Raw genomic sequence first — 57,671 nt, 5'->3', positions numbered from 1 at the left:
TCGAAGTGAAGTGTTGTTTGTTCCTCTGTCGAATTATTTCTAGTTTCGTCTATTCGGCTGAAATCCTCTGGATCAAAGCCCATTTGACGAAGCTCGACCTTCGCTAGCGTATCTGCTTTCGTCTTACTGATCTGTGAGGATTGTCTTGTCGGATTGATTTCTAGATTTTCATGCCAGCCGATGATGGATGAATTTGTATAATTCACATCCACTTCAAACTGCCGTTTCGTTGTAGGATCCTTTACACTAACTTGATAATAGTCAATAGGGAACCGTTCGCCGTATTGTTTCGTATAAGATTCTAGTAATTTTTCTTTTTGAAAATAGCCGTTTCGTTCTTTCTTAGATTGATAGACAACGTAAGTTTGTGGATTATGCAGCTCATATCGCTGGCGAATGAAGGAAGCCGCACTTTCTGCTGCTTGTTGTTTGGAGATTGTGGGCATATCCGCTGGGGATGCTTCTTCCTCGTGTAGTCCGTACAACATCGAAACACCGAAATAAAGGAGCAGTCCAATACAACACAAGAAGAGCAGAGAACGATTAAATTTCAGCCTGCGCATAGTCAATTCCCTTCTGAACTCAGGATTCTCGATCATTTCTCAACGTTAACACAGTTTAATAAGAATGCCAATTTGGCTGGCAAACATTCGGAAACAATTATATAATACCTATCAATTGCTAATTATCGGAATTTCTACATTTTGAACGGGGAACTCTATCGTATAGGCAAAGCGGATTTTGATTATTTTTACAAATGCAGGAGGCACGATGAATACAAAACTGAATATATGGCGACTAACACCTCCTCAAATACTGGTTTTAGGTTTCGCTGTGATTATCCTTATTGGAGCGGGGCTATTGACGCTGCCTTTTGCCTCGGCGACAGGTCAGTCCTTGTCCTTTATTGATGCACTATTTACTTCTGTATCTGCGACCACGGTGACAGGGTTGATTGTCGTAGACACGGGGAGCTCATTTACAACGTTTGGACAAATCGTCATCATTTCTTTGATTCAAGTAGGTGGGCTTGGTTTTATGACAATGGCCACACTAGTCGCTTTCGTTTTTCGGAAACGAATCACTTTGAAGGAACGACTTGTCCTGCAGGAAGCCTTAAATCAAGGCAGCATGGAGGGGATCGTACGGCTCATTCGCAAAGTTATCATTTATTCGTTAACCATTGAAGCGATTGCCGCAGTCATTTTTACCATTCGATTTTCGTTTGATTTTGGCTTTGCCAAAGGACTCTATTTCGGGATCTGGCATGCGGTGTCCATGTTCAATAATGCTGGCTTTGATTTGTTCGGTACGGTTGATGCTCCTTTCGTTTCTCTTACCGGATATGTGGGTGACATTGTAGTGAACTTTGTTGCTATCATGTTGATCATCCTAGGTGGAATTGGGTTCATCGTTATTTCCGATATGATGGATCTCCGCAAAAAGAAGAAGCTATCCTTGAACTCCAAAGTTGTTCTCAGCATGAGTGGATTACTATTGGTTGTTGGTGCACTTGGTATTTTTATATTCGAGTTTACAAATATCAGAACCTTAGGTTCCTTAGAATTTGGTTCCAAAATGCTCTCATCCTTCTTCCAATCCGCAGCTACAAGGTCAGCAGGTCCGAATACGGTCGATATTAGTGCGTTACGTCAGGCATCTCAATTCCTTATGATTATTCTTATGTTTATTGGTGCTTCTCCAGGATCGACGGGCGGAGGCATCAAGGTAACTACCTTTATGATTTTGATCAGCGCCATTATAACCATGATTCGTGGAAAAGAAGATATTGTTGTTTTCCGGTATCGCTTAGCGAAAGATCGCATTCTTAAAGCCATTACGTTAACCATGATGTCCTTATTCTTAATTATTATCGTCACTATGATTTTATCTACAACGCAGGATTCGTCCTTTATCAAAATCTTGTTCGAGGTTACATCGGCATTCGGTACAGTGGGCCTGACCATGGGATTAACGCCGGAGTTAACGGCATTTGGCAAGGTGCTAATCAGTATAACGATGTTTGCAGGGCGTCTAGGAACCGTCACACTAGCCTATGCGCTGCAACCAAAGCAGGAAAAAGAATTATTTAGATACCCTGAGGGGAAAATTACGATTGGATAGGGGTTACAGCAAGATGAAGAAGAAACAATATGTGGTAGTAGGGCTAGGCAGATTCGGGTCAAGCCTTTCTAAAGAATTAATGAAGCTTGGACATGAAGTGTTAGGGATTGACATGGATGAAGAAGTCGTGAACGATATGAGTGATCAGTTGACACATGCGGTTGTCGCGGATGCAACGGATGAAGATGTGCTCAAATCTTTAGGTATTCGTAATTTTGATTGTGCTGTCATCGCCATTGGGGATGATATTCAATCCAGTATTTTGACAGCCATTGTGATGAAAGATTTAGGGGTTAACCAAGTGGTTGCCAAGGCGTTATCCGAGCTTCACGGAAAAGTTCTGACGAAACTAGGCGTCGATCGCGTCGTCTATCCGGAACGTGATATGGGCATTCGTGTAGCCCATCAGCTAGTGACCCCGAATTTATTAGATTACATTGAAATTTCGAAGGACTATACAATTGTTGAATTGAAGGTGCCGAAACGTTTATGCGGCTTTACAATTCAAGAGTTGGATCCGCGAGCGAAGTATGGTTGCAGTGTTGTGGCGATTAATAAGCAGACAGGGGTTATCATTGCACCGCAAGCAGGTGACAAGGTGAATGAGAACGACATCATGGTACTCATTGGAACGAACAACCAGATTAATGATTTTGAAAGTCAAGTTATCGGCTGATCACACATTCCATGTCCTGCAGCGAGTGAAATTTTGATGAAGGTGGACAACGCATGTATAAGGTACTCATGATCGAAGATGATGCGATGATCGGTGATATGGTCACGATGTATTTGAAAGAAGAGGGTTTTCATATCATCCGTAAGGAGAATGGCATGAGTGGCATCGCGGCGATCCCACAATTTCAACCAGATCTAATTCTGTTGGATTGGGTGTTGCCAGACATGGATGGGCTAGCGATATGTCGACAAGTTCGTGAAAACTCAAGTATACCGATCATGATTGTTTCGATGAAAAATAAAATCGTGGAACGTGTGAATGCGCTAGGTGCAGGCGCGGATGATTTCATGTGCAAGCCATTCAGTATGCATGAATTGATTGCCAGGGCTCATGCGCTCATTCGTCGAGCTAAGATGTATCCATCCATGAACCAGCTTCAGGCGACACAGTCGGAACCACGAGATGTGAACGAAGTTGAAGTGCCTAAAACGGCTGCCGTATCGGCGGTTATGGATAAACACGATAAAATAACGCTCAACATAAATACGCGTTCTATGAGTGTGTATGGCGAGATCGTAGAAACGACCTATTCCGAATTTGAGATTATGAAATGCTTCATCAACAACCCTGGGCGCGTGTACAGTCGGGAAGATTTATTGCAGACGGTTCGCGGTTTTGACTCTTTTGTAACGGACAGGGCGATTGATGTACATATTGCGAATCTTCGGAAGAAGATTGAAGATAACCCCAAAGAGCCGAAATGGATTCGGACGGTTTGGGGTGTTGGTTATAAATTCGTACGCATGTAATAGGCGGAGCTAGCGGTGCTTAGCGAAGTATTGGATAGCTTGGGCGACGAACTTCATGGATTCTGCATTGTCAGCAGAGTGATCGGAGTAGATAAGCGAGGTTGTTCGCTTCGTTTGTTCCAGTTCCTGGAGTTCTCTCAAAATTAGTTCATTATTCTGAATTAAATCTTCACGCAAATAGGATTTGGGTAATAATGTCGCTGTTTTGCAAGTGGAAACAAGCCGGATAATCGCTTCAAAGGAGTCGATCTCCATTTGAACGTTAGGAAAGATCGTGAAACGATTGAATAGCTCGTCCATCAAAATGCGGTACCAAGTCCCTTTCGAAAAAAGGATCATCGGCAATTCATTTAAGTCCTTCATTGTAATTTCCGCCTGATCGATTAAAGGATGTCCGGATGGGAGCACTAAGCAGAGATGATCATCGAACAGTGGTTCACAATGCAGACTTGTCGCATTAATCTGAGAGGCAACGATGCCGATATCCACTTTGTTGTCTTTCACTAAGGAGACAATCTCATGGGTTTTGCCAGTTAGCAGCTTAATATCCGTCAGTGGATAATCCTGCAAGTAATCGGTGATCAGATCAGGCAGTGTAGCTTGGAGTGTTGTAAGTGAAGCGCCGATGGTCAGTGATGAAGTACTGCCAGCGGCTTTAAAGCTATGGAGAGCTTGCTTGAACTTTCGTTCAAGAAGACGTTTCTCCAAGGCGTGATCATAGCAGAGTTGCCCCGCTTTGGTTAACTCCAGTCGTTTTCCCTTCCGGATAAAAAGCTCCACGCCAAGCTCATCTTCCAGCTTCATAATTTTCCGTGAAAGTGCAGGTTGTGAAATGTTTAATAATTGTGACGCTTTGTTAAGACTGACTTGTTCGACAACAATGGCGAAAACATCTAACAGCTCCATACGTTTACCTCGCCTCTATATGTGAAATAGTTATAAGTAGATATAAAAAAACGGCACTTCCATTATAAGCATGAAAGAGGTACGATGTACATGTCACAAATTATCTATATTTCGTGAACCTTTGTGTATAATCATTGAATGAATTGGCAAAATAGGCGTGGATGATTATGGGTTGACGCTCGTTTGCGGCGAGAGTACAATGATATGTGGCTTGTTTTTGTCAAAACTTGTCGGATGTTAATTGTGTTTGAATTTTGTTGAGGGGGGAATTGGTTACATTATGAGTAATTCGTATTACTTTCGTAAGATCCACTCGTTACTAGGTGTCATTCCAGTGGGCTTCTTCCTTATTGAGCATTTGCTCACTAATTATGAAGCTACCAAAGGACCTGAAGCCTTTCTGGATCAAATTAACTGGTTGAACGATTTGCCGTTGAGATTGTTATTGGAAATCGTGGGGATTTGGCTTCCACTTCTTTACCATGCCGTTTATGGACTTTATGTAGCCTATCAATCACGTAATAACGTATCTAGCTACGGGTATTTCCGTAATACGATGTTTATGTTGCAACGTGTAACAGGGGTACTTACTTTCTTGTTCATTGCATGGCATCTATTCGAGACTCGTATTCAGGTTGCGTTAGGCAATGTGGCGCATGAGGCACTTGGGAACACGATGCATGATATTGCAACGAATCCAGTAGTTTTCACGCTATACTTGATCGGGATTGTATCCGCAACATTCCATTTCACGAACGGCCTATGGTCATTCCTTGTTAGCTGGGGTATTACAGTTGGACCGCGTGCGCAACGCTTTTCGACCATCATTACAATGGGCTTGTTCGTTCTAATGACAGTAATGTTTATTATGTCATTAACTGCATTTACAGGTACAGAATTTTCAGTTCCAGTAGAAGCGCATACGGGGAAATAAGGGAGGGTGAACAGAAGTGGCTAATTCAAAAATCATCGTCGTCGGCGGAGGCCTTGCGGGACTCATGGCGACAATTAAAGCGGCAGAGGCCGGAGTTCATGTGCAATTGTTCTCCTTGGTTCCTGTTAAACGTTCCCACTCCGTATGTGCGCAAGGCGGCATTAACGGTGCGGTGAATACGAAGGGTGAAGGTGACTCCACATGGGAGCACTTTGATGATACAGTATACGGAGGAGATTTCTTAGCGAATCAACCTCCAGTTAAAGCATTATGTGACGCGGCTCCAGGTATCATTCACTTGATGGACCGGATGGGCGTTATGTTTAACCGTACACCAGAAGGTTTGCTTGATTTCCGTCGTTTCGGTGGTACCAAATATCACCGTACAGCATTTGCTGGTGCAACGACAGGTCAACAACTTCTATATGCTCTGGATGAGCAAGTACGTCGTTGGGAAACAGCAGGTCTCGTAACGAAATTCGAACACTGGGAATTCCTCGGTTCTGTTATTGATGACGACGGTGTATGCCGTGGTATCGCCGCACAAGATTTGCGCAGCATGGAAATTCAAACGTTCCCATCAGATGCAGTCATCTTGGCAACAGGTGGTCCTGGTATCATTTTCGGCAAAACAACGAACTCCGTAATTAACACAGGTACAGCTGCAAGCGCGGTTTACCAACAAGGTGTGAAATACGCTAACGGTGAAATGATTCAAATTCATCCAACGGCGATTCCTGGAGACGACAAGCTGCGCTTGATGTCCGAATCTGCACGTGGTGAGGGCGGTCGTATTTGGACATACAAAGACGGTAAGCCTTGGTACTTCCTTGAAGAGAAATACCCAGCGTACGGTAACCTTGTTCCTCGTGATATTGCAACGCGCGAGATCTTCTCCGTGTGTATTGATCAGAAACTAGGGATTAACGGCGAGAACATGGTTTACTTGGATCTTTCTCATAAAGACCCGAAAGAGCTTGATATTAAGCTCGGCGGTATTATGGAAATTTACGAGAAGTTCATGGGCGACGACCCGCGTAAAATTCCAATGAAGATTTTCCCAGCTGTTCATTATTCGATGGGCGGCATGTGGGTTGACTATAACATGATGACGAACGTACCTGGTCTATTCGCAGCAGGTGAGTGTGAGTATCAGCATCACGGTGCAAACCGTTTGGGCGCGAACTCCCTTGTTTCTGCTATCTATGACGGTATGGTTTCTGGTCCTAAAGCGGTTGAGTACATTCGCGGTTTATCCAAACATGCGGATGATACATCATCGATCATCTATGACCGTGAGAAGAAACGTCATACAGATCGTTATGAAAGCTTGCTCAAAATGAACAACGGTACGGAGAATGCGTACGTGCTTCATAAAGAGCTTGGTGACATGATGAATGCGAACATGACAGTTGTGCGTTACAACGATCGTTTGACAGAAACGATTGGCAAGATCAAAGACTTGAAAGAGCGTTACAACAACATCAACATTACAGATACAGCACGTTGGAACAACCAAGGTGTTGCGTTCACACGCCAGCTTTGGAACATGTTCGAGCTTGCTGAAGCGATGACGGTTGGCGCCTTGATGCGTGATGAAAGTCGCGGCGCGCACTACAAGCCAGAATTCCCAGAACGTGATGATGATAACTTCATGAAAACGACAATCGCCGACTGGACGCCAGATGGTCCTAAGATTTCGTATGATGAAATTGATGTATCGTTGATTAAACCTCGTAAACGTGACTACTCCACGGAGAAGAAAAAGGAGGGATCCTGATCATGGCGGAGACACTAAGTGCAACGAAAACTGTGAAGTTTATCGTGACTCGTCAAGAGAGTCCGGATTCTAAACCTTATACAGAGGAGTTTGAAATTCCTTACCGCGCGAACATGAACGTGATCAGCGGTTTGATGGAAGTTCAACGTAATCCTAAAAATGCGAATGGCGAGAAAACAACACCCGTATGTTGGGAATCCAACTGTCTGGAGGAAGTATGCGGCGCTTGTTCCATGGTTATCAATGGGAAGCCTCGCCAAGCTTGTTCCGCGCTTGTAGATAAGCTGGAGCAGCCAATTCGCGTAGCACCTATGAGCACGTTCCCCGTTATGCGTGACCTTGTAATCGATCGTGGACGCATGTTCAACGCGTTGAAAAAGGTTAAGGCATGGGTTCCAATCGATGGAACATACGATCTTGGTCCTGGACCGCGTATGGCCGAGTCGAAGCGTCAATGGGCTTATGAGTTGTCCAAATGTATGACATGCGGCGTGTGTTTGGAAGCTTGTCCGAACGTTAACGACAAAAACTCGTTTATCGGGCCTTCCGCATTATCGCAAGTTCGTCTCTTCAACGCTCACCCAACAGGTGAGATGAACAAAGACGAGCGTTTGGATACGCTGATGACAGATGGCGGTATCGAAGGCTGCGGTAACTCGCAGAACTGCGTACGCTCCTGTCCGAAAGGGATTCCACTTACAACGTCGATCGCAGCGTTGAATTTGGATACGACGAAGCACTTGTTCAAGAAATGGTTAGGCGTGTAAGTTAAGTTGCGCTGACAGATAAAAGCCTGGCACCCTTTGGGGTGCTGGGCTTTTTTTTGCGGTGGAGTGTGTCTCATATTCATCGGACTATTGGCACTATCCCTTTGGCTCAGAAGAAAAGGCTGCTGAATGTTGGAATGAAAATTGTAACCTGAGCGAAGGGGATAGTAGAGATAGTGAGAAGCAAGAGGGTAGTGGGAGATTGTGAGAAGGATTGGGTGTATGTCACTCAGTCGGTGCCGGGAATAGGTACACAGATACTCCCCGCAGAGTCTCCTGTATTGGAACAACAAAAAGACCTGAGTCAGACACTCAGGTCATCTTCATCATGTGTAGAGGTTAGTGAGCTGCGGGGATTGACACGCTTACACTTGCATCATGATTATTTATAGGGGAAATCAATTGATGGCGTCACGGCAGGTGGGATAGTCTTCTTATCTAACATAAGAATGTGGAAATGAATCGAAAGCATCGCGACACCTCCGAATAGCTCATATATATGTTATATAATATTACGCATAAGAGCTTTTTGACAACCTTTTATTTATTTGTGTTATATATATTGACATGACTCGCTAATCTAAGTATGATATAGACAAAAGTAAGACAACGAAGAAACAACCGCATAGCAAACTTGTTTTCTAGGGTTCCGCGATAGAATGAAGGCTATCGGTCAGGTCCAAGAGAAGACACACGATGAGTACCTCATCGTGCACACGGAGGGATAAAAGCCCGGGAGGATATCAGGATATGATATCATTCCGGGCTTTTTCCTTATCATTTTATACAGAGAGGGAGTTCGGAGAATGAGACAAAAAACAATATTTCTGATGTTGGCGGTATTATTAACTTTTACAGTAATCAGCGGGTGTGGCAGCAAAGAAGCGAGTACGTCAGCTGGAGGCAGCAAAGAGCCAATTAAGTTGGCGCTTAGTCCATGGCCGGGCTGGTTCGTGTGGTACCTCGTGAAGGAGAAGGGCTTTTTTGAGAAGAATGGCGTGAACGTGGATCTGGTCTGGTTCCCTGTATACAGTGACTCCTTATCCGCACTCGCTTCAGGTAAAGTGGATGCAAATAGTCAAACGTTGAGCGATACACTAGCTCCAGCAAGCAAAGGCATTAAGCTGAAAGCTGTGCTGGTTAATGATAACTCCAATGGCGGCGACGGTGTGGTCGTGAAGCCAAGTATTAATTCTTTGAAAGATTTGAAAGGGAAGAAAGTCGCTACAGAGCTTGGAACAGTCGATCATCTTCTGATGCTGACAGCGCTTGAGAAAGCAGGATTAGCCGAGAAGGATGTCTCATATACGAATATGACAGTCAACGATGCAGGGCCAGCGTTCATAGCGGGCAATCTGGATGCTGCAGTACTCTGGGAGCCTTTCCTAAGCAAAGCCATTCAAGAGGGGAAAGGGAAACTGCTCTTCTCATCCAAGGATACACCTGGGTTGATCCCAGACTTGCTGGTGTTTAAGGAAGAAATTACGAAGAATCGCCCAGACGATGTGAAAAAGATCATTAACGCTTGGTTCGATGCTTTGGACTACTGGAAAGCTAATCCAGAGGAGTCTCTGAAAATTATGGCCAAAGCTGCAGAGACGCCTGTCGATGAATACAAAGCTGGTGTGGATAGCGTGAAGATATTCCAGCTGGAGGATAACGTCAAAGCTTTCGCCAAAGGGGATTCCTATGAGTCTCTAGCCTTTACTTCTGTGAAAACAGCCGAATTCTTAAAAGGCTTGGATATGCTTAGCACAATACCGAAAGCGGAAACCTTCTTGGACGGCCATTTTGTTGAGGAAGTTATGAAGGAACGCAAGAAATAAAGGCTGAACAGGAGGACTGCAGATGGAAACACTGATGAAAAGAAGACGTAAGTCTACATTGTTTGCCATACGAGGTGAGATAAGCCGTAGAGCCTATTTGTCTGGTGTCGTACTTATTGTTGCGATAGTCTTATTATTATGGAGTGTAATGAGCTACGGCGAATTCGTTAATCGCACCTTTCTTCCAACGCCTGACCAGGTACTACGGCAGTTTGGGATTCAATTACAGAACCCCGTGTTCTGGGATCATGTTTGGATTAGTATTTTCCGAGTTGGCGGTGGATTCTTGCTTGCTTGTTTAATCGGGATTCCACTCGGGATTTTGGCGGGAACATTCCGGTTTGCTGAGGCATTGTTTGTACCTGGCGCTGAATTCATTCGGTATATGCCTGCGACGGCATTCATTCCTTTGATTATGGTATGGGCGGGGATTGGCGAATGGGCGAAAATTCTCGTTATCTTCTTGGGATGCTTCTTCCAGCTGATGTTGATGGTTGCAGACAATACACGGTCGGTGTCCAATGATTTGCTACAAACCTCCTATACGCTTGGCGCGAAACGGTGGCAGGTGATCGAAAAGGTGCTGATTCCAGCACTATTGCCAGATTTGATGAACACGCTGCGCTTAATCATTGGGTGGGCATGGACGTATCTGGTAGTTGCAGAGTTGGTTGCAGCTAGCAGTGGTCTTGGATTTTCGATTATGAAGGCGCAGAGGTTTCTGAACACGGATCAAATTTTTGTAGGCATTATTGCGATAGGATTGCTAGGCTTATTAACGGATCGCACATTTGCTTATTGTCATAAGCGGTTTTTCCCATGGTTGGAAGGAGGGCGTTAAGATGGAAGCTTTGAATCTAGTAGATAACAGCGCGCCCTCATCTGGGAAAAGTGCAGCGGTGCGTAAAATAGATGCTGTCGAGGTTACGAAGGTTTACAGTTCGAAGAAATCGCAGTTCGTCGCTTTGGATCGTGTATCCTTTCATGTAGATGCCCATGAATTTGTTAGTTTCGTTGGTCCTTCAGGCTGTGGAAAGTCATCTTTATTACGTATCATTGCTGGTTTGGAGCCCTTGACGATGGGGGATTTGAGTATCAATGGTCATGAAATTGAGGGTCCAGGTGCCGATAGAGGCATGGTTTTTCAGAGCTATACCTTGTTTCCCTGGTTATCTGTGCGAGAGAATATCGAGTTCGGCTTGACGCTAAAGGGAGTTCCTTTGTTTGAAAAGAGAGCCATATCCGATCATTTCATGGAGCTTGTCGGTTTGCAGAAATTCGCAAAATCACTGCCGAAGGAGCTGTCGGGTGGCATGAAGCAGCGGGTTGCCATCGCGCGAGCGTTGGCGAATAATCCGGATGTGCTGCTGATGGATGAACCGTTTGGAGCGCTTGATCCGCAAACGAAGAATGCCATGCAGGAGCTGTTGCTGCGCATTTGGGAAAAGGAGAAAACGACGGTTGTTTTCATCACGCACGATATCGAGGAAGCCATCTTTTTATCGCAACGGGTGTATGTGATGCAGGCGCATCCTGGAACGATTCGCAGTGAGATTGTCATCCCGCACGGACTGCGGCAAGTAGAGGATGTGAAGGACTCGGAAGCTTTTGTGAAGCTGAAGAAGCAGATTATTTCGTTGATTGGGCATCACGACGAGTAATACAAAAGGGTACTACATGCAGATGAATCTGCTGTAGTACCCTTTTTTGCATAGGAGGAAACTATTCGGACTGAGGAGCTGACGCTAATACGGGAAATAGTCGGCCACGCAGGAGATCGCCTTCCTGAAAGGCGCTGCTACGGGTTAACTCGTGGTTGCTTTTACCATCAAAGGTAGCATTCTCCGGCATGTAGACGATGGTTAACACGCGACGCGCTTTGTCGGACTTATTGGCATGTGCATAATGAAAGGTGAGTCCATGGTGAAGTGTGAAGCTGCCACGCGTAAGAGGTACGTTGACCGGGCGACGGAGGTTGGTGCTAGTTTCCTTGGATAGTTCAAGTAAATCAATGGGATGTAGGAAGTCGACATTGGTCAGTTTGCCTTCTTTGTGAGAGCCTGGGATGAACGATAAGCACCCGTTGACTTCATCAACATCATGCATAGGCAGCCATAAGGTGAGCACATTCGATTCATGCATCGGAAAATAGGTAGCATCTTGATGCCAAGGCGTAGGTTTGGAGTCTCCGGGCATTTTCCAGAAAGCTTGATCATGGAATAAGCGGACGCCTGATGAATCTGAAAATTGTCTCGCGATATCAGCAAGCTTCGGACTTAACACATAGAGAGCCATACCTGCGGAATCGCGCCACGTATTCATTTTGCTGTTCAAAATTTTGAAGTAGTCAGAGTCCTTGTCCACACTGCTCGTGTGATCGCCTTCGATCGCCATGACCTCGTCGAGGTAAGCGCTAAGCTCGTTCATTTCTTTTTCAGACATGACACCTTCTAACTGGACAAAGCCATTTTCTTCATAAAATGCGATCTTCTCTGCGGGTACATGATACATGCGAGGTCACCTCTTTGTTCAAAATGGGTAGATATGCGAATCATTAGTTCAGTTAGATTCATCATACTATGGAGCTTATTTTTCAGTAAGTAGAGAGGAGGGAAATTTGGTGGATATGCTAAATGGGATAGGGACTTTTGGATTTGCGCAATAAGAAGGCCAGTCATTTGACGATCCAATTGCTTCTAGCTACAATATGTTTAAGCGTTTCAAGAATGAGGGCATGGGATGAAAAAAAACAAACAAGCTACCATCGTCGATGTTGCCACTGAGGCAGGTGTGTCCATTGCGACGGTGTCGAATGTGATTAATCGCAGAAAAGTTCCAATGTCACCGGAAACGATCCGCAAAGTCGATGAAGCGGTTGCGCGGTTAGGTTACCGTCGGAACGTGATGGCGACCAATTTGAGCCGGCGGCGCTCGAATGAGTTGGGGCTAATTCTCCCGCATTTTGGCGGGTATTATGGCAGATTTGCAGAAAAGCTGGAACAGAGGTTTCACAGCTATGGTTATCATTTATCCGTGTTTTCAGCTGCAGGCATGGACCCTGAGGTTGAGACGCGGCATATTGAGCATTTATTACAAAGGCGTGTGGACGGGTTGGTCTCACATGGTTTGGCCATCAGTATGCATTCCACGCAGCAGTTGGTCGGCGAAGGTACGCCGCTCGTCATATTTAACGGCTGGGACTGGCCGAATGAGATTACGAAGCTGGCGGTAAATTTGGATTTTGCCAAGGCATCGAGTCAGGCTGTACAGTACTTCCTTGCACATGGCTGTCGAGCTGTCTTCTATGCGGGCAGACGTAAGGGAATGGGCGCCAATGAGCAGCGGATCGAAGGTTTTCTAGCAGGGCTGGGCGATCAAACAGAGTCAACCGTGCATGCACTTTTGGATGCTGGCGAGCTAGGAGTATCAGAAACCTTAGATGAAGCCTTGCGTGTGAGCGGCGAGATGAGGCCTATTGGTATTTACACATTCAATGATGCCCTAGCGTTGGAGTTGATTGCTGAATGCCATGCGCGAGGTATCCGTGTTCCCGAGGATGTGCAACTTATTGGGATGGATAATGAGCATTTTGCCAAAGCGAGCTTTCCGTCCATTACGAGCTTTGAGATGCCGGTGGAGCTGCAAACTCGTTTAGTCGCGGCTTTCCTCATGCGGCAGATAGGGGAAGAGTTGGATGAGGAAAGTGCGAAGCTACTCGATTCGTATTTAGCCCAAATGAAGGGGCACGAGTTGCTCATCGATATGGAAATGGTTGTGCGGAACTCGACGCAGAATAAATAAAACCGTACATCACTTCGGAAGAGGTGATGTACGGTTTGTTTGTTGTTTGATCTGTTTTTGCTGTCGCAGAAAATCCTTTCCGTACGTGCCATGCGGATTAATGTCGGCGTGCTCGACTTGAATCGTGGCATGCTCGATGCCATACTTGCTTTTTAGCGTTTCATTAATGGCCAAAATGACGCAGAACGGTTGTATGTTCGGGCTAATGAACACATGGGCAGTCAGCGAATAATGGTCGGTCGAAACCGCCCAGAGATGCATTTCATGCACATCTTCTACGCCTTCTACCTTCGCGATAACGGAGCGGATTTCATCTAAATTAAACCTTTCAGGGACAGATTCCATCAGGATCATGAAGGATTCTCGGATAATTTTGCCCCCACCTGTAAAAATAATGCCCCCAATGACCATCGAAATCAGCGGATCGAACCAGAGGAGGCCAGAGTAATAAATGATAATAGCTGAAATGATGACACCAACAGAGCTTAGTAAGTCGCCAAAAAAGTGCCAAAGTGCGCTCTGCACATTCAGATTATCTTCCTCCTTAACGCTGTTATGGAGAACAAGTGTGAGCACGAGGTTAACGACGAAACCAATGGAAGCAATGCCAAGCATAAGACCCAATTGTATGGGTTGAGGGTGGATGACACGCTGGACACCTTCGATAAAAATACCCAATGCGATCATACACAGTGCTAATCCGTTGAGAAATGAAGCGATAATCTCAAAGCGCAGGAATCCAAAAGTGAAGCGGGCGTTAGGCTGACGCGTAGCTAAATGTATGGCCACCATGCTTAGACCTAATGCAATGACGTCTGAAATCATATGGGCAGAATCGGACAAAAGAGCCAGGGAATTCGAGAGCACCCCACCGACAATTTCAACAATCGTAAAAAATGCAGTTAACATGAGGGTGACCCACAGGGTTTTTCTTGACTTACTTTGTACTTTCACATGGTGGAGATGATGATAGTCATACTCGACGCTCATAGGGTTCCTCCTTATTTAGAATCATTCTAATTAACATGTATTTAGTATATGCCACATAGGTGAAAGGTGCAACTAAAATTGTGGGAGGATTTTGCATATAATAAAGCGTTTTCTATTTTGTAACAGAAATGAAATATTCCTGTTATGGTTCCATAATGTTCACTTGGTAATATAATAAACAAGACCCCCTTTTTAATATAAACTTTTTAGAACCCGGCCCCGTTGGCTGGGTTCCTTTTTTTATGAAGTTACGAAAATGATTCATCCCTCGCTAGATTGGTTAAATCTTCTTATGAAGAATTTACATCTAGGAGGGATGAAGTTTGAGTAAAAAACTCGCAAAGCGCAGACGTTCACCTCTGGCCTTATATCTTGCAGCACTGACAGTTACCATAGCAATTAGTAACATAGAATGATGTATATGAAACAAGAAAAGCCCAGTGATGGGCTTTTTTTGCTGTCAGAGCGTGAGTTTCCTCTATATTAATCAAACTGAACCTCCTGATCCAAAATAATCTCCTTAGGCGGAGACTCCATCGGGCTGGCATACGGAATTAAGGCAAAATGCAGACCCTCCACATGATCAGGTAAACGAGGTGTGACGAGATAGGTGATTTGTGTCTGACCGCCACCACCTCTTGAACCATTTCTGACGATGCGATAGTGTTCACTTCCTTGAATATCAAGTTGGAGCTGTGGACGGAAGTTGCTGAAATGTGCATCAATTGGACGGAGCTTAATTTCGACGTAAACAATACTACTGTGCTGATGCTGCATCGCATGTGTCAATGTATATGCAAAGTCACCAACCACCGATGTCTTCATGATGGGCATCACATGCTCCAAATCACCTGGTTCATTCGGCATGACAGGGTAATGCTCATTCAGACTGTTCAGCAGCCAGTTGATCTGTGGGATCTCGATCCCGAATCGAGCAGACCATTCTTGCAAGACTTCCTTCTCTGGGTAAAACCGTCTTTCTTTTGCAAGGGATTTGCGCTCTGTTAAAAGCTGAAGAAGGGATTCATCAATCTTCCTCATTTCATCACTGTATTCATTAGGCACTTTATGTAATTCAGACCAAGCCATCGTCTATACCTCCATTTACCAGTTGTATCCATTTAGTATAAGGGTAAAATAGCAGCAGGAAAAGTTTTGTGATAATTCGGTACGTTTTTCTGGACGATTCCCCATGTTTTTGAGACGGAAGCCCAAGCAACTCTTATGCGAATGATGCTACGCTGTAGATAGTCATTTAAGAAGAGGGAGCTGCTGAAGCAATGAATTCTACGTATGCAAACAACGCGAATAAGGTATGGCAAGAAATGATAAAGGATCATTCCGGTGAATGGGGAATGGACATTCATCACTGGGACTGGGTACCAGGTGTGGGTGTGATTGCGATGTTGGAATATTACGAGGCTACTCGCCATACAGAAGTAATGGCCTATTTGCAGGAATGGGTGAAGCTGAATAGTGAAAAAGCTAAAGGCACCAAGGTTATCAATTCGATCGCGCCTTATGCGATTTTCCCAGCACTATACCGTGCTACTCATGATGAATGGTTCCGAGATGAAGCGGTTCGCGTAGCTGAATGGCTAATTAAGGAAACGCCGCGAACAAGGGAAGATGCCTTCGAGCACACGGTTACGGAGAATGTGGCATTCGCTGAACAGGTGTGGGCGGATACGATTTTTATGGCGGTCCTGTTTCTAGCGAGAACGGCTTCTTTAGTCGGCAATACCACTTATGCAGAAGAGGCGTTGAAGCAGGTGTTGATTCACCTTCGTGTGCTGCAGGATGACGAGACGAATGTGCTTTTCCATGGCTGGAATTGCGCCTCTGGGGATCATATGTCGGCCGCACGTTGGACAAGAGCGAATGCCTGGATCGCAGCAGGTATTCCACTAATCGTGGAAGAAATCAAACAGTTGGTTGTGATTCCAGATGAACTTCAGGAGAGATATGGACGCCTCATGAGCGGATTGCTGGCGTACCAGCAGGAAGATGGGCTGTGGAGTACGGTCATGGATCAGCCTCATTTTGATAGGGAAGTGTCAGGAAGTGCGGGTATTGCCTATGGTTTATTGAAAGGGATGGAGCAGGGCTTAATTCCTCGTCGGGAAGAGACTGCTACTTCCGTGGAGCGGGTGTTTACTTCCATTTTTCCATATATTACGGAGGAAGGTGTCGTGAATGGGGTGTCCGGCGGCACACCCGTGATGCCAACGATTCAGGCTTATCAAGACGATATCCCAACGTACCCAACGCTTTACGGACAAGGTCTCGTACTCATGCTGTTCGCGAAAGTACTTCAAATGGAGATGGTGAAACATGGATAGAGATGGAATATTAAAGGCAATTCAGGCTGCGGAGAAGCAGTATGATGCAGGCGTTAAGTTAGTTCGTACTCCTCTCACGGCAACGTATCATACGGCGCTCAAGCCAGAGCAGCATCCTATTGTATACGCTTTGTATCCTTCCACTTGTTATGCGTACGATCTACTCCGCTACGGTGGAGAAGCCTATTCACTTAGGGCGGCAGAGATTCTCGAGGTCGTCATTGCTCAACAGGATCAAGATGCAACTCGTGCTTCTTACGGGATCTGGCCTTATTTTTATGAAGAATCGCTAGATGAAATGGATCGTCCGGACTGGAACATGGCGGATTTCCATGGAAAGCGTTTGGTTCTTATTTTGAAAAAGTATGCAGACTCCCTTCCGCAATCATTGGTGAATCAGATTCGTGAGGCGATTTATCACGCTTGCCAAGCCATCATGATTCGAAATGTGGGACCTCATTATACGAACATTGCGATCATGGGGGCATTTGTAACACTGGTTGGTGGCGAGCTGTTGGGAGATCATGAGATTCAGAGTTATGGGGAACAGCGCTTGAAGCGATTCCATGTGTTTACTTCAAGTATCGGTACGTTCTCGGAATACAACAGTCCATGTTATTCACCACTTGCAATTGAAGAGCTGGATAGCATTTATCAGGAGTCGCATTCTACGGAGGCTGTAGCGCTTGCTGAGCAGCTATTGGATATTGCTTGGGGGATGATTGCGAAGCATTACCATCCAGCTACTGGCGAGTGGGGTGGCCCATACAGTCGGACTTATTCCACGTTAATGACAGAGCGAGAGAAGCATTTCCTGGGAAATGCACTTACCAAGGAAACGACAGGGATAAAGTGTCCAGAGCAGTATCATGCTTATTTTAGCTCTAATGAGGAACGGTATTTCATGGAGCCAACGTTGCTGGTAGCAGAGACTGGGTATCAAAACTATGCGACGACGTATCAAAATGACAAGCTTTCGCTCGGAAGCTACACGATCGGGAGTATGTGGAATCAACGTCGTAATTTATTAGCCTTCGTGGATGTCGGCGGGAAGAAAGTATTCGTTCAGCTGCAGTTTTTAAAAGATGGCCGTGACTTCTGCTCTGCCATTTTCACGGGCGTGCAATCACGTAATCAGGTGCTGTATAGCTTTAATTTGGCGACGGATAATGGCGATTGGCATCAGGATTTGGATGTGATCAACGGCAAATTCCAAGCGAAGGATCTGCGTATTCGATTGTTGCTCGGCGGTGATCTGCAAGAACTCGAGCTGCCTACTTTGGTGGAGGGGAAACGTCTGACGACGTTACTTGGAGATACGCAGCTTCGTATAGAAGCTATTCTGGAGGAGTCCGATTACGGCTCTCTTGAGGTTGCAGCAGAACGCAGTGGAGATGAGCTTTATTTGGATTATGTCGTGTATGCGGGTGAGGAGAAGGCGTTTGATTTCCACGCGATTCAAAAAGCTGTCTGGCTGTTCCAACTTTCCCTTGGCAATGCGGATGACCAACTGCCGGTGATTGATGTTCGACAAGCGGGAAATTCTGTGACAGCTACAATATCGACCAAGGAAGATCAGATGTCGATTACGGTGCCAACAGTACCGGGGAAGACAAATGATTTTTATCGGAATAATCGGGTACAGCTGCCGCAAAACTTACTGCAAATGAGGTAAGTGTTAACGCAATTTGAAAAGGGAGTCACGAAAGAGGTACAGGGAGGATATCCTGTACCTCTTTTTTGTCGAGTTGGTCATCATTACCACAATGTCCTGTTCTTCCGTTTTAAAGCCTCGATACGATACTGCTTCGGTGTCATTCCTGTTTCCTTTTTAAATATATGGAAGAAATGCGACATGTCGCCAAAACCGACGGTTGATGAAACCTCAGAGACGGCCAAATCCGTCTCCATCAGCAAGCGCTTTGCTTTATTCAAGCGATACTCAATCAGGAATTGTTTAATGGTCGTACCCGTGGTTTCTTTAAATAAGGTGAAAAGCTGCGAACGCGATACGGGAAAACGCGATACGATATCCTCAATCAACAAGGACTCTTGATAATGCCCAATCAAGTAGGAAAGTACATCATGGGCGAGATGATGGAAGCCTGTAGGTTTCGATACATGCTCACCTTGCTCATCCTGCAAGCCAAATAGGATAAGGAAAAAGTCAGCGATACTTCGCAGCACAACGAGCTCATAACCCATCTCACGCGTGAGTAAAGCCTGTGTCAGCTCAGCGAATATCGACTGGACACGATCTAACTGTTGAGCGCTCAGGAAATAATGACTGGAATCTGGATGATGCTTGGTAAGCAGCCGGGAAATGGATAAATCCGACAACTGACAAATCGTGTGCAGGTGATCTAAATAAGACTCATCTATGGATAAGACATAGCGGTGGAATTCTTTGCTTTGTCCGTGGAACGGTCGATGAATGACATGGGGATGAATGATCGTTAAACTCCCAGCATGTAGTGGATATATGCGATCACCAACAAGGTAGGTGCCGCTGCCCTGCAGGACAAGGTAGATTTCATAGCCATTATGTGAATGCAGCAACTGCTGTTCGAGCGGAATCGTCCGAAATTCACTGTGTACAGGGTAGGTAGCTAGGAAATGATTCGTATAATCATCAATAGCATAGCTGAATGGTTGCTCCTCCGAAGGTTCAGGACTCTGCAGCTCTGGTACTGGTAACTTCTTCATTACTATTTAAACCAACCCTTCTTCTGGAACCAGCCGAACATGCCTAATCCAATGCCCACCATGATGATGAGTACGGCAAAATATCCCCAATGCCACGCTAACTCAGGCATATAGCTAAAATTCATACCATAGATACCAGCAATAAACGTTAATGGCATGAAAATCGTTGTAATCACCGTCAATGTTTTCATAATCGTGTTCATACGGTTCGAGTTAAGTGAGATGTAACTGTCACGTATGTCAGCAGTAATCTCGCGATTCGAGTCAATCATTTCAGACAGCTTAAGTAGATGATCGTGGATATCCGTGAAAAAGACGAGATGCTCACGTACCTGCTCAATCCGATCCGTACTAATAATTCGGTACAGAAGGTCACGCATCGGGACAATTGTTCGGCGTAACTGCAATAGCTGGGAACGAATTTCAAAAACTTGATTCATTAATGCATCAATAGCTTCTGCCTTCATGTTGTTTTCCATATCATCAAGTGCATCTTCAATTTGATAGACACCAGGGAAATAATGATCGACAAGATTATCTAGAATTAAATACGCGGCATAGATCTGGCCCTGGTTTCGCATGTTTACTTGCTGGGATACGCGAGTCCAGGCATCTTCTATTTCTCTGGATTCATGCAAATGAAACGTGACGATATAGTTGCTCCCGAGGAACATATCGACTTCTTCCGCTTCCAGAGTCTTCGCATTAATGGCATGCATGACAAAGAAATGAACATCTGTATAATGATCGATTTTTGGTCGTTGCATGAAATGAAAGCAGTCCTCAATGGCGAGGGGATGAAAATGAAAATGATCCTTTAGCTCTGCGGCTTCCTGCTCATCTGGGTTAAAGAAATCAACCCAGTACCAACGAATTGATGGCGCGGCAAGCTCCTCAAGAGGAAGATCATGTATCACGGAGTAGTCGGTTGTGACGGCAAGTGTTCGTATCATAGTGAGACTCCTAGTTATATCATTTTGGCTACTACGGACTTCAATCGTAGTTTTTTACATAGGCATTTGCTTCATTTTACCATACAATAGGGAAAGATTAGAATGGAAAGAGGGATTGGGATGAAGCTCTCCGTTTGTATGGATGCGCTCTATAGAGGGCGTGATTTTAGGGAAAGTGTGAATGAGTTGAAAGAGATTGGTTACGATACGATTGAATTCTGGTCCTGGTGGCAAAAGGATGTGGACGTCGTTGCAGAAGCAGTAGCTGAAGCGGGTGTCTCGATATCGACATTTTGTACAAAATTCACAAGCTTAGTGGATCCTGCTCAACGTAATGCTTATCTGGAGGGACTCATCGAATCGATCGCCGTTGCCAAGCGATTGAATTGTACCCAGCTCATTACCCAAGTAGGACAAGAACTTGAAGGCGTGTCGCGAGAGGCACAGGCGCAATCACTGATTGAAGGACTGCGGGCATGTGTGCCTATTTTGGAAAAAGAGGGCATAACGCTGCTCATTGAGCCGCTGAATACGCGTGTCAATCACCAAGGGTATTTCCTAGCTTCTTCAGAAGAAGCTTTCCACATCATAAAACAAGTTGGAAGCCCATTTGTGAAGATCTTATTTGATATCTATCATCAACAAATTACTGAAGGAAATGTGATCGCTAACATTCGAGAGAATATTGCTTGGATCGGTCATTTTCATGCGGCAGGCAACCCTGGCAGACATGAGCTCGACAATGGTGAGTTGAACTATGAACAGATTTTCAAAGCTATTGATGAGACTGGATTTGAAGGGCATATGGGGCTGGAATATTTCCCGCTCGAGGCACCGCAGGTTGGTCTTCGAAAATTGCTGAAGTAAAGACCACGTGGAGTGTCAGTTGGGAATTTCAAACAATTTGTAACACAATTGGAACATTCCCGTTACAGTCCTCTAACATAAGAAGGGTATTATAATAAACAAGACCCCCCTTTTTTAATATAAACTTTGGATCTGGCCCCGTTGGCTAGATCCCTTTTTTTGTTTGGGGCGGGATGTTAGCAAGGACGTCTCGGAGGGAGGCAGGTGCGAAAGAGCGACTGAGCGAGCAAATTCGGGCGTCTCACGCGAGAGTTTCGTCCGTCGAGCTCGTGTTTTGGAGCTGAGACGTCGAATTTCGACGTCTCGGAGGGAGGCAGGTGCGAAAGAGCGACTGAGCGAGCAATTTTGGACGTCTCACACGAGAGTTTCGTCCGTCGAGCTCGTGTGTAGGGACTGAGACGTCGAATTTCGACGTCTCGGAGGGAGGCAGGTGCGAAAGAGCGACTGAGCGAGCAAATTTGGACGTCTCACACGAGAGTTTCGTCCATCGAGCTCGTGTGTAGGGACTGAGACGTCGAATTTCGACGTCTCGGAGGGAGGCAGGTGCGAATAGGGTATGGTATGATTCAGGCAGAAGGAACTCGAATCCTTGTAGACGCTACAGACCGAGTCTATTTAAAAAGAGCAGCCTCAGCTGCCCCTTTAGTTCCTATGATTGTATGCGAAAACGTTGCAGCAGCAAATATCCGCTTATGCTTGTGGTTCTTTTCTGGTAGACGATTCTGAAATCGTCCAATAAACACCCTAATGCCGTACTAAGCAAACCATTGGTGACCAAGGTAGCCCGGCAAGGTTGTGAACTGCCAATTACACGTACTGCAGTAATCCTTCGCGGAGAGCCTGCAATCAAAGGATTTCTAGACCAACGGATCAAAACTAAGTCAGGTTGACGAACAGCTCTAACTTTACTACAAGCCATTCCAATCACCTCGTTTCTAGTTAGCATCTCTAACAGTATATAGAATGCATACTAGATTGACGGTGTGCGGGACAAGGGCGGAGTCCGGAATCATTAGATAATTTTGCAACATCTTGGATAATATAAGGGGATGTCTTTTATTTCTGGAGGAGGATATATAGATAGTGAGTGAAACAACGTTATACGAAAAGCTTGGAGGAGAAGGGGCTATTACGGCTGTAGTGGACTACTTCTATGAGCTGGTTTTGGCGGATGAGACCGTCAATCACTTTTTTATCAACACCGATATGGAAAAGCAACGCAAGCATCAGGCAAAATTTATTAGTTTTGCATTAGGGGGGCCTAACCAGTATACAGGGTCATCCATGGCTAAAGTGCATGCTGGGATGAATCTGCAGGAGGCACATTTTACAGCGATTGTGACACATCTTCATGATGCGCTTGCTCATTATGAGGTGGGGGCAGATAAGATTGATCAAGTGTTGGCGAAGGTGTCTACGTTGAAGGATGATATTTTACACAAATGAGATGACCAAAGTCGCGTAAGCATGTCTGCAAAAAAACAAAGGAGCTAAGGGCAACATCCCTTAGCTCCTTCTATTTTCTCCTAGCGTTCGGAGCGATAGATCTCCTTCACTAAGCGATAAGCCAATTTCGGCTTGCGATACTCGCTGAGCAATCCTTTATTATTGAAGCTCCGCGCGCGGTCGCGGAAGTAAGGACGGTCGCTCCGCACATCGACGCGAATGTCGGCGAAGTGCCAGATCAGCGTGCCGACGATGCGCGGATCGTCGCGGAAGATTTTCAATGCGCGTGTGACGACGTCCGCTTGATAATCTTCACTGAAGAGGCGCGGTTCCCAGCCTGCGTCACCGAAAATGCCCGCAGCGCCGAACTCGCTCATGATCACAGGTTTGCCGCCAGCGCCTTGTTTCTCGGCATTCTTATAGTAGTTCTGCAGCATAGTACTAAATCCGTCAACGCTGCCTTCGTACCAGCCATAATATTTGTTAATCCCGATGACGTCAAAGTAAGATAATACGATATCTTCCTCAGGTTGCATCGTCGCATAAGTGACGAGCCTGCTCGAGTCCATACTGCGGATTTTGCTCACGAAAGCTTTTGTAAGCTCCAGCGCTTCCTGGGTCCGTGTATCGATTTCATTGTGCGCGCCCCAGAAAATGATAGAAGGATGATGGAAGTCGCGGCTGATCATTTCGCCCAGCATGTGAACGCCGCGCTCTCTGAAGATCGGGCTTGCCAGCGTTTCCACACTCATGAAACAACCCCACATCGGGATCTCGCTCCAGAGCAGCATCCCGTGCTCATCAAGCAGATCGATCCAGAACTGGCTTTGCGGATAATGAGACCCGCGAACGATATTGCAGCCCATGTCGGTCAAAATGTCCAGATCTTTCAACATCAGTTTCGGCGGAAACGCGAATCCCCACTCTGGGTGCTCTTCATGACGATTCACACCTTGAAGATAGAGCTTTTTGCCATTTAGTAGGATATCACTGCCCTGAACTTCAATGGTACGGAAGCCAGTCCGATCGATGAGATCATCATCACCAGCTTTAACCGTAAAAGTATAAAGCGCAGGTTGACCAACATCCCAACGCTTAATATTAGCTAGGCTTCCACTTAGGGAGATGCTGCTCGTTTGACCAGCGCCAACTTTGACATGTGCAGCGGATAGGGAAAGTCCGTCTGTACTCGCACTCACATCAATTTGGCAATCTTCTTGGCTTAACGAACTTACTTGAATGTGCAGTTGAATATCAGCTGTATTGTTATTCAATTGATAATCAATTTTCATCGAATCAATATAGACGTCAGGTAATTCTTGCAGCTCAACAGAACGAATAATGCCCCCGTAGGAGTGCCAATCGGCAATGTCTGTCGGCAGTGTCTGCCAATCCACCGTATTATCCACGCGAATGACAAGCTCATGCTTGCCTGTTGCGAGGTGTGGGAGAATCATTGAGAACTGTGTAAACCCGCCAAAGTGGTAGCCGATATGTTGTCCATCCACGTAGACATCGGCATGATGAAGAATGCCTTCAAAGACCAGTCGAATATTCGCTTCTTGCAGGGTATCAAAATAAGTGCGGTACCAAGCTGCACCAATATAATCATAAGTGCCTAACTCATTATTCCAGCAAGAAGGGACGACAAACTTTTTGGAATTCGTTGGGAAGTGAGAAGCCCAATCTTCGGAAACACCTCTATTGTCAGGATCTATGATGAAATCCCATAATCCATCTAAAATTCGGGTAGGTCTCAAGTTATGCTGCTGAAAAGTACGTATCACGTTCATTAAGCCCCTTTCATGTATGTTTCGTATAGCGTATCATAGAAGAAGATGGAATTTGAATGGATAAACCGCAACGCTTTTTGTCAAAATCGCTACAAGGCTGGTGAATCATTCTTTTGAATAACCACCGAATTTATCATCATCGACTCTCGTATGAGAAGCCACCAGTCCCCGGGTGGAAAGATATTCGAAATACGACAGATGTACACTCGCTGTATTGGATTATGAGTGGTGAAGGGGAATTTCGCCATGAGAATGATGTTGTGCCACTGCACGTACAGACTGGGAATTTGTTGTATCTAAAGCCTGGATTTACACTAACGATGACATCTTCTACAGACAAGCCGTTATGTATTAGGATGCTCCTTTTTGATGCATGGGATATTCCCTATGAAAACCTGAATTGGTTGAAGCCAATTCCTGTAGATGCGCTGCCAATTCCCTTCTATAAACCGTACACGGTTGAACAATCGGACTGGCTGGAAGCACAGCTTACCCGGTTATGGTCCTTTCATGGAACAGATCCAGAAATACGACAGGCTGAATTCCAGTATGTCTTAGTGCGGCTCATTCAATTCATGCGTGATACAGATACGTCCAGTGACCCTTATATGAAAGCCTTTCAACAAGCCAAGATGTGGATCGAAACTTGCTATCATCAGCCCATTCGTCTGGAGGAGTTGGCGAAAACCTACCATATCTCTGTCTCGCAGTTGCGTAAAATGTTTATGAAGCACGTGGGTATCTCGCCAAAGGCGTATTTAAATCAGGTTCGGAATGAGCAAGCGAAGACGATGCTTTTACTGACCGATGAGCCGATGAAGGCGATCGCGGATGCTTGTGGATTTGCAGATGAGTTTCATTTTGGTAAAATGTTTCGAGTATGGAACGAGATTTCACCGGTTCGTTTTCGAACAATGAACAAATAGAGAGGGGCTAACCGAATTATGGGTGCCGAGATTGAACGAAAGTATTTATTGCCCGCATTTCCTGCGGCTGAACTAGCAAATAATGAATTGGCTCAAGTGTCTAAGCAATACATTTATCAAACCTATTTGGCCTTCTCCGATGATCAGGAAATTCGCGTCCGCCAGCTCATCGATAGCTCAGGGGAATCACAGTATACGCATACCTTCAAATCGGGACACGGGATGGTGCGAGAAGAAGTCGAGTACGGTATTACTGAGCCTATCTATAAACAGTTGCTGGATCGGACTGGATTGATTCCGTTAGAGAAAATTCGTACGACCCTTGAAGCGAATGGATTTACTTACGAAATTGATGAATATAAACAAATTGATTTGCTTGTCGTTGAAGTCGAGTTCCCTGATTTGCAGGCTGCGCAGCAGTTTGTACCACCTGCCTGGTTCGGAAGAGAGCTCGGTTCAGAGGAAGAATTCCGTAATAAATCGATGTGGGTTGCCTTACAGAAGCGCTAATTCCAATGGGGGAAAGGTGGTAGGTAGTATGGCTAGACCACAATTGGTTCTTGATGTTGCAGGCGTACTCGTAACGAATTTCTCACCACAAGCTTGGAGCGGATTTTCTAGTGGCACGGAGGGCGAGTCGTTAGTTTCCTTGCCTCAGCGCTTTAAAGAAATTAAGGGCGATCTCTGGGTTGGTAAAATGAAAGAAGAGGACTTCTGGGTCTGGTTGAACGATTTGTTTCCAGAGCTGAACAACAAGGTTGATCGTTCATGGATACTCCAACAATTACAACCGTTAGCGGCGATGCAGCATTTGGAAACGTGGAGTCAGCACGCGGATATTCACTTGCTCAGCAATCATCGAATCGAATGGCTGTCACATCTGCTGGATCCCATCCGCCCCTTTTTAAAAAGTACAACGATCTCAAGCGAGGTGGGGTACTGCAAGCCAAATGCTGAGGTGTACGAGCTAGTTCACACGTATTTGGCCAATGAGCAAGCGGCGATCTTGTTCGTAGATGATCAAGAGCGAAATCTTGCGCCTGCTAGAGCTATTGGTTGGCATACCTTACTGGCTGATGCGGAAGGAACTTGGATGAATCGGGTTACGGCATTCATCAATGAAAATAAGTAATAAGTCCCCACGCCATCTTGGATTCGTTAGGGAAGTGTGAGTAAAAAACATGCTTCCCTAAAATGCGAGATAGAAGTTTCACAACATTTTCTAGATATGATCTAGTAGTGTTAGAACTTCTAAAGGAATTGTGAGGGCCATCTATGAATTTAATCCACTATTATCGTCAGCAATTTATCGAGTTAACAGCCCAGTTCGAGCAAGTGTGGGAGGAAGACTCGCATTATAAATTCGGTTTTCTTTGGCGTTTACAAGGAACCACGCCCTATAAAGAAATATTCCATATGACTCAAATCGGGCAAGAACCACTATATCTCATGTATGCCATTGAGCTGCCAGAGTCGTATAAAAGAACAAACATTAGCGATGTTATCAAAGATGTTGCTTCTGACTATGAGATGTCCATGTACGTGTTCTCTAGCAAGATTATGTTGACCTCTTGTATATCCATTGAATATCTACAACAAACGTCATTAGGCTTTATTCATCATGCTCGTGCTGAGTTGATCGATGTAGTCTTCTCCGTTATCCAACAAGTAGATTATGAAATCGTATAGATCTTGCCTGTTTTGATATCTATAATAGAGATAGATGGATGAGCGCAAACCGATGGGGTGGGTACGATGCTGAAAGACCTATTAAACAATTTTTCGATCGTAGCGGTATTTGTATTTATTTCTGTTCAGATTTTTTACTCTCCTAAATTAAAGGCAACAGCTCCATGGAAATTTCAACTATTGGCAGGTATCACGCACGGGTTATTCGGTGTTGTACTTGCCTTTCTTGGTGTCCATGTGGGCGAAAGGCACATTTTAGATTTGAAAGCGATTGCAATATTGATGGCCACTTTCATTGGTGGAGGCGTCTCGGGATTTATCACAACGTTTATCATTATTATTGGTCGAACGATGATAGATCCTGCGGTTTTGCTGCGCGTTTCGATACTGGGCTTTATTATCTATGCGGGATGCACGCTTATTCATTACTACATCCGGGACTTCGCGGTCAAATGGTTGCTGCTCGTGTTATGTCCTGTCAGTGTGTTATACGTCGATATGGTAATGATTTATCATCTTCCTGCCACTGAACTTGTGATTCCGAACTTACTCCTGCATCTCGCAGCTGGACTGTTCGTAGCTGGACTTATCCGCTATTTCCTGCGCGCTGAAGAGCTTAGAGGGCAAGTACGTCACATGCAGCAAGAGCTATCGGATATTCTGCGGTTCCAACCTGGGCTTACGTTTAAGCTCAAAAAAGTACAAAATAAACTGGTATACACCATTATCGATGGACAATTATTGCAACAGCTAGGGATTAAACCCGACGACTATTTCGATCGAGATGTTCATGCGATTCCCTATTTCTCGCAGGATGTTGCGCATTTCTTACACGCGAAGTATGAAGAAGCTTATGAAGGAAAGCCAGTGGCTTATGAGATGGACGTCCAAGGGAAAGTTATCTTCACGACTTTACAACCCGTATTTGATGGCGAACAGGTGGTTGAAGTAATAGGTTCAGCAACAGATGTTACCGAAAGAACTTTGGCGGAGCGTCACATACAGGAAAGTGAGGAGCGGAATCGGATTCTCGTTGAGAACTCGCAGGAAGGCATCCTTGGCTTCACAACAGAAGGTGAAATTACATCGGCGAATCAAGCGGCTTGTCAGCTCTCGCAAACCAGATTAGAGGACATGCTAGGCGTTAAAATGACGGCATTTCTCCCTCTTTCGGAACAGAAGCTGTGGGAACAGCATTTTCAAAAAGTGCTTATCAGGGAAGAGAATGTGAGGTTTGAGATTACTCTTCTTTCATCAGAGGGAATACGAAGAAACTATCGGGTTACACTTTCAGCTTATCATCACGCAACAGGTGAAGTGAAAGGCATTGTGGGTACGCTGCACGATTTTACGGAAGCCTCAATGCGTCATGCGGCTGATCAAGCCAACCTAGCGAAGAGTCACTTCATCGCCAAAATGAGCCATGAAATTCGTACGCCTCTGAATGGCATCATCGGGCTATCACAACTTTTAGGGAAAACACCACTCTCTGATCATCAGAAGGATTATTTGACGAATATAACCTCTTCCTCACACACGTTATTGGGGATTATCAATGATGTATTGGACATATCCAAAGTAGAGGCGGGGAAACTTGAGGTAGAACGAACAAGTTTTCATCTGGATGGGCTGCTGAAGGAGCTCTCCAACATTTGCAGTGTGTTATCGAAGAGCCATCCGATTGAGCTTATTTTTAGCACGCCAGCTGAACTGCCTAGACAATTATTAGGAGACCCGCTGCGATTGAAGCAGGTTCTGCTGAATCTCTGCAGCAACGCGATTAAATTTACTAGCGCGGGCTATGTCATGCTGCATATCGAGCTGTGTCCGCAGTCAACACCTGAAGAGATACGACTGCAGTTTAGTGTAGAAGATTCCGGTATTGGCATATCGACAGATCGTCTTTCTTTCATATTTGAACCTTTCTCTCAAGCAGATGGCTCAACGAGTCGCGAGTATGGCGGAACGGGTTTGGGACTTCCAATCAGTCAACATTTAATCAGTCTAATGGGCGGGGAACTTAACGTTCAAAGCACAGTTGGAAGCGGGAGTCGGTTCGTGTTTACGCTGCCATTCCAAGTGATTGAGCAGGACGATCCTGATGAGTGGGATATTGGCGAGGGGAATACCCCTTATCGCATATTGGTTGTCGAGGACCATCCGCTGATGAGAAACAGCTTGCAGGAAATGTTGGAGTCATTCTCTCTCCTAGTCACGACCATTCCTTCATGGTTTGCGTTATTTCAGCAACTGAGAGACCAAGAAGAAAGAGAAGATGAGTATCCGTGCCTTATCCTCGATATGGAAAGTGATGACATGTATGGCTTAGAGACATGGGATACGCTTCTTACCAACCTTCATCGAGATCGTACGCGCATCATTTGCTTGACATCTTCCATGGGGAAGGAAGAGCTTCTCACACTTCCTGAAGAGATCAGGCCGGATGCGGTGCTTGTTAAACCGATTAGTCGACTAGAACTGCATCAGACGCTGAACTATTTGTTCCACGCTAAGGATCAGGCACAAGAAGCTGCTGATGGGCCGAAATCGAATGACTCCCTTGCAGATTATGCAAAGGGGCATATTCTTCTTGTTGAAGATAATGATATCAATCAACAGGTTGCTACGGAACTCATCGAGGAGCGAGGCTATAAGGTTATCTTAGCGACGAATGGTCAAGAAGCATTGGATAAGCTGGAAAAAAGCGAGTTTGCCTTGGTGCTTATGGATATCCACATGCCTGTGATGGATGGTGTAGAAGCAACGAGACGGATTCGGCTGAATCCGAAATTTCGTGAATTGCCAATTATCGGACTTACAGCTAATGTGGTCAAACAGGACCATGAAGCCTATATCCGAATGGGGATGAACGATATCGTTAGTAAGCCATTAGATGTGAAGCATCTGTTTCGAGTCATGCATAAATGGATAGAACCTAAGGGGGCGCATGAGCGAGAAAGAAGCATGAAAGAACCTTACCTTGTTGAAGAAACTCCTTATTATCAAGGCATTGCTGCGATAGACTGGGAAGGGGCTTTGGCTCGCGTAGAGGGGAAAGAAAGTATCCTTCTCGTTATGCTGCAGTTGTTCAAGAAAAATTATAGCGATTTTGCTGATCAGCTTCGCGGATATCAACGTGAGGAGGATTGGGTGGCTGCCAAAAGAGCAGCACATACGCTCATCGGTGTAGCTGGCAGCTTGTCGGCTGATGCTCTGCATGCGGAAGCGGTTAAGCTCCAATCCGCGATAGTCGTGAAAACAAATTACGTGGAGCAGCTTGCTGAGATTGAAGCGGAAATTAAACGTATTATCGTCTGTATTCCGGATGAAGCGTAAGCGGTGATGAAGGAACAGTGTCAAAATAAAAAAACAAAAACCGTTCCACGGCATAGCTCACAATGAGCGTTATGCAATGAAACGGTTTTTGTTTCTACACGCCTGAATAGGCCATAAATCCGCCATCGACAGGGATCGTCGTACCCGTAACAAAGCGGGACATATCGGAATCGGCTAGCCACAGCAACGTGCCTAGTAAATCCTCCGGCTTGCCGAATCGGCGCATCGGGGTGTGGGCAATGATTTTATGCGAGCGGTCCGTGAGTGAGCCGTCTTCTTTCATTAACAATTTGGCATTTTGCTCTGTCAAAAAGAACCCTGGCGCAATGGCATTCACACGAATGCCGCTTTCTGCCAAATGAACAGCCAACCATTGCGTAAAGTTGTCGATAGCTGCTTTGGCAGCGCTGTAGGCAGGAACTTTCGTCATTGGCGAGGGTGCGCTCATGGATGAGATATTAATGACGGTTGCGCCTTCTTTGCCATGCATATGTTTCGTAAACACTTGCGTTGGAATCAGTGTTCCCACGAAGTTTAGGTCCAGCACGTTGCGGAAACCAGGGATGCTTAGATCATAGAAGGATTGTACATCGGGATTCGTCATATCTTCCATTTTGAAAATCTCATTCGTCGTATTCGCACTGGCATGGTTGCCACCCGCACCATTAATGAGAATATCACAGGTACCCAGTAATTCCCTCACCGTAGCTGCAGCTTGCTCTACACTTTCAGCTACGGTGACATCGCAGGCAACAGCGATCGCTTCGCCACCAGCCTCCTCAATGTCACGAACCACAGCTAAGCCTTTCTCGTGGGTGCGATTCAGAATAGCAACACGTGCGCCTTGTCTAGCTAGTTCGATAGCCATCACGCGGCAAAGTACACCAGCGCCCCCTGTAATCACAACGACTTTCCCCTTGAGGGATGGAAAATTAGTTAATGCGCTCATATTCGTTAACAGCTCCTTTGTGTGATGTAACCTCTTGGCGACACAGCATGTCCCAAAGTCCCCATAAATACATGATCCCTAACGCCCGGTCATAGAGCCCATACCCAGGTCTGCAACGCTCATCCCAAATATGTCGGCCATGATCTGGACGGCAGAAGCCTTCGTAATTGTTGGCATGCAACGCCTGCACAATACCTGACATATCCACTGTGCCATCCTTCGTACGATGAGAGGTCTCGATGAAATCACCATTCTCATATACGCGAACATTCCGCAGATGAGCAAAAGGAATCCGATCAGCGAATTCGTGCACGATCGAGACAATATCATTGCTCGGGTTCGCACCGAGTGAGCCACTGCACATCGTAAGCCCGTTATACGGGCTGTCATGCAAGGCTAAGAAACGGCGAATATTCGCTTGGCTCGTCATTAAGCGCGGAAGTCCAAACACGGACCAAGGCGGGTCATCCGGGTGAATCGCCATTCGAATTCCGTGCTCGGCGGCTACAGGAATAATTTCATCTAAGAAATACTTGAGGTTCGCCCAGAGATGTTCTTCAGAGACATCTTTGTACGCATCAAAAAGATCCGTCAAATGAGCCAGCCGCTCAGGCTCCCAGCCAGGCATGCTGAAATCAGGATTGGCATTAATTCGACCGACATGCTCAGCGAGATCGAGATTGGCAATTTTACTTTTTTCATAAAATAAGGCCGTCGAACCGTCTTCCAGCTCCTTATGTAAATCCGTACGTACCCAGTCGAAGACGGGCATGAAATTGTAGCAAATGACTGTGACACCAACTTGTGCTAGTGTTGCGATCGTTTTCTTATAATTAGCGATGTAGCTATCACGACTTGGCAGTCCTAATTTAATGTCTTCATGAATGTTGACGCTTTCTACAACTTGCATATGCAGGCCAGCGGCATCAGCTTCAGTTTTAATCTTCTGAATCTTATCCATCGGCCATTCTTCACCGGCAGGAACATCATGGAGTGCCCAGACGATGCCTTCTACACCAGGAATTTGTTTAATTTGCTTAAGCGTGACCGTATCGTTGCCTTCTCCAAACCAGCGGAATACCATTTTCATAGCTGTGCACTCGCCTCCATTGTCATCAACCTATTTGAAATACGTAGGGAATTTCTCTTTCAATAATGCTTGATCGGCAATGCCGACGTGAAGATGAGCATGGATTAACTGCTCTGCCGTATCAGGCTGCTGCTCCTTGATGGCATCAACAATTTGCCCATGTTGCGCATACAGTTCATCCCAATGGTGATCCGTCGCTAAGCGAAGCATACGGGTACGGTTTAAATGCACATTAATCTGCCCAATGACCGCCCATGTGTTCATTTTCTTGCAACCTTCGAAAATCGTGCGATGAAACGCTTCATCCAGTTCGAACATTCTCTTGTAGTCTTGTTCATCCATGCAGACTTTCTGAGAGGCCAAATTCATTTGAAGTACACGCAGGGATTCGTCTGGAAAAGACAAACAGGCCAAGCGAATAACAGCGCTTTCTAGATGTTCGCGAATGAAGCGTGCTTCATCGACCAGCTCCAAATCAATGCGTGAGACGACCGTACCACGTTGCGGGTAGATGTCGAGCAGGCCTTCCTGTGCGAGTTGGACGAAACTTTCGCGAACAGGCGTCCGACTCACACCAAAGCTAACCGACATTTCTTTCTCCGAAATGGTGGCCCCTGGAAGCAGGGTAAGACTTAGAATTTGATCTTTTAGCGTGTGGTAGACAGCATCGCGGGTTGAGTTAATCAGTGGTTTTTTGAAAAAATCCATGCGGGTCTCCTTTGCTACTTATAACCTAAACTCATATTACCATACTTGTATGGTAGTGTGGTAGTGGGTGATTGTTTGGATTTTATTGTAACTTTGCCCCGATAGTTGCCTATAGGTAAACTTGCCGACTTTCTTTTACAGGAAATGGATATCGGATGGAGAAGTGTTGTAGCTAACACAGAAAAGATGAGGAGATCACCAATGTTGATAGACCCTATACAAGAGAAATGGCTAATTGAGGCTGATATAATGAGCATCCAGAAAGCGATGACTGCGGGGGTGGTTACCTCGGTGCAGATCGTGCACATGTATCTAGCTCGTATTGCGAAGTATGATTCCGAATTGCATGCCATTTTGGAAATAAATCCAGATGCACTGCACATTGCGGAAGATCTAGACAAAGAAAGAAGTTCTAAAGGTGCGCGCGGGATATTGCACGGTATTCCTATTCTATTAAAGGATAATATCGATACGCAGGACAGGATGCATACGAGTGCTGGATCACTATCCCTCGCTAATTCGTGTGCTGCTGAAGACTCTTTTGTTGCGTCTCAGCTTCGCGCAGCTGGGGCGGTCTTACTTGGTAAAACCAATATGACCGAATGGGCTGGTTTCATGTCCGGACAAATATGGGCAGGGTATAGCGCGCGAGGCGGATTGACCCTGAATCCGTATGGCCCCGGTGAGCTCTTCGTCGGCGGGTCAAGTTCTGGTTCTGCTGCAGCGACGGCAGCACATTTTGCAGCTGCTGCCATTGGCACTGAAACATCGGGCTCGATCATTAGCCCTTCCAGCCAAAACAGTCTCGTTGGTATTAAGCCGACCTTAGGGCTTGTTAGTCGATCAGGGATCATTCCGATTGCGCATAGTCAAGACACTGCGGGTCCTATGGCTAGATCGGTTCGGGACGCAGCGATCGTACTTGGCGCTTTGACAGGAATAGATGAGAGGGATGGGGCTACGTTATCAAGTAAGGGGCATTCGGTTCAGGATTATACCCAATTCCTTGAAGAGGGTTTTTTGGCAAAGGCTCGTATCGGAATTCCCCGTTTTTATTATGCGCATTTAGACCAAGCTAGACTTGAAATCGTTGAAGCGGCGATTGCCGTTTTGAAGCAAAAAGGGGCAACGATTATCGATCCGGTCGTACTGCCCTGTGAACAAATAAAATGGGATTACAATGTCATGTTATACGAGTTTAAAAAGGGCTTGAATGATTATCTAGCACAGCTGCCCGAACATGTACCGGTTCATTCATTGGCTGAAGTCATTGCCTTTAATGATGAGCATGCGCCGAAGACACTGAAATATGGGCAAGGAAATTTACTGAGGTCAGAGCAAACAAGCGGGACATTGACGGAACAAGCCTATATGGACAGTCTGAGGCAAAATGGGGAGTATGCTCGTGCGCTCGGCATCGATCATGCCCTAGAGGAGCATCAGCTTGATGCTCTGTTGTTCCTAGGGAATGAAGGCGGTGCTGATCTGGCCGCTAGAGCGGGCTATCCTTCAATCACGGTACCTGGCGGGTACGCTGCAACAGGGGTTATCGCGCCAGGCGGTTACATAACCAAAGGCCCGCAAGGTATTACTTTCGTTGGTACGGCGTATAGTGAACCTACGTTGCTTCGGATTGCCTATGGATTTGAACAAACAACAAAACACCGCATCCAGCCCGAGCTTTCCTAGATAGGATCAGCGCGAGTTACATGCGGTATCTGTAAACATTACTTAGAAACAGCGAATACTTGAATCTTCTTCCAAGCATCTAATTGTTGTTCCAACTGTTCCACTAACGTCGAGACGTCTTGTGAGAACAGTTCTTTTTGTTGTTCATTCATCTCATCTTGCGCCAAAGCTAGTTCACTTGGAGCGGGAGGAGCAGGGAATACTCGAATTAATTGCTGTAGTTTAGCGTGTAGTGGGTTTACAGTGGCTGTATGTGCGTCAGGTTGCCCCGAGGGAGCCGTAGTGTGTGCTACCACAGCATCTGTGACATTAACAGCTGCGGTGTCAGCCGTTTCCATTTCATTAACCTGATTTTTAACCTTCTCAGCCTTGGCAGGTGCCTTGGTCGCAATGGGCTTCGCTCGCTCTGCTCGATTGTTCTGAAAGGTGGACCAGGTTTCAATTAATTCGTGCCCAGACTTATACAGCAACTGGCCTTTGATTCTGTCAGAGATGTCCTTGTCCTTAAACATCTTCGCAATTTTCTTCACATCACTGACGGGCATTTCATCACGTGCCATAATCAGCGCTAACGGATCACGATGCTCCATTGGCAGATCCTTCAACGGTAGCAATTGATCTTCCGTGAGCTTGTCTTTGCGAATCTCGGTTCCGCCTACGATGAGCTTCTTGACGGAGTTTCCAAACTTGAGCAGCTCACATTTGTTTTTGATATAAGATTCAGGCTTGCCCAGCTTGCTAGAGAGATATTTAATGGACGAGCTAAACTTCGCTTCATGCATGAGCTTATGAAAAGCTTCGGCTTCCTCAATCGGTGAGAAGCCTTCTCGAGTTAGATTTTCCGCAATCTGCTCCAAATAGATTTCCATTTCATCCGTTACCGTAGATACGATACAAGGGATTGTTGGAAGACCTAGCATTTTACTAGCTTTGTAACGGCGATTGCCATAAATAATCTTATACCGATTGTCAGAGGTAGTGCGTACTTTAATTGGTGAGAGTAAGCCAATTTCGCCAATACTTTTCATTAACTCTTGTAAAGCCTCTTCATCGAATTGATAACGGGGTTGATCCGTGTCTTCATCAATGAGGTGCATAGAAATTGTATGTATATCCATCTTCATGTCTCCATTCGTTCGAGGTCGTCTAGCTTAATTATATAACAAGGTTGGAAACGTGGGAATCCATTCCATAGAAAGCATTCTGAGTTGGAAGGCACTTAACGTATCCCAATCATCATGGGCAGCAAATAAATATATTGCCAGTAAGGGAGTGAAGATGAAATAATAAAGAGAAATGTCGAATCGTGTCTTTTGTTCTAATTCAATATGGGAGGAGAGACCTATGAACAAATTACAGTATACCTTCCTATTCCTCATCTTTGTCCTTCTCTTTACTTCATCTGAATCGGTTCTTACCACCTATAAAACATCGCTGCTTAATGAATTGCAAAGCACAGAGAGGGCTCAATTGTCCGCTAAAGCGGTCGCCCTGCAGTCTGTCATTAATCGCAACTTTAATTTGATGGTTAGTCTTGAAGCTTATGTAAGTGCCAGCTATTTGCAAGATAAAAGTGATGGAGAAATTCATGCTTACATCGAAGCTTTGTATGCAGGTTCACAGGCGTCCGCTTTGAATGTGGTGATTGCACCACATGGGGTTATGAAATACGTCTATCCCTTCAAAGGAAACGAAGATATTATGAATTGGGATCTACTCAAGGATCCTCGGGCTCATGTACAAGCACAAGTTCAAGTGGGTTTACAATCAAAGAAAATGACAACGGATGGCCCCTTTACGTTACTTCAAGGCATGCAAGGCTTGGTAGCTCGTAAAGCACTTTTTCAAGATGGGGTTTTCTGGGGCTTCGTATCGGTCGCAATTAACGTAGACGAATTACTCAGCGAATCAGGGATTGAAGATGAGACTCCTGAGGGTCCGAGGATGGCTATTCGAAGATTGGGTATGACTGCTTTTTATGGGGAAAATGCTACCTTCGATCAGTCGCCTTTGATCTCAGTAATTGATCTTCGGGATACACAATGGGAGTTAGCGGCGACACCTCCCGTGCATGCCATCCAAGCAATTAATAATCAGATTCTAGTTACTCGTTGTGCAATACTTCTTGTTTTGCTTCTAGGCTTATTCTTCTTTATAAATATGATTCGCCAAAGGGATCGATTGGGTCAAGCTGTTGATGAACGAACACAAGAGTTGCAGATTGCGAATGAAGATTTGACCGCAGCCAATGAGGAGTTGATTGCAGGCCAGCAGGAGTTGCAAGAGTCTACGAAACGGATGCAGGAATCAGAGCAAATGTTGTCCTACATGGCTTACCACGATGTACTGACAGGTATACATAATCGCGCACATTTTCAAATGATGCTGAAAGAGCAGATTACATACAATGAGAAGAGAGGCACCTCGTTAGTCGTCCTATTCTTTGATCTTGATAATTTCAAAATGGTTAACGATTCCCACGGACATCACATGGGCGATCATATGCTGCAGGAGGTTGTCTACCGCATTCAGCAATCTAATTTGGCTTACCATACCTTTGCTAGATTTGGTGGGGATGAATTTGCCATTATGTTAGAGAACAGTCCTACTGAGCAGGATATTCAGGCAATTTGCGGTCAACTTATTGCGATCTTGAAACCGCCTTGCCTACTTGAGAATCGCGCTTTCTTTATTAATGCAAGTATAGGTATCGTACAGTATCCGCATGGCGGCACAACTTGGGATGCTTTGTTAAAGAACGCGGATATCGCGATGTATATGGCTAAAAAAGAAAGCGGAAGTTCCTTCTGTTTCTTCAATCAACAGATGGAGATGCACTCCATCTCGAAGCTGGAAATGGAGAGTCATCTTCGCCAGTCACTGGAGCGTAACGAACTCGAAATTGTCTATCAGCCGCAGATCGATTGCTTGCAAGGGACAATCATTGGTGCAGAAGCACTTTTGCGCTGGAATCATACGACAAAGGGATACATCTCACCAGCTGATTTTATTCCATTAGCCGAAGAGCTAGGGCTTATCGATGTTATTGGTGAATGGGTGCTGCGCGGCGCATGCGAGCAGATGAAAGCGTGGCATAGCCTGCAAGATGTTCCGCAGATGATATCCGTTAACATTTCTGTTAAGCAGTTAAATGACGTACACTTTGTGGATAAGGTTATGGCCATATTGGAAGAGACGGGACTGGAAGCACGCTACCTAGAGATGGAGATTACCGAGAATGTTGCTATGCTAGATGAGAAGATGGGCGTACTTTATACACTTCGCGAGCTAGGTATCTCCATTTCCGTTGACGATTTCGGTACCCATTACTCGTCTCTCAGCTATTTGAAAAGGTTCCCCGTCACGAAAATTAAACTGGATCAGTCATTTGTCCGCGGTATTCAAACCGACATCAAGGATCGGGCCATGATTAAAGCAATCATTTCTGTTGCGAATGCCTTTCAGCTGCAAATCATTGCAGAGGGCGTCGAAACGGAAGAGCAAGTGGAATTCCTAGTGGCGAATGGCTGTTATCAAATCCAAGGGTTTTATTTTCATAAACCGATGGGACCAGAGCAGCTGCAAGCTATATTCTGTAAAGGATTAGATGAGAAATTAGCTTTCTTAGGCGAGAAGACTGTTCCTACCTATGATATATAAAAATAGGAAACAAAAAAAGCGGTGCCCCCTGTTGGGAGCACCGCTTTGATTTATTGAAGAAAAGTCCGCTACAGCGCGACGATCTGTTTCTGTTTCTTTTCGAAATAGACCCACTGCTTGAATCCAATTTCTTTCAAGGTTTTCTGTACTTCTTCCCAATCGTCAGCTACCCGACTAGGGATATGGGCGTCAGATCCGAAAGTAACCTCAACACCATAATGGAGCGCACGCGCTAGAATTTCGTGTGAAGGGTACCAGCCGCCGACATCTTTTGTTTTGCCTGACGTATTGATTTCGATAGCTACGCCGGATTCACCAATAATTTTCAGTGTCTCATCGACCTTTGGCGTTGCAATATCGGAAAAGGCAGGGTAGAAACCCTTCATGGCATCGATATGCCCAAGAATTTGAAACATACCGGATCGCGCGGATTCAGCAATGAGGCGGTAATACTCTTCCTTGTGCTCAACGTGCTCCGCTGCGTTCAACTTCTTCCATCTGTTGCGATTGAAGATACTTACCCCACCGGAGAGATGAACAGAGCCAATAATGTAATCGAACGGATACTTGGCATATTCTTGCTTATATATGTCCACATGTTCTGGGAAATAATCCGACTCTACACCTAGCAGTACATTGATTTTGCTTGCATATTCTTCTTTAAGCTGAAGCACTTCCTCGATATAGCGAGGAAATTCACTTTTTGCCATCGCGATGGCAGGTTGTGCACGATCTTCGGAGCTTCCAAAGTATGGGGAGTGATCCGAGATGCCAATGACGTGCAGGCCAGCTGCAATGGCAGCCTCAATATAGTCACGTATAGTATCTTGCGCATGTCCGCACCGCTCATGATGCGTATGTAGGTCAAATTTCACAGCAAGTCCTCCTAAAAAGTAAACTATTCTGAACCAATAAATTGTGTTTCAGGCATTCCTTTGAGATCGCGAAGAAATTGTTGCATAGCAGAATTCAGGTATCGTCCTGACTTATATACTACACCTACGGGATGGGTAATATCCAATTCGTTCACTTTTACCATCTTCAATGAGCCATGTCGCAGTTCATCAGCAACAGACATTTTGGAAATGATCGCAACACCCAGATTTAACTCCACCATGCGCTTCACTTCCTCACTGCTAGACAACTCCATGACGATATGAGGCGAGACATCATAGGACTTGAAGATTTGATCGACGAAACGTCGACCCGCAGTTTCTGGGGAAAGCATGATAAACGGAATGTTTCTAAGTTTTTCGATCGATAAATGAGTGAAACGGCTAAGAGGATGGTGCGTGGAGACGATGAGTTCAAAATTATCATAGTAAAGCACGGACGTCTCCAGTGCTGGATTTTTCTCAAACAAATACGTGATCCCAATATCGATATGACCATTTTCCACGGATGTCATGATCTGAGATGAAGTCATGGAATGAATCGTTGTTTTGATCAGCGGGAATTGATCTTGGAAATAGGAGAGGACCCTGGGTAATATCTGCATGGCAATGGAAGTTGTAGTGCCAATATGGATATGGCCTTGTGGTGTTTGGCTAAGATCGGAAAGACGCTGTTTCAGGTCACTCGTGATCCGCAATATTTTCTCTGCATGTTCTAAGAAAAGTTTTCCACTATCCGTTAAAGTGACCGGCTGATTACGATCGATCAGAATCGTACCGAATTCATCCTCAAGACTTTTTATTTGCGCGGAAACGGCAGGTTGGGTCAAGTTTAGAATTTCACCAGCTTTACGGAAGCTCATCGTCTTGGAAATCGTGAGCAGGGTTTCTAACTGGTTCATATTCATGAGATTACCTCCTGCAAGTTAGATTTAGGGTGCCTAAGGTACAAATAAAATTTATCGAAATTGTAAAGGGAATAAAAACCTTTTCTTACTTTATTATATGATAGGAAGTGCTAACTAGGCAACATGGCAGGATAAATGTGGAGAATGGTGCATAAGGTAGCGAAGGAGAGTAGGTTATAACCCGAATTTTCAATTGCAAATTACTCAAATTTGAATATAATAATTGATGTAATTAAAATAAGAATTGAGGAGACTCACTGTATGTCTTTGACACGTAAATCAAATCCGACCTGGACGGTTGTGGGCTTGATGCTAGGACTCTTGTTGGCATCTTTGGATCAAACGATTGTATCTACGGCGATGCCGACGATTGTATCCAAGCTAGGCGGCTTCAGCCAATTCGTCTGGGTATTCTCGGCCTATCTGATTGCCAATGTGGCGGCGATGCCGATATTCGGTAAATTATCCGATATGTATGGCCGTAAATTATTTTTCATTATCGGAATCGTCGTCTTCATGATTGGATCTGCCCTGTGTGGAACAGCATCATCGATGACGCAGTTGATCATTTACCGCGCTATTCAAGGGATAGGTGGCGGTGCTTTGATGCCGATTACCTTTGCTATTATTTTTGATATTTTCCCTCCAGAGAAGCGGGGGAAAATGCAAGGCTTGTTCGGAGCTGTCTTCGGATTATCCAGCGTACTTGGTCCTATTATTGGTGCTTATTTCACAGATCATGTTACTTGGGAATGGATTTTCTTTATCAATTTGCCGTTAGGTATTATTTCACTGCTAATGATTATTTTCTTCTACCACGAGAAGGTGGAACATAGTAAGGCTAAAATTGATTGGTCTGGAACGGTTGTTTTAACGGCTGCTATTGTTTCATTAATGTTCGCATTAGAGTTTGGCGGAAAAGAGTATGCGTGGGATTCCATGCTGATTATTGGTTTATTCGCTGGTTTTGTTGTCCTGCTTGCTGGTTTTCTTCTCATTGAGAAACATGCAGCAGAGCCCATTGTCCCGCTTGATTTGTTCAAAAACCGTTTGTTTACTTCAAGTATGGGCGTAAGCTTTGCTTATGGAGCTGTGCTGATCTCCGCGGGTACGTATATTCCTTTGTTTATTCAAGGTGTATTCGAAGGATCTGCAACATCTGCTGGCTCGACATTAACGCCTATGATGCTTGGTGTTGTCGTAAGTAGCGCGTTAGGTGGAAGATTTATCGGTAAATTCTCTTACCGGAATGTACTGCTTGTCTCTGTGGCACTTCTGCTTGTAGCGACATCGCTGCTTGGCGGCATTTCCATAGATTCCGAGCGATGGGTTATTACAACCTATATGATTATTCTAGGGCTGGGGATTGGCGCTTGTTTCCCAATTACATCCATGTCTGCACTTCACAAAGTTGATTTCCGTCGCCGAGGTACGGTAACCTCCTTAGTTGCATTCTTTCGTTCCGTTGGTTCTGCCATCGGGGTTGCGATATTCGGTAGTATTCAAGTAAATGCATTGAAAGACAACATCACCACTTCACTCAATGATCCAGCGATGGCGGAAAAGTTTCACGATGCGCGTATGCTGCTTCAACCTGAAGTGAGGGCGAATATACCAACGGAAGTCTTGCATAAACTGCTGGCGGCGTTGGCAGATTCCATTGCTGTCGTCTTCCAAACCACGATCGTGTTAGCTGTACTAGGTCTTGCGTTCATTTTATTAATGGGAAATGCTAAACTAGAAGTTGGCAAAGCGCCTGTTAAAGGAGATGTACCAGTAGGACACTAGGAGGTTTACACATATGTCGATGAAGCTGGTCATTCTCGGACTATTAATGGAAGCCAATCGGCATACCTATGAGATTCGCCAAACGATGAAAGAACGCGGCATGACGAATTATATGAAGCTGCAGGATGGCTCGCTCTACTATGCAATGGATCAGCTGCATAAAGAGGGGCTTGTAGAGGCACTAGAAGTCGTGCGGGATACGAATCGGCCCGAGAAGACCATTTATCAAATCACAGAAGCGGGTAAGCGAAAGTTTCAAGAACTATTGTCCCATCAATTGCATGAGGAGATTAAGCATTATCATCCTCTCTATGTCGCTCTGCCGTTTACCGTTCATGGCGACCAAGCCAAAATTGCGGATATTCTTGAACATAAAATTTTGGAACAGAAAATGATTATGAACAAGATGAAAAGCCTATACCACGAGCATATCAACATTGTTCCACGCGTCGTCTTGCAGATGATGGTCGGGAGCTATAAGCGTGCTTTTACCGAGTTAAAGTGGCTAGAAGCGTTGCAACGTGATGCCCGCGAGGGGCGGTTGCAGGAGCGGAATTCGGAGCTTGATGTGGATTGGGACCGGATTGAGTAAGGGATAAAACGAAAGCGTGCAAAGAAGAACCGCACTGCCTTGATGAACAAGGTAGTGCGGTTTTTGATTTTATAAGGCATTATTGTTAGGATAACTACTATACTGCTATTGAACAAAGGAGACATCATGAAATTATATAATATAGTGATGGGAATTGTTTTAATTTGTCTGGGTGCTTTCATGGTTTATAAGAATGACTTTACCTTTGCATGGTCGACAGGTTTTATCATTCTAGTTGGACTGTTTTGTTTAATTAGAGGGATACGGTTAGGTAGATCATGAAGTGATGGAAAAGGCTGCGAATCTGCAGGCTTTCTTAGTCAATTCCTCTTGAAATCGCAAGTTGAGGATAAAAGGATGCACATTCGCAGGAATTTGGCTGTTACAGGAGTAAAACGAAGAAAAAACCTGCACATTCGCAGGTTTTCTTCTATATTAAGCCCGGAAGAGCAGCTATAGCCATCGCTTATTTGCCCGATGCAGCTAACGCATTCAGCTGCGCTATGAAATCCGGCAAATCCGCGCAGACCAAGTCCGGCGTCAAGCCAGCCGACGCCAGCTGCTCGTGCACATTGTCTGGCGTGGCGACGCCAGTCAGCACAAGTGCCGTGCGGCACCCCGCCATCGCGCCTCCGCGGATGTCGGTGTGCACATTATCGCCGATGACCCAGACATCGGCGGCAGGCAGACCGAGCCGCTCAATGGCATACGCCATAATGATCGGCGAAGGCTTACCGATCACCACCGGCTCCACGCCGGAGGCGGCGGTGATCGCAGCGGCCAGGGTGCCTGCCCCTGGCATAAGCCCTCCATCCGACGGCAGCAGCCGGTCGGGATTGGTTAAAACATAGGTCGCGCCATGCTTCAGCAGGCGGACCGCTTCCGTCAGCTTCCCATAGGTGAAGCTGCGATCAATGCCTTGGACGACGTAGTCCGGCGTCGTCTCATCTAGGGCGAAGCCGGCTGCGTCCAGTGCGATCCGCAAGCCGTCTTCGCCGATCATGTGCACGCGATGACCTGCGTGCTGCTCGGTCAAGTACTTCACAGCCGCCTGCGATGAGGTGTAGACGGCGGCTGCGGGCACTTCAATGCCGAGCGCTTGCAGATGCTCGGCTACCTGCTCTGGGGTGCGGGACGAATTGTTCGTCACCAATAAGTAAGGCAATTGCTCCTGGTGCAGCCATGCCAGGAAAGCTGCGGCACCAGGGATGGGCTCATGTCCTCTGTAAAGTGTTCCATCGAGATCGATCAGAAATCCGTTCATCCTGTTGCTGCTCCTTTAGATAGGTAAGTTGTAGTCGGTAGAGTAATCTCAACGATCGTCCCCTCCGTAAGTTTACTGCTTATTTTCATGAACCCCCCATGCGCTTCAATGATGCGATAACAAACCATTAAGCCGAGTCCAGTTCCTTTTTCTTTCGTGCTATAGAAAGGTTCCCCAAGTTTAGGGAGGCGTTCAGGTGCGATGCCGCACCCCTGATCCACGAAGCGGACGATGATGTGATCCCCCGTGCCTTTCAATTCAGCATAAATGCGCAGGTTGCCGCCTTGCGACATGGACTCTATAGCATTTTTCATAATATTAATAAAGACCTGTTTAACTTGATTCACATCACAAGTAACTGGCGGAAGTCCAGCGTCAACCTCTGTCTCAATTTCAATGTTACTGAGTAATGCTTGAGGCTGAAGTAATTCGACCGTGCTCATGATAATCGTGTGTAGCGTGCTAGTAACGAAGTGGGTAGCCTGTGGTTTGGAAACAAACAAAAACTCATTCACAATAAATTCTATACGCTGAAGTTCCTTTTGCATAATTTCAATGTAGTATTGCTCCTTTGAAGTGCTCGTTGTGAGCAGCTTGAGGAATCCTTTTAAGGCGGTCAGTGGATTGCGGATTTCATGTGCGACACCGGCAGCCAATTGTCCTACAGCTGATAGTTTATCAGATTTTATTAATAATTCCTGCGTTTTCTTCAATTCCGTAATGTCGTTGAATGTAATAACGGTACCAAGAAGCTGACCGCCGCCATCGAGCATAGGGCTAGACATATATTCAACGGGGAAGCTAGCCCCATCCTTTTTCCAAAATACATCTTTATTAAGAACCGAACCTTCTCGTTGAAGCATTGTATTGACTGTCGCGTTTTCCTCGGGAATTACGAAGGTACCATCGAGATGAACAGGACGTATTACATTATGTATTCGCCTTCCAAGCATTTCGTCTACTTTCCAACCCGTGATCGCTTCTGCTGCTTTATTCCAAAAAATAGTTCGTCCATTCGTGTCAATGCCATAAATGCCTTCTGAAACCGAGTTTAGAATGAGTTGATTTTGTTTGTACAGCTTATCAATTTCTTTCTTCTGTTCTCTTATTTCCGTCAAGTCTTTGAGAATAGCATAAACCCCAACGATTTGGTTTCCCACCTTCGTCGGAACAAAAGTTACATTAGAAGGGATAGGAAATCCATTCTGATGTAAGAAAGAAGCATCAAAGTTCTGGGGCATTCCTTCAGAGGCCACTTGAAAATGGTGCAATGTTTTGAGTAGATCAGGCGGGTGAATCATAGGGAGAAAAGAGGCGGATTTTGACGATTCCTCTCCCAAACCAAGAAGGCTTTCAAGTCCATGATTGGAAGACAGGATATCACCATCCAAGCTGAAAGAAATGATGGAATCAGGATGGTTATCAAATAGTGATTTATATCGCTCAGATGTTTCTGAAATCGTATTTTCACGTTGTTGGAGTAACTTGATTATGAATAAGAGAAGTATCATGAATACGACGAATACGCTGCAATCAAGAGAAATGCTTGCCAGACGGTTATTTTGAAAAAAAGATAGTTGTTGTAATCCAAATAAATCTACACCGAAGAGCACTACGATACATACGAAGTACTTCGATAATTTACGCGCACTTGCAGGAGGGGGGTTCATCGTCATTGACTGTCAGCTCTCCTTTTCGAGATTATTTTAATAGTTTAACAGATATAGCTAATATATTGTATAATTTACCAATGTTAATCTCCTTAAATAATTTCATTTCTGGCAATTACAGGCTTCGACAATTTAAGTATGAAGGTTGAAGTGGGGGTATGTATCTGAGTAGTTAGAACTATTTTTGTTAAATTGACAGTATACTTGTCCTAAAATTTTATGTATAATGTTGAAAAAGGTCGTTTTTCTGTGGAACTTATTCGCAAATGAGATCGGAGCGGAGCTATGAAGGCTGAGTACATTAATCCCTTTTTGGAGTCGGCTAGAATCGTCATCGAGCAAGTTGCTAACATTCGTCCAACAACTGGGCAGCTCGGCATTAAAGACGTCAAATTTGTGGAAAATTATATCTGGATCCAAATCGGGATGACTGGGCAAATGGAAGGCGATGTGGTCTTTGGCTTAGCTGAAGATGTTGCTTTGAAAATGGTATCTGCCATGATGGGTGGATTCGTTGTCACGGAGATGGATGAAATGGGAAAGAGTGCCATTTCGGAACTAGGCAATATGATCAGTGGGAATGCGAGCACGATGCTCTTTAATCAAGGCGTACGGGTAGACATCACGCCACCGAAGTTGGTCCAATCTGCTACGGCAGCAGGATTTGTGCCGAAGAAAGCATTAACGATTCCATTAATTATGGATGGCATTGGTGAACTAGACATTCAAGTAATAATTACGTAATATAAGTAAGAAACGTACGGAGTACCTAGATCATGGTAACTCCTTTTTTTTATGCGTTGGAGGGAGCGGAACAGGTTGGACATTAAGAACAAGGTCGTCTTAATTACAGGTGCATCAAGTGGGATTGGGGCATTAATGGCTCAACAATTTGCAGCTAAGGGTGCTATTCCTGTATTAACGGCACGGCGTACAGATCAACTGCAACAAATTGCTTCCAGCTTGAAAGGACGGCATGCCGTCTACGCCATGGATGTTACGAAGACAGATGAGGTTAATGAAGTTGTGAGTCGAATTATCGCTGAATTTGGGCGTATTGATATACTGATTAACAATGCCGGTTATGGCATATTCGAAGCTTTTGTTGAGGCGCCTCTTGCTCATTTTGAAGAGATGATGGATGTGAACTACCTTGGGCTCGTAAGATGTACGAAAGCTGTTCTCCCGCATATGTTGACCGCAGGTAATGGGCATATCGTTAATATTGCGTCGATGGCGGGGAAAATCGGCTCTGCCAAATCAACTGCCTATTCCGCAACGAAGCATGCTGTCCTTGGCTTTACGAATAGTTTGCGAATGGAACTCGCGAGAACGGGCGTAGTGGTAACAGCGATTAACCCTGGCCCTATTGCGACACCATTTTTCGACAAAGCGGACCCGAGTGGTAACTATGTGAAGAACATTGCATGGTTTATGCTGAAGCCGGAAAAAGTTGTTAAAGAACTTATTCATGCCGTAGAGAAAAACATTCCTGAGAAGAACCTGCCTTTTGTAGCAGGCGCTGGAGTCAAATTGTTTCATATGTTTCCTCGACTATTCAACAAACTAGCTACAGGTATTATGAATAAAAAATAAAGCGGCTCCCAGTCGGATGATTGGGGTCGCTTTTTTTTCTGCATATGCTACGTATCTGCTTGATCGGGCTTCGCTGCTTGTTTCGCTTGATTGAGAGCACGAATTTCCTCAAAAATCTTTCGCATCTCAGCCTTCGCTTCAGGATGAGATTGATTCCAATGCGATGCGAGTGCAGGTAAAGCCTTATGAACATGGTTGAAGAAAGCCCATATTTTGATTTTCTCGATCATTTCTGGCGACGAATCACCGGTAATAAGCTCGGCTGTTTTGGCAACCAACGTGTTAAAATCGTTTTCGAAATCCGTATTCATTGACTTCATCCCTTCGGATGGAAATAGGTAGTTGTAACACTTTTAGTTAAATATTAGTTTAATAGATGAAGTTGACGCTGTCAAAAAGCAGTTCTCGTGACACGAAGGTAAATTTTTCCGTTAATTTTACCAGAACGATTGTTTACTCCCCCTTTTTATCCTAAAATAAGGTAGATACATTTTGGGTCTTTTTACCTGTAGGCTAGGAGGGAACACGATGAAGTCACTGAGAGAGATATTTAACAGCGACTTTAACACATTAGATAAGAGCATGCAGGAGCAAATTTATAAAGAATTTTACTTGCTCGTTTATCCGATGATTAACTTTATTTTGAGAGATCACGCGGCTGTGGAAGATATTATCCAGGAGTCCTTTCTTCGTGCCGTTCACAAAGCCCCGTTATTAACAGAGATTGATAAATATGAGAGTTGGCTCAAAAGACTTACCCGTAACGTAACTTTAAATCATTTGCGTAAACATAAACGTAACCGAGATGAGCTTGAAACGGAAATCTTGTTTTCACTAAAAGAGTCAGCCCCTACTTCGGAATATTCGGCAGCTCCAGATATAGAGGTTGAAATGAAGGTGATGCGAGAGGCTGTTATCGCTTATATCAATCAACTTAATCCTGCTTATAGACAGATTATCGCCATGAAATGGATCCATAATTTATCATACAAGGATATGGCGAGTGAACTCTGCGTGACCGAAGGTGTTGTGAGACAGCGGCTTTTTCGCGCGCGCGATGCGATTAAGCAGAAGTTTTTGAAGGAGTGGGGCTCTGATCAATAGAGGGATATGGGCATATATTTGTTTGCTGGGGCACTCTAGCATATAATATGGGCATGAGGTTGGAAGAGAAAAGGGGTATTTAGCGTTGAGCACAAGTTTTGAAGAGCTGCAGATTGCACAGACATATTTAGATAAATTACAAGAATTAGGGATAGGTGAGCCAACGCCGATTCAAGCGGAAGGGATTCCCGTTCTGCTGCAAGGAAAAGATGCGATTATTCAATCCCAGACAGGAACAGGGAAAACACTAGCTTATCTATTGCCAGCCCTAGAGCGGATTGATGCAACTCAGAAACAATTGCAAGTCATGGTTGTGGTCCCAACACGAGAGCTGGGCATGCAAATCATGCAAGAAATTGAGAAGCTGACGAGTGGGGGACCTATTCGTTCGCAATCTTTAATCGGTGGAGCGGCTGTTGCGAGACAGATCGAAAAGCTGCGTTTACACCCACATATCGTTGTTGGAACACCTGGACGTTTGCTTGAGTTGATGAAGGTACGTAAGCTTACACTGCATCATGTGAAAATCGGCATTGTCGATGAAGTTGACCAAGTATTTGAACTTGGGTCCATGCAGGATGTAGAAGCGGTACTTAAGGGGATGCTTCGTACTAGTCAAATGGTTTTTGTCTCGGCGACAATTCCGCCAAGTACAGAGCAGGCGGCAGGAAGATGGTTAAAGGATCCGGTAATTATCAAAATTAACCCCTCCCAGCGTACGGCTGAAACCTTAGAGCATCACTATGTGGTGTGTCAGGAACGCGAAAAAATCGACACACTCCGAAGACTCGTTCGGATGATTAAGCCAACTTCCGCGATTGTCTTCATTAATGTAACCGACGATATTGCACAAGTCGTTGGCAAGCTTCAATATGTAGGTCTTTCGGTTGAAGCTCTTTATGGAGAAGCCAGCAAGCAGGATCGTGCCAAAGTCATGGGTAATTTCCGCGATGGGAAATTCCAATTATTGCTGGCAACGGATGTGGCTGCTCGAGGGCTCGATATTGAAGGAGTCACGCATGTGTTCCATTTGGATGTAGCGACGAATGCGGAGTATTACCTTCACCGTGTAGGTCGGACAGGCCGGATGGGTCGTGAAGGGACGTCGATTTCTATCGTGACTTCGAAGGAACTCTTCATCATCGAAAAATTCGAGAAGCAGCTCGGCATCACGATTGAGCCGAAGGCTATGTACGAGGGCCGGTTAGTTGACCCGGCCCAAGATCGCAGTGCGGCTACGATGCGCAGCCGCCGTGAAGCCGCGCGCCCGAGCGGCGCAGCTCCTTCGCGCAGCGGCTCCGCCGGCGCGCGTGATGCTGCCGCGCCAGCGGGCGCGGTGCGTGTTAGTGCCGCGGCGCCAGACGCGCGCGGCCAGCAGGGCGCTGCTCCGGCGAAGCCGGCAGCGCAAGGGAAGACGGCTGCCGCAGGCAAGGCCGTCAGCAAAGCACAACGCGAGCGCGATCGCAAGAGCAAGGGCGCTCCGCGCTGGTTGAAAGAGAAGCAGCAGAATAAAGAAGAATAGCATGCTTCGTATGGAAGCTTAGCTTATTCATAATCTGCGGGGTGTAAAGCATGCTGAAGAAATTAATGTTTGCTATCTTGACTCTGGCTGTCATCGCCGCGGTGATGCTAGTCATCGTCATTCAGTATGTGAAACCAACAGAGTCGCTTGATCTGCAGTATAAAGAGATATCCATTAGCAACAAAATTGCAGAAATGATCCTTTCCCGCAAGCTGGAAGTCCGGCTTTCGGAAGAGGATGTCAATCAATTGCTCAAAAAACAATTAGCGTCGCATACCCAACTGCCACATGACTTTCGCATGGAAGGCGCTACGCTGAATCTGCAGGGTTCTTTGGTTGAGGCAGATGTTAATGTAAGGTGGCAAGAGCGGATCCCCATTGGTGCTCACGCGCTATTTACTTTAAGTTGGGAACCGCCTAATTTGGTCATTCAACATGTGAATACACAGATCAAGAATTGGCAGTTGCCGAGTTCATGGCTTCAATTAGCGCCAGTTGAAATTCCGCTTCAATCCCATTTGCCCAAATTAATTGGGATCAAGAATGTGGTATTCGAGGATAAGTCGATACTTATCCAGCTTAAACCATTCCAGTAAAGCGAAAAACCCTTCAAGTCCACCAAGTGGATCTGAAGGGTTTTTCGTTTAGGAAGTAACAACATCATCCTGCTGTACACGCATCACTGGTGCCTGCCATCTACGTGTGTACATAATAATACCGAACACCACACACATACTGATGAGAACAAACCAGATCGAGACGCCTACATGGAAGTGATCCATGCCCCAACCAACACCCAGCGGCAGGATGGCGCCACCTAAACCGCCTGCGGCGATCAATGCGCTCGTTGTTTGTTCTGTACGCCCTGGCAATAGTTGATTGGCGTAGATAAGCGCAACGGCGAACATACCGGACATGAATAATCCAAGCAAGAGGATAACGGCAAAGCTACTCCATAAATTCGTGCTAAATAGCCAAACGACTACGGTAAGCACGCTTAAGGCAAACGAGAAGACTAAATATTTTAAATACGTAATCTTTTCCGCAAGTACACCTGCAAATACACGTCCAATCACCATGGTTAGCCAATAAGCGGTAACACCAAGTGAAGCGATAGAGCTTGATGCATTTAGCTGATCTTTAAAAATGGAGGGTAAGAAATTAACGATCGTATTTTCCATACCGCAATATAAGAAGAAAACGGTCATAAGTAAGAAAAGAAACAGGAGTGATTTTTTAGATAAAACGGGAATACGCTCCGCTTTCTGTGTACGGTCGGCTTTATGTGCAAGTAATTCATCATGCTCACCTAAGGAAAGTTTGGACCAAATGATTCCAGTGACTAATGCGCTTATACTAAGTAAAACGAACGCATGTTTCCATACGCCGTTTGCGATAAGTAAACTGGCTACTAGCGGCATAACTAAGGCGCCTAGTCCAAAGTAAACTTCAAGCTTGCTAAAGGCAACGGCTTGTTGATCTTTGGCTGCCGTGAGAACGAATGTGCTTATGCTGGATTCCACAAGACCGAAGGAGATGCCTGCAAGGATGGTCAACCCAATCACCATGGGCCAAGGTGGCAGTAATCCAATAGCGAGCATGGCAATAAACAATAAGCTAAATGCCATTGTAATTGTACTTCTACGACTGATGCGACGAATGAGTGCTGGCATTGCAAGCACGCCTAACATAAAACCTCCAAATTGTAAAAAGACCAGCATACCACCGCCACTATAGCTACGTCCATAATGGGCTAGTAGTTCAGGAAGCACCGCGCCAAAGATTACGTGTGTACTGCCTGTTAGTAAGTAGGATAAGCAGCCCATGAATAACAGTCTTCTCATAGTACAGTACTGCCTTCATGTTCCGTCGTCTTCTTTTCATTGAAAGCAAATACATGGGCTATGGCTTCGGATACGGAATTCACCGTGTAAGCGGCTTGCTTTTTCACATCGGCATGAGCCGTATGCATGGCAAAGCTATGCGGTGTAATGCCGAACATGGACACATCATTAAAGGAGTCTCCAAAACATGCGACTTCCTCAGGCTTGAAGCCTAAATGTGCGATTAGAGTCAATATAGAGGTACCTTTAGAAACCTGATGTGGCATGATGTCGAGACAATCTTTATCCGCCAAATAAATGTCCAGTTGATCAGGCAGTTCTTTTTCTAGTACTTTCTTAATTTCTAGTAATACGTCTACGCGCCCAAAAAGAGAGAATTTGCAGATCGGGAATGCATCCTTCAAGGACTGCTCAATCTCGCTTTTCAAAAGGAAAGGTTCAAACATTCTCGCTTGAATCTCGTCGGACGCCGGGCTTATGCTTTCGATGATATTGGCATCTCCGGTACAAATTAGCTTTACCACGTCGTAAGCTTTGAGCTTCTGAAAGACTTGATGAGCGATGGAAGGCTCAAATAGTTTTGCTTGCAGAAGTGTCCCATCCACTAAGTGGATAAAGGCACCATTTTGGGAAACAGAATGGCCTTGATGTTGGATGTCTTGAAGTACCTTTTGCATTTCCATATTCATTCTGCCTGAAGCTAGACAAAGTGTGATGCCGGCTTCTTTTGCTTGGCGTAGGGCATTTAGTTCGCGTTCAGTTACTTTCTTATGATGGTCAAGCAATGTGCCGTCCAGATCGCTAACGATAAGTTTAATCATGTTGGTCTTCTCCTCCTGCAAGTACAATTTCCACTTCACTGGCAAATAAACGTTCTTTCATTTCCTCGCTAAGCGCTTGGTCGGTCACAAGCATATCGATGTTTTCAAATCCAACGACATGATGGAACAAGCGCTTGCCGAATTTGGAATGGTCCGCGAGTACAATCACTTGATCTGCATGCTGCATCATCGCTCTTACCAAGTAGCAATCCTCTTCATTGGGGGCGGACAGCCCAGTCTCAGAAATACCACACGTACCAATAAACAGCTTATCAACGTGATATTCTTTTAACATTTCAATCGCCTTAGCCCCGTAAACGCCATGGTGTTTAGTATCTAGGACACCGCCAAGCATATGAATCGTAATACCTTCCTTACGGGTGAGGATAGCAGCTGTTTCAATCGAACTCGTGATGACAATGTTGTTCTTGGAGGTTAAGGCAGTGGCGGCGTGTAGGACCGTAGTCGATGCATCCATCATCAGGTAATCGCCATCTTGAACAAGGGTTGCAGCTGTTTTTCCAATCGTTAGTTTAGAAGAGGACTCTTCTTGGAGTCGCTGATCATAATTGCCCACTTCTTTATAAAGGGTAGGAAGAATAGCTCCGCCTCTTGTACGAACGATGGAGCCTTGCTCCTCTAGTTTGACCATATCTCGCCTAGCGGTATCGCGTGAGACTTCATAGAGCTCACAGATCAGATCCACGGAGATACGCTTATTTGATTTTAAGTATTCAAGGATGGAGATAAGTCGTTCTTCTTGAAACAAGGGGAATTCACCTCCTTCACTTAAGTGATATTAAGTAATTATAAGTATATGACTTATTGTATACGCATGCTGATTAGCTTTCAATCCTTATTTCAAAATAAAAAACCGTGCTTGCTCGTTGCACGAACGAGAGCACGGTCACTACGATCTGATTCTTATTTAACGGTTGTCTTCTTACGTGTTTGAATGTAGCTCGGATAAGTAATCTCACCCGTATCAAGTTTACGAATTTCCTCTTCGTTCCAACCTGTAATCTTATTCGTCGCCGTTACGCCTGTCAGTTTAATTTGATAACGCGTCGCTAAGTACGCTTGGAGTTTCGTCATTTCTTCTGGTGTAATTTCTCGCAGTTTACTCTTTCCATGAAGCTGGCCTAGGATAACACCAATGGATTCAGCGGCCAGACTCGTGTTTGGCTGAATACGTGTACTTCCATAAGCAATGGCTGACGAACCTACATTTTTTCCAGCGGCGATGACATTATCATAATTTTTCAGTAAAAAGCTGCGTAGTGGCATGCCATACTTATCAGGACGTCCCATCTCAATTCCCCATTTGTTCGCACTTGTTCCTTGTAAATCGAGGGGATAGCCGCCAATACTCACATTGTCCCAGAACATGGCGCCGCCGAGGAGATCAGATGGCTTCAACGTGTAGTCCATTTCGTAATGGTTATACTCACGTACATAGGGATAGGTTGGAAGTTCGCCCAATTCAGCTTTTTCCCACCCAGGTAAGGTTTTCCGAAAATGCTGCAAAATGAGCGCCGTTTCTTTATTTCCTAAAGTAACAGCTTCTTGAATGGACTCTGGCTTTGCAGGATCCACCGTATATACGAGCAACGCGTTAATGAGGACGTCACCATCACGTTGATTCACGGCATTTAATCCTCTTAGGAAAACACGATCATTAGAAGGATGGTAAGCCTTTGTCATCCCGCTAAGTCCAATTGCGAAGCTATCGCTGACACTTCCACCGCCAAATTGCTTGGATCTGTCCTCAGGTGTTAATGCGTTAAAGGTCGTATTGAATTTATGCCAATCCACGTGTTTAAATTTCATCATCATACCCGCACTCATGTACTCAATTTCTTTTTGACCGTAGAACTTTTCAAGTCCAGGTAAGCGCTTGGCATCTAAACGGCTGATTAGTGCGGCAAAATCACTGTTGTCTACCCAATAGGAGGCTGTGATTTTCTTAATTTCATTTGTATTCGTTTTATATAGGAGAGATGGAATTTTGTGCATAAGGTCAGGTGTTTGGATCTGTTCAACATCTTGAATGGTAATCCCTGACTCGATCGGGATGTCCTTACTCAGTTTATTCATATAAGTAGTAAACTCAGGCAACTTACGAATTTTAGCATTACGGAAGCCGTCAAAAAGTTCTTTGGCGCGGCCTTGTACAAGTAAATGACCTTGTTCATCGCGTGTTTCGTCAAGAAACAGCATCTGACTTTGCAGAATTTGACCACCAAAGGCTTGGTGAGGGTCTAATATTTTCACCTTGAGGCCTTCATCCATGGCCGCTCGCGCCAAGTATAGTCCTTCGAGCTCACTCCCAATAACGACGACATCAACGTTTTCGGTTGGATATGTGGTCTTGCTCTCTGTTTTCGTTTCTTGGGTAGGTACAGGTGTCGGTACATCACTTACTTGTGGCGTAGTAGGATGTGTTACAGATGGAGCCACTACTGCAGTCACGTTCATGCTTCCTTGCTTAAACCAAACTTTGCCGAGAGAGTAGGCTGATCCAATGATTAGAAGTACAGCCAGAGCAATAACGAGTTGAACTCGCGGGTTTCGTAAGCGCATACATAAGCTCCTTTAGCGTTAGACTATATGGTTCAGTTTAGCAGTTTCAAGGTGGATTTAATAGACTTTGAGAATTGATTTTGAAAGATTTACAAACAACACCCCCAAAAAATGACAAGCATTGGCGAATCCTTGTAGCATAACCAGGAACCCTTCGCGAAGGCTCCATCTTATGTATAAACCATAACATGACTAAGGGAGAGATTTTAAAATGAAAAAAAACCTAATGAAAAAATTCGTAGCTACAGGTCTTGTACTAACTATGGTTGCTGGTGGCGGAACTGCCGCATTTGCAAATGGCAGCAAAAACGATGATCACGGCAACAAAGGAAATAACAACAACTACTCTCAAAAATATGACAATAAATCGAATAACTCTAATAACTCCAAAGGAAATACAAACATTACAATTAACATCAACTTCAACGATATGAAGAATGCACAATGGGCAATGCGTTATATTGCAAGCCTAGCATCCAAACGTGTTTTCGAAGGATATGAAGATGGTAGCTTCAAACCTGAGAAAACCGTAACTCGTATTGAAGCGATTACAGCAGCTGTTCGTTTGATGGGTTTGCGTGAGCAAGCAGAATCCGATGCTGAAAAATCCACGAAATTGAACTTTAAAGATGCAGACAAAGTTCCAGCATGGGCAGTTGGTTATGTGGCTGTAGCTCTTGAGAATGACCTATTCACAGAAAGCGATGACAGCGTTCGTCCAAATGAAGAAGCAAACCGTCTATGGGCAACGACACTTCTCGTGAAAGCATTGAAATTAGAAGCGGAAGCAAAAGCAAACATGACTAGCCAACTTACATTTAAAGATGCTAAGCAAATTCCAGCTGGATCTGTTGGTTATGTGAAAGTAGCCGTTGATAAAGGCTTAGTTGATGGATTTGAAGACAACACATTCCGTCCAAATCAAAATGTAACTCGTGCTCAATTGGCAGCTCTTCTTGATCGTACAAACGAGCAACTACCTGGTGAAGATCAAAATACAAGCACAGGAACTGTCAACGCAGCTGTGTACAACAATGTTCTTTCCCTAACTAAAAATGGCACAACAACAACGTATACATTGCACCCAGATGCCTTCGTTTTGCGTAACGGCGTGAAAGTACCTGTTACTCAAATCGCTGTTGGCGATACAGTAAAAGTACGTACATTTAACAACACAGTTGTGTTTGTAGAAGTAACAGGCAATGCTCCAGTGAATGCTACATTCGATGTGTTGGGCACTTTGACTTCAACAACAATTAACGCGCAAGGTAAAATTGCAACAATCACGATCACACAAAATATCAATGGCGTTGATCAATCGACTACATATACTGTGGCTTCCACTTTCGCTTTGACAGGTAATTTGGCTAATTTCTCTGCTGGTCACCTGATTCAGCTTAAAGGTCAAAATCAATCCGTTACAACAATTGACGTTAAATAGAGATAAAAAGTTCGCACTTCTAATAGAGATAGATAAAAAGGTTAGATTCAAACAAACGAGCTCCTTGCTTCATGCAGGGGGCTTGTTCTAATTTAATTGTATAATTTGGAAAGTGAAGTGAGAGACTATGCGATATCTTGAGAGGAGTGGATTTAGATGGAAGAAAGTTTGATGGATACTTTTAAAAGGTACTATGCTGACTACCGAGGAGCAGAGGGAGTTGACGAAAGCTTTACAGATGCTTATCAAGCCATGGCGTTCCATGTTATTAATCAGACAGAGCAATATGTGCAGCAAGAAAACTTTCATGAGATTCAAAATCTGATTCGTGAGTTCAGAGAAATGGGCCTATCGATTTCGCCAAGCAATGATTCATTGAAAGAGCAATTTGAGCAAGAACTTGTGCAGCAAGAGTTAAATCGATATTCTTTTTAAAAAGGTGTTGCATTATCCAAATGCCCGTGGTATATTACGGTTCCGGCCAAAACGGGCTGCAAATTTTATCGAAATTTGTAAAAATAAAGCTTGCATCTGTTTGGGTGAATATGCTATATTGTAATTCCGGCCTTGAGGTTGAGGCGGGAATGAAGCGAAAGAAATTGATCTTTGAAAACTGAACAACGAGTGAGTAAGCACAGTCGAGTAATCGACTATAAAAGAGATTGCAAAATCTCGCTAGCTTCAAATGAGCAAGTCAGCTTGAATTTGGGCCCCGGAAAAGTAATCGGAATTCTCTTCGGAGGATAGCGTCACTTTTTTGGGTACCTTTATGGAGAGTTTGATCCTGGCTCAGGACGAACGCTGGCGGCGTGCCTAATACATGCAAGTCGAGCGGGTTTGTCCTTCGGGACAAGCTAGCGGCGGACGGGTGAGTAACA

The 57,671-nt window shown here is 45.1% G+C and carries 52 protein-coding genes, 1 rRNA gene and 1 riboswitch (1 of these 54 running past the window's edge); of the genes, 31 read left to right on the top strand and 22 right to left on the bottom strand.

Going from position 1 to position 57,671, the window contains the following annotated elements; translation table 11 throughout:
* Nucleotides 1-563, bottom strand: the start of a protein-coding gene (locus tag AC58QT_RS22740) for a CPBP family intramembrane glutamic endopeptidase (RefSeq protein WP_497411038.1). The gene continues 1,078 nt to the left of window position 1, outside the view; 563 of the gene's 1,641 nt are visible here — the first part of the coding sequence; the start codon lies at nucleotides 561-563; its stop codon lies beyond the left edge, outside the window.
* 208 nt (nucleotides 564-771) lie between these two features.
* Between AC58QT_RS22740 and AC58QT_RS22735 the strand changes: the two genes are divergently transcribed.
* Genes AC58QT_RS22735 through AC58QT_RS22725 form a run of 3 tightly spaced genes read left to right on the top strand, consistent with a single transcriptional unit; the run spans nucleotide 772 to nucleotide 3,609 of the window.
* The gene (locus AC58QT_RS22735; RefSeq protein WP_497411037.1) at nucleotides 772-2,124 is read left to right on the top strand and encodes a TrkH family potassium uptake protein; all 1,353 of its coding nucleotides are present in this window, start codon (nucleotides 772-774) and stop codon (nucleotides 2,122-2,124) included.
* A 13-nt stretch (nucleotides 2,125-2,137) separates the two neighbouring features.
* Entirely contained in the window at nucleotides 2,138-2,800 is a 663-nt protein-coding gene (locus AC58QT_RS22730; protein WP_310502337.1) for a potassium channel family protein, read from the top strand.
* A 53-nt stretch (nucleotides 2,801-2,853) separates the two neighbouring features.
* Nucleotides 2,854-3,609: a response regulator transcription factor gene (locus AC58QT_RS22725; protein WP_310502336.1), complete on the top strand. Its 756-nt coding sequence runs from the start codon at nucleotides 2,854-2,856 to the stop codon at nucleotides 3,607-3,609.
* A 9-nt stretch (nucleotides 3,610-3,618) separates the two neighbouring features.
* Here the strand turns inward: AC58QT_RS22725 and AC58QT_RS22720 are convergent, their stop codons facing one another.
* On the bottom strand, nucleotides 3,619-4,515 hold the full coding sequence (locus tag AC58QT_RS22720) for a LysR family transcriptional regulator (RefSeq protein ID WP_497411036.1): 897 nt from the start codon (nucleotides 4,513-4,515) through the stop codon (nucleotides 3,619-3,621).
* Between the two features lie 277 nt (nucleotides 4,516-4,792).
* Here AC58QT_RS22720 and AC58QT_RS22715 point away from each other — a divergent pair, with 277 nt between their 5' ends.
* From AC58QT_RS22715 to AC58QT_RS22690, 6 genes are all read left to right on the top strand, one after another.
* The gene (locus AC58QT_RS22715) at nucleotides 4,793-5,449 is read left to right on the top strand and encodes a succinate dehydrogenase cytochrome b558 subunit (protein WP_310502379.1); all 657 of its coding nucleotides are present in this window, start codon (nucleotides 4,793-4,795) and stop codon (nucleotides 5,447-5,449) included.
* A 16-nt stretch (nucleotides 5,450-5,465) separates the two neighbouring features.
* On the top strand, nucleotides 5,466-7,229 hold the full coding sequence (sdhA, locus tag AC58QT_RS22710) for a succinate dehydrogenase flavoprotein subunit (protein ID WP_497411035.1): 1,764 nt from the start codon (nucleotides 5,466-5,468) through the stop codon (nucleotides 7,227-7,229).
* 2 nt (nucleotides 7,230-7,231) lie between these two features.
* Entirely contained in the window at nucleotides 7,232-7,996 is a 765-nt protein-coding gene (gene sdhB / locus AC58QT_RS22705; protein WP_310502333.1) for a succinate dehydrogenase iron-sulfur subunit, read from the top strand.
* 630 nt (nucleotides 7,997-8,626) lie between these two features.
* Nucleotides 8,627-8,737: riboswitch (guanidine-I (ykkC/yxkD leader) on the top strand.
* A 65-nt stretch (nucleotides 8,738-8,802) separates the two neighbouring features.
* Nucleotides 8,803-9,822, top strand: coding sequence for an ABC transporter substrate-binding protein (locus AC58QT_RS22700; protein ID WP_497411034.1), 1,020 nt, complete (start codon nucleotides 8,803-8,805; stop codon nucleotides 9,820-9,822).
* A gap of 22 nt (nucleotides 9,823-9,844) precedes the next feature.
* On the top strand, nucleotides 9,845-10,663 hold the full coding sequence (locus AC58QT_RS22695; protein ID WP_497411033.1) for an ABC transporter permease: 819 nt from the start codon (nucleotides 9,845-9,847) through the stop codon (nucleotides 10,661-10,663).
* A gap of 1 nt (nucleotide 10,664) precedes the next feature.
* Entirely contained in the window at nucleotides 10,665-11,483 is an 819-nt protein-coding gene (locus tag AC58QT_RS22690) for an ABC transporter ATP-binding protein (protein WP_497411032.1), read from the top strand.
* A 61-nt stretch (nucleotides 11,484-11,544) separates the two neighbouring features.
* On the opposite strand, the gene AC58QT_RS22685 is transcribed toward AC58QT_RS22690, so the two are convergent.
* Complete coding sequence (locus AC58QT_RS22685) at nucleotides 11,545-12,333, bottom strand: phytanoyl-CoA dioxygenase family protein (RefSeq protein ID WP_497411031.1); 789 nt, start codon at nucleotides 12,331-12,333, stop codon at nucleotides 11,545-11,547.
* 228 nt (nucleotides 12,334-12,561) lie between these two features.
* Between AC58QT_RS22685 and AC58QT_RS22680 the strand changes: the two genes are divergently transcribed.
* A complete protein-coding gene (locus AC58QT_RS22680; RefSeq protein WP_497411030.1) occupies nucleotides 12,562-13,623 on the top strand; it encodes a LacI family DNA-binding transcriptional regulator in 1,062 nt (353 codons plus the stop codon).
* A 9-nt stretch (nucleotides 13,624-13,632) separates the two neighbouring features.
* Here AC58QT_RS22680 and AC58QT_RS22675 read toward each other — a convergent pair whose 3' ends face one another.
* Both AC58QT_RS22675 and AC58QT_RS22670 read right to left on the bottom strand, forming a co-directional pair.
* Nucleotides 13,633-14,613 carry a cation diffusion facilitator family transporter gene (locus tag AC58QT_RS22675; RefSeq protein WP_310502328.1) on the bottom strand — a complete coding sequence of 327 codons (981 nt, stop codon included), beginning with the start codon at nucleotides 14,611-14,613 and terminating at the stop codon, nucleotides 13,633-13,635.
* A 483-nt stretch (nucleotides 14,614-15,096) separates the two neighbouring features.
* Nucleotides 15,097-15,702 (bottom strand): hypothetical protein, encoded by a 606-nt coding sequence (locus tag AC58QT_RS22670; protein WP_497411029.1) that lies wholly within the window; start codon nucleotides 15,700-15,702, stop codon nucleotides 15,097-15,099.
* 191 nt (nucleotides 15,703-15,893) lie between these two features.
* Here AC58QT_RS22670 and AC58QT_RS22665 point away from each other — a divergent pair, with 191 nt between their 5' ends.
* Nucleotides 15,894-16,955 carry a glycoside hydrolase family 88/105 protein gene (locus AC58QT_RS22665; protein WP_497411028.1) on the top strand — a complete coding sequence of 354 codons (1,062 nt, stop codon included), beginning with the start codon at nucleotides 15,894-15,896 and terminating at the stop codon, nucleotides 16,953-16,955.
* The gene (locus AC58QT_RS22660) at nucleotides 16,948-18,630 is read left to right on the top strand and encodes a DUF8769 domain-containing protein (protein ID WP_497411027.1); all 1,683 of its coding nucleotides are present in this window, start codon (nucleotides 16,948-16,950) and stop codon (nucleotides 18,628-18,630) included. The genes AC58QT_RS22665 and AC58QT_RS22660 overlap by 8 nt, the downstream gene beginning before the upstream one ends.
* Nucleotides 18,631-18,713: 83 nt before the next feature.
* Here the strand turns inward: AC58QT_RS22660 and AC58QT_RS22655 are convergent, their stop codons facing one another.
* Both AC58QT_RS22655 and corA read right to left on the bottom strand, forming a co-directional pair.
* Entirely contained in the window at nucleotides 18,714-19,661 is a 948-nt protein-coding gene (locus AC58QT_RS22655) for a helix-turn-helix transcriptional regulator (RefSeq protein WP_497411026.1), read from the bottom strand.
* A 2-nt stretch (nucleotides 19,662-19,663) separates the two neighbouring features.
* A complete protein-coding gene (corA, locus tag AC58QT_RS22650; protein ID WP_497411025.1) occupies nucleotides 19,664-20,614 on the bottom strand; it encodes a magnesium/cobalt transporter CorA in 951 nt (316 codons plus the stop codon).
* A gap of 120 nt (nucleotides 20,615-20,734) precedes the next feature.
* Here corA and AC58QT_RS22645 point away from each other — a divergent pair, with 120 nt between their 5' ends.
* On the top strand, nucleotides 20,735-21,481 hold the full coding sequence (locus tag AC58QT_RS22645) for a hydroxypyruvate isomerase family protein (RefSeq protein ID WP_497411024.1): 747 nt from the start codon (nucleotides 20,735-20,737) through the stop codon (nucleotides 21,479-21,481).
* A 649-nt stretch (nucleotides 21,482-22,130) separates the two neighbouring features.
* Here the strand turns inward: AC58QT_RS22645 and AC58QT_RS22640 are convergent.
* The gene (locus tag AC58QT_RS22640; RefSeq protein ID WP_497411023.1) at nucleotides 22,131-22,400 is read right to left on the bottom strand and encodes a hypothetical protein; all 270 of its coding nucleotides are present in this window, start codon (nucleotides 22,398-22,400) and stop codon (nucleotides 22,131-22,133) included.
* 164 nt (nucleotides 22,401-22,564) lie between these two features.
* Between AC58QT_RS22640 and AC58QT_RS22635 the strand changes: the two genes are divergently transcribed.
* Complete coding sequence (locus AC58QT_RS22635; protein WP_497411022.1) at nucleotides 22,565-22,927, top strand: group I truncated hemoglobin; 363 nt, start codon at nucleotides 22,565-22,567, stop codon at nucleotides 22,925-22,927.
* An 80-nt stretch (nucleotides 22,928-23,007) separates the two neighbouring features.
* Here the strand turns inward: AC58QT_RS22635 and AC58QT_RS22630 are convergent, their stop codons facing one another.
* On the bottom strand, nucleotides 23,008-24,714 hold the full coding sequence (locus tag AC58QT_RS22630; RefSeq protein WP_497411021.1) for a glycoside hydrolase family 2 protein: 1,707 nt from the start codon (nucleotides 24,712-24,714) through the stop codon (nucleotides 23,008-23,010).
* 119 nt (nucleotides 24,715-24,833) lie between these two features.
* Here AC58QT_RS22630 and AC58QT_RS22625 point away from each other — a divergent pair, with 119 nt between their 5' ends.
* The 5 genes from AC58QT_RS22625 to AC58QT_RS22605 all read left to right on the top strand — a co-directional run bounded on the left by AC58QT_RS22625 (nucleotide 24,834) and on the right by AC58QT_RS22605 (nucleotide 30,671).
* Nucleotides 24,834-25,646, top strand: a complete 813-nt coding sequence (locus AC58QT_RS22625; RefSeq protein WP_497411020.1) for a helix-turn-helix transcriptional regulator — start codon at nucleotides 24,834-24,836, stop codon at nucleotides 25,644-25,646.
* A gap of 18 nt (nucleotides 25,647-25,664) precedes the next feature.
* A complete protein-coding gene (locus AC58QT_RS22620; RefSeq protein ID WP_497411019.1) occupies nucleotides 25,665-26,156 on the top strand; it encodes a CYTH domain-containing protein in 492 nt (163 codons plus the stop codon).
* 28 nt (nucleotides 26,157-26,184) lie between these two features.
* The gene (locus AC58QT_RS22615) at nucleotides 26,185-26,778 is read left to right on the top strand and encodes an HAD family hydrolase (RefSeq protein WP_497411018.1); all 594 of its coding nucleotides are present in this window, start codon (nucleotides 26,185-26,187) and stop codon (nucleotides 26,776-26,778) included.
* Between the two features lie 143 nt (nucleotides 26,779-26,921).
* Nucleotides 26,922-27,335, top strand: coding sequence for a hypothetical protein (locus AC58QT_RS22610; RefSeq protein ID WP_497411017.1), 414 nt, complete (start codon nucleotides 26,922-26,924; stop codon nucleotides 27,333-27,335).
* Between the two features lie 66 nt (nucleotides 27,336-27,401).
* Nucleotides 27,402-30,671, top strand: coding sequence for a hybrid sensor histidine kinase/response regulator (locus AC58QT_RS22605; RefSeq protein ID WP_497411016.1), 3,270 nt, complete (start codon nucleotides 27,402-27,404; stop codon nucleotides 30,669-30,671).
* Nucleotides 30,672-30,765: 94 nt separating this feature from the next.
* Here AC58QT_RS22605 and AC58QT_RS22600 read toward each other — a convergent pair whose 3' ends face one another.
* Genes AC58QT_RS22600 through AC58QT_RS22590 form a run of 3 tightly spaced genes read right to left on the bottom strand, consistent with a single transcriptional unit; the run spans nucleotide 30,766 to nucleotide 33,418 of the window.
* Nucleotides 30,766-31,620: an SDR family oxidoreductase gene (locus tag AC58QT_RS22600; RefSeq protein ID WP_497411015.1), complete on the bottom strand. Its 855-nt coding sequence runs from the start codon at nucleotides 31,618-31,620 to the stop codon at nucleotides 30,766-30,768.
* Nucleotides 31,604-32,710: a mannonate dehydratase gene (gene uxuA, locus AC58QT_RS22595; protein ID WP_497411014.1), complete on the bottom strand. Its 1,107-nt coding sequence runs from the start codon at nucleotides 32,708-32,710 to the stop codon at nucleotides 31,604-31,606. The genes AC58QT_RS22600 and uxuA overlap by 17 nt, the downstream gene beginning before the upstream one ends.
* 30 nt (nucleotides 32,711-32,740) lie before the next feature.
* Complete coding sequence (locus AC58QT_RS22590) at nucleotides 32,741-33,418, bottom strand: GntR family transcriptional regulator (RefSeq protein WP_497411013.1); 678 nt, start codon at nucleotides 33,416-33,418, stop codon at nucleotides 32,741-32,743.
* A 201-nt stretch (nucleotides 33,419-33,619) separates the two neighbouring features.
* On the opposite strand from AC58QT_RS22590, the gene AC58QT_RS22585 reads away from it, so the two are divergent.
* Nucleotides 33,620-35,107 carry an amidase family protein gene (locus AC58QT_RS22585; protein ID WP_497411012.1) on the top strand — a complete coding sequence of 496 codons (1,488 nt, stop codon included), beginning with the start codon at nucleotides 33,620-33,622 and terminating at the stop codon, nucleotides 35,105-35,107.
* A 38-nt stretch (nucleotides 35,108-35,145) separates the two neighbouring features.
* On the opposite strand, the gene AC58QT_RS22580 is transcribed toward AC58QT_RS22585, so the two are convergent.
* Nucleotides 35,146-36,225 (bottom strand): ParB/RepB/Spo0J family partition protein, encoded by a 1,080-nt coding sequence (locus tag AC58QT_RS22580; protein ID WP_497411011.1) that lies wholly within the window; start codon nucleotides 36,223-36,225, stop codon nucleotides 35,146-35,148.
* A gap of 226 nt (nucleotides 36,226-36,451) precedes the next feature.
* Here AC58QT_RS22580 and AC58QT_RS22575 point away from each other — a divergent pair, with 226 nt between their 5' ends.
* Nucleotides 36,452-38,767: a bifunctional diguanylate cyclase/phosphodiesterase gene (locus AC58QT_RS22575; protein ID WP_497411010.1), complete on the top strand. Its 2,316-nt coding sequence runs from the start codon at nucleotides 36,452-36,454 to the stop codon at nucleotides 38,765-38,767.
* A gap of 68 nt (nucleotides 38,768-38,835) precedes the next feature.
* Here the strand turns inward: AC58QT_RS22575 and AC58QT_RS22570 are convergent, their stop codons facing one another.
* The gene (locus tag AC58QT_RS22570; RefSeq protein ID WP_497411009.1) at nucleotides 38,836-39,642 is read right to left on the bottom strand and encodes a histidinol-phosphatase; all 807 of its coding nucleotides are present in this window, start codon (nucleotides 39,640-39,642) and stop codon (nucleotides 38,836-38,838) included.
* Between the two features lie 23 nt (nucleotides 39,643-39,665).
* The gene (locus AC58QT_RS22565; protein WP_056613689.1) at nucleotides 39,666-40,568 is read right to left on the bottom strand and encodes a LysR family transcriptional regulator; all 903 of its coding nucleotides are present in this window, start codon (nucleotides 40,566-40,568) and stop codon (nucleotides 39,666-39,668) included.
* A gap of 261 nt (nucleotides 40,569-40,829) precedes the next feature.
* Here AC58QT_RS22565 and AC58QT_RS22560 point away from each other — a divergent pair, with 261 nt between their 5' ends.
* On the top strand, nucleotides 40,830-42,356 hold the full coding sequence (locus tag AC58QT_RS22560; RefSeq protein WP_310502306.1) for an MDR family MFS transporter: 1,527 nt from the start codon (nucleotides 40,830-40,832) through the stop codon (nucleotides 42,354-42,356).
* A 13-nt stretch (nucleotides 42,357-42,369) separates the two neighbouring features.
* Nucleotides 42,370-42,948 (top strand): PadR family transcriptional regulator, encoded by a 579-nt coding sequence (locus tag AC58QT_RS22555; protein ID WP_497411008.1) that lies wholly within the window; start codon nucleotides 42,370-42,372, stop codon nucleotides 42,946-42,948.
* 466 nt (nucleotides 42,949-43,414) lie between these two features.
* Here the strand turns inward: AC58QT_RS22555 and AC58QT_RS22550 are convergent, their stop codons facing one another.
* Complete coding sequence (locus AC58QT_RS22550) at nucleotides 43,415-44,212, bottom strand: TIGR01457 family HAD-type hydrolase (RefSeq protein WP_497411007.1); 798 nt, start codon at nucleotides 44,210-44,212, stop codon at nucleotides 43,415-43,417.
* Nucleotides 44,209-45,888: a PAS domain-containing sensor histidine kinase gene (locus AC58QT_RS22545; protein WP_497411006.1), complete on the bottom strand. Its 1,680-nt coding sequence runs from the start codon at nucleotides 45,886-45,888 to the stop codon at nucleotides 44,209-44,211. The genes AC58QT_RS22550 and AC58QT_RS22545 overlap by 4 nt, the downstream gene beginning before the upstream one ends.
* Nucleotides 45,889-46,167: 279 nt before the next feature.
* Here AC58QT_RS22545 and AC58QT_RS22540 point away from each other — a divergent pair, with 279 nt between their 5' ends.
* Both AC58QT_RS22540 and AC58QT_RS22535 read left to right on the top strand, forming a co-directional pair.
* Nucleotides 46,168-46,626: a chemotaxis protein CheX gene (locus AC58QT_RS22540; protein WP_310502302.1), complete on the top strand. Its 459-nt coding sequence runs from the start codon at nucleotides 46,168-46,170 to the stop codon at nucleotides 46,624-46,626.
* A gap of 75 nt (nucleotides 46,627-46,701) precedes the next feature.
* Entirely contained in the window at nucleotides 46,702-47,478 is a 777-nt protein-coding gene (locus tag AC58QT_RS22535; protein ID WP_497411005.1) for an SDR family NAD(P)-dependent oxidoreductase, read from the top strand.
* 47 nt (nucleotides 47,479-47,525) lie between these two features.
* Here AC58QT_RS22535 and AC58QT_RS22530 read toward each other — a convergent pair whose 3' ends face one another.
* On the bottom strand, nucleotides 47,526-47,789 hold the full coding sequence (locus tag AC58QT_RS22530; RefSeq protein ID WP_497411004.1) for a DUF2573 family protein: 264 nt from the start codon (nucleotides 47,787-47,789) through the stop codon (nucleotides 47,526-47,528).
* 217 nt (nucleotides 47,790-48,006) lie between these two features.
* Between AC58QT_RS22530 and AC58QT_RS22525 the strand changes: the two genes are divergently transcribed.
* The 3 genes from AC58QT_RS22525 to AC58QT_RS22515 all read left to right on the top strand — a co-directional run bounded on the left by AC58QT_RS22525 (nucleotide 48,007) and on the right by AC58QT_RS22515 (nucleotide 50,700).
* Entirely contained in the window at nucleotides 48,007-48,582 is a 576-nt protein-coding gene (locus AC58QT_RS22525; protein WP_310502299.1) for an RNA polymerase sigma factor, read from the top strand.
* A gap of 85 nt (nucleotides 48,583-48,667) precedes the next feature.
* A complete protein-coding gene (locus tag AC58QT_RS22520) occupies nucleotides 48,668-50,104 on the top strand; it encodes a DEAD/DEAH box helicase (protein WP_497411003.1) in 1,437 nt (478 codons plus the stop codon).
* Nucleotides 50,105-50,154: 50 nt separating this feature from the next.
* On the top strand, nucleotides 50,155-50,700 hold the full coding sequence (locus tag AC58QT_RS22515) for a hypothetical protein (protein ID WP_497411002.1): 546 nt from the start codon (nucleotides 50,155-50,157) through the stop codon (nucleotides 50,698-50,700).
* 48 nt (nucleotides 50,701-50,748) lie between these two features.
* On the opposite strand, the gene AC58QT_RS22510 is transcribed toward AC58QT_RS22515, so the two are convergent.
* From AC58QT_RS22510 to AC58QT_RS22495, 4 genes are all read right to left on the bottom strand, one after another.
* The gene (locus tag AC58QT_RS22510; protein WP_497411001.1) at nucleotides 50,749-51,948 is read right to left on the bottom strand and encodes an MFS transporter; all 1,200 of its coding nucleotides are present in this window, start codon (nucleotides 51,946-51,948) and stop codon (nucleotides 50,749-50,751) included.
* Entirely contained in the window at nucleotides 51,945-52,769 is an 825-nt protein-coding gene (locus AC58QT_RS22505) for an HAD family hydrolase (protein ID WP_497411000.1), read from the bottom strand. Before AC58QT_RS22505 ends, AC58QT_RS22510 begins: the two co-directional genes overlap by 4 nt.
* Complete coding sequence (locus AC58QT_RS22500) at nucleotides 52,762-53,538, bottom strand: DeoR/GlpR family DNA-binding transcription regulator (RefSeq protein WP_497410999.1); 777 nt, start codon at nucleotides 53,536-53,538, stop codon at nucleotides 52,762-52,764. The genes AC58QT_RS22505 and AC58QT_RS22500 overlap by 8 nt, the downstream gene beginning before the upstream one ends.
* 155 nt (nucleotides 53,539-53,693) lie before the next feature.
* Entirely contained in the window at nucleotides 53,694-55,352 is a 1,659-nt protein-coding gene (locus tag AC58QT_RS22495; protein WP_497410998.1) for an FAD-dependent oxidoreductase, read from the bottom strand.
* A gap of 211 nt (nucleotides 55,353-55,563) precedes the next feature.
* On the opposite strand from AC58QT_RS22495, the gene AC58QT_RS22490 reads away from it, so the two are divergent.
* The 3 genes from AC58QT_RS22490 to AC58QT_RS22480 form a co-directional block, all read left to right on the top strand.
* Entirely contained in the window at nucleotides 55,564-56,793 is a 1,230-nt protein-coding gene (locus tag AC58QT_RS22490) for an S-layer homology domain-containing protein (protein ID WP_497410997.1), read from the top strand.
* A gap of 156 nt (nucleotides 56,794-56,949) precedes the next feature.
* Nucleotides 56,950-57,228 (top strand): hypothetical protein, encoded by a 279-nt coding sequence (locus AC58QT_RS22485; RefSeq protein WP_310502291.1) that lies wholly within the window; start codon nucleotides 56,950-56,952, stop codon nucleotides 57,226-57,228.
* Between the two features lie 331 nt (nucleotides 57,229-57,559).
* Nucleotides 57,560-57,671 (top strand): 16S ribosomal RNA (locus AC58QT_RS22480); the annotation flags it as partial.

It is taken from the genome of Paenibacillus sp. J31R109 (assembly GCF_059692055.1).
This window is presented reverse-complemented; position numbering and strand designations above follow the sequence as displayed.

Coding starts and splice junctions, on each gene's coding strand:
- AC58QT_RS22735 (WP_497411037.1), top strand. CDS start 772: ATGAATACAAAACTGAATATATGGCGACTAACACCTCCTCAAATACTG.
- AC58QT_RS22730 (WP_310502337.1), top strand. CDS start 2,138: ATGAAGAAGAAACAATATGTGGTAGTAGGGCTAGGCAGATTCGGGTCA.
- AC58QT_RS22725 (WP_310502336.1), top strand. CDS start 2,854: ATGTATAAGGTACTCATGATCGAAGATGATGCGATGATCGGTGATATG.
- AC58QT_RS22720 (WP_497411036.1), bottom strand. CDS start 4,515: ATGGAGCTGTTAGATGTTTTCGCCATTGTTGTCGAACAAGTCAGTCTT.
- sdhB (WP_310502333.1), top strand. CDS start 7,232: ATGGCGGAGACACTAAGTGCAACGAAAACTGTGAAGTTTATCGTGACT.
- AC58QT_RS22700 (WP_497411034.1), top strand. CDS start 8,803: ATGAGACAAAAAACAATATTTCTGATGTTGGCGGTATTATTAACTTTT.
- AC58QT_RS22695 (WP_497411033.1), top strand. CDS start 9,845: ATGGAAACACTGATGAAAAGAAGACGTAAGTCTACATTGTTTGCCATA.
- AC58QT_RS22690 (WP_497411032.1), top strand. CDS start 10,665: ATGGAAGCTTTGAATCTAGTAGATAACAGCGCGCCCTCATCTGGGAAA.
- AC58QT_RS22685 (WP_497411031.1), bottom strand. CDS start 12,333: ATGTATCATGTACCCGCAGAGAAGATCGCATTTTATGAAGAAAATGGC.
- AC58QT_RS22680 (WP_497411030.1), top strand. CDS start 12,562: ATGAAAAAAAACAAACAAGCTACCATCGTCGATGTTGCCACTGAGGCA.
- AC58QT_RS22675 (WP_310502328.1), bottom strand. CDS start 14,613: ATGAGCGTCGAGTATGACTATCATCATCTCCACCATGTGAAAGTACAA.
- AC58QT_RS22670 (WP_497411029.1), bottom strand. CDS start 15,702: ATGGCTTGGTCTGAATTACATAAAGTGCCTAATGAATACAGTGATGAA.
- AC58QT_RS22665 (WP_497411028.1), top strand. CDS start 15,894: ATGAATTCTACGTATGCAAACAACGCGAATAAGGTATGGCAAGAAATG.
- AC58QT_RS22660 (WP_497411027.1), top strand. CDS start 16,948: ATGGATAGAGATGGAATATTAAAGGCAATTCAGGCTGCGGAGAAGCAG.
- AC58QT_RS22655 (WP_497411026.1), bottom strand. CDS start 19,661: ATGAAGAAGTTACCAGTACCAGAGCTGCAGAGTCCTGAACCTTCGGAG.
- corA (WP_497411025.1), bottom strand. CDS start 20,614: ATGATACGAACACTTGCCGTCACAACCGACTACTCCGTGATACATGAT.
- AC58QT_RS22645 (WP_497411024.1), top strand. CDS start 20,735: ATGAAGCTCTCCGTTTGTATGGATGCGCTCTATAGAGGGCGTGATTTT.
- AC58QT_RS22640 (WP_497411023.1), bottom strand. CDS start 22,400: ATGGCTTGTAGTAAAGTTAGAGCTGTTCGTCAACCTGACTTAGTTTTG.
- AC58QT_RS22620 (WP_497411019.1), top strand. CDS start 25,665: ATGGGTGCCGAGATTGAACGAAAGTATTTATTGCCCGCATTTCCTGCG.
- AC58QT_RS22615 (WP_497411018.1), top strand. CDS start 26,185: ATGGCTAGACCACAATTGGTTCTTGATGTTGCAGGCGTACTCGTAACG.
- AC58QT_RS22610 (WP_497411017.1), top strand. CDS start 26,922: ATGAATTTAATCCACTATTATCGTCAGCAATTTATCGAGTTAACAGCC.
- AC58QT_RS22605 (WP_497411016.1), top strand. CDS start 27,402: ATGCTGAAAGACCTATTAAACAATTTTTCGATCGTAGCGGTATTTGTA.
- AC58QT_RS22600 (WP_497411015.1), bottom strand. CDS start 31,620: ATGAGCGCATTAACTAATTTTCCATCCCTCAAGGGGAAAGTCGTTGTG.
- uxuA (WP_497411014.1), bottom strand. CDS start 32,710: ATGAAAATGGTATTCCGCTGGTTTGGAGAAGGCAACGATACGGTCACG.
- AC58QT_RS22590 (WP_497411013.1), bottom strand. CDS start 33,418: ATGGATTTTTTCAAAAAACCACTGATTAACTCAACCCGCGATGCTGTC.
- AC58QT_RS22585 (WP_497411012.1), top strand. CDS start 33,620: ATGTTGATAGACCCTATACAAGAGAAATGGCTAATTGAGGCTGATATA.
- AC58QT_RS22580 (WP_497411011.1), bottom strand. CDS start 36,225: ATGGATATACATACAATTTCTATGCACCTCATTGATGAAGACACGGAT.
- AC58QT_RS22575 (WP_497411010.1), top strand. CDS start 36,452: ATGAACAAATTACAGTATACCTTCCTATTCCTCATCTTTGTCCTTCTC.
- AC58QT_RS22565 (WP_056613689.1), bottom strand. CDS start 40,568: ATGAATATGAACCAGTTAGAAACCCTGCTCACGATTTCCAAGACGATG.
- AC58QT_RS22560 (WP_310502306.1), top strand. CDS start 40,830: ATGTCTTTGACACGTAAATCAAATCCGACCTGGACGGTTGTGGGCTTG.
- AC58QT_RS22555 (WP_497411008.1), top strand. CDS start 42,370: ATGTCGATGAAGCTGGTCATTCTCGGACTATTAATGGAAGCCAATCGG.
- AC58QT_RS22550 (WP_497411007.1), bottom strand. CDS start 44,212: ATGAACGGATTTCTGATCGATCTCGATGGAACACTTTACAGAGGACAT.
- AC58QT_RS22545 (WP_497411006.1), bottom strand. CDS start 45,888: ATGACGATGAACCCCCCTCCTGCAAGTGCGCGTAAATTATCGAAGTAC.
- AC58QT_RS22540 (WP_310502302.1), top strand. CDS start 46,168: ATGAAGGCTGAGTACATTAATCCCTTTTTGGAGTCGGCTAGAATCGTC.
- AC58QT_RS22530 (WP_497411004.1), bottom strand. CDS start 47,789: ATGAATACGGATTTCGAAAACGATTTTAACACGTTGGTTGCCAAAACA.
- AC58QT_RS22525 (WP_310502299.1), top strand. CDS start 48,007: ATGAAGTCACTGAGAGAGATATTTAACAGCGACTTTAACACATTAGAT.
- AC58QT_RS22515 (WP_497411002.1), top strand. CDS start 50,155: ATGCTGAAGAAATTAATGTTTGCTATCTTGACTCTGGCTGTCATCGCC.
- AC58QT_RS22510 (WP_497411001.1), bottom strand. CDS start 51,948: ATGAGAAGACTGTTATTCATGGGCTGCTTATCCTACTTACTAACAGGC.
- AC58QT_RS22505 (WP_497411000.1), bottom strand. CDS start 52,769: ATGATTAAACTTATCGTTAGCGATCTGGACGGCACATTGCTTGACCAT.
- AC58QT_RS22495 (WP_497410998.1), bottom strand. CDS start 55,352: ATGCGCTTACGAAACCCGCGAGTTCAACTCGTTATTGCTCTGGCTGTA.
- AC58QT_RS22490 (WP_497410997.1), top strand. CDS start 55,564: ATGAAAAAAAACCTAATGAAAAAATTCGTAGCTACAGGTCTTGTACTA.
- AC58QT_RS22485 (WP_310502291.1), top strand. CDS start 56,950: ATGGAAGAAAGTTTGATGGATACTTTTAAAAGGTACTATGCTGACTAC.